This window comes from Mycobacterium sp. E802, assembly GCF_001666875.1.
Classification (GTDB): domain Bacteria; phylum Actinomycetota; class Actinomycetes; order Mycobacteriales; family Mycobacteriaceae; genus Mycobacterium.
In genome coordinates this window covers 1-44,123 of sequence record NZ_LZJD01000104.1, presented here as the reverse complement: position 1 = coordinate 44,123, position 44,123 = coordinate 1, and the positions used below count along the sequence as shown (strand labels likewise).

Sequence of the window (44,123 nt, the reverse complement as noted above, 5' to 3'; positions counted from 1 at the left end):
TATTTCGGCCAGATGGGCGTGGTCGCGGTGATGGCCCACGAATACGGCCACGCCGTCCAACAACAAGCCCGCCTGGTCACCGACGGCACACCGGTTCTGGTGGCCGAGCAACAGGCCGACTGCCTGGCCGGGGTGTACCTACGCTGGGTGGCCGCGGGTAAATCACCACGGTTCGAGTTGAGCACCTCCGACGGGCTCAACCACGTTCTGGCCGGGCTCATCTACATCCGCGATCCCCTGATGACGCGATTGGATGCGACCCTGACCGGCAATGAGCACGGTTCGGCGCTCGACCGGGTCAGCGCATTCCAGATCGGCTTCAGCGGCAATGTCGACCAGTGCGCAGCCATGGACTCCGACGAGATCACGAAGCGCCGCGGCGACCTGCCCAAGTTCCTCGACCTCTTCAGCGGTACACACAGTGGCGACAGCACCATCACCGCCGACCTGCTGGAGACGACGATGCAATCCCTGCGGCGCATCTACGCCCCGGCCGATCCGCCGAGCCTGAGCATCGAACCCGCCGCGTGCCCCGATGCCGGACCATCCCCGCCGGCGTCGTACTGCCCGGCGACCAACACGATCGTCGTGGATCTGGACGGAATGAAGGCCTTGGGCGAGAGCAGGACCGAGAACGACGAGCGCGAGCTTCTACAAGGTGACAACTCTGCGATCTCCGTGCTGACGTCGCGGTATGCACTGGCGGTGCAACACGAGAAAGGCCTGACCCTCGACACCCCGGTGGCAGCCATGCGCACCGGCTGCCTGACCGGCGTCGGCCAGGCCAGAATGGCCGAACCCAACCAGCCGATCACCCTGTCGGCCGGGGACACCGACGAGGCGATCAGTGGTCTGCTGACCAACGGGCTGGCGGCCAGCGACGTCAACGGCAGGGTGCTGCCCGCCGGTTTCACCCGGATCCTGGCCTACCGCTCTGGCCTTCAGGGCGATGACGCGCAGTGCTACCAACGGTTTCCGTGAGCCATGAGCCCAGTTGAGGAGAGCCGATGAGCGGTCCCGAGCAGCCGTGGTGGGTGCGCCCGGGTGGCGCGCCACCGCCGGGCACAGGTCCGGCCCGTCCGGCATGGACGCCGCCGGGGCCTCCGCCGCAGCCGGTCCGGCGCACCCAGGTACCACCGCCTCGCCGCGTCCCGCAGCCACCTGCCCGTCCGCCGGCGCCACCGCAACCGCGCACGGTCGACCGGCGTGTGCTCGTCGGCGCCGTCGCGGTGGTGACCGTCGCGGTGATCGGGGTCGGGCTGTGGGCATGGAATGGCTCCGAAGGCAACGGCACCCGGCTCGATGTCCGCCAGGCCGAGGCCGGCGTGGCCGAGATCCTGTCCGATCCGATCAACGGCTACGGCGCGAACCGCGTCGCGGCCGTCGCGTGCAACAACGGCGACAATCCGGTGGTGCGGACGGGTGCGACGTTCGAGTGTGCGGTGGAGATCAACGACACGCTGCGTAGGGTGATCGTCGAGTTCACCGACGACGAGGGCACGTACGCCGTGGACGGTCCGCGATAGCAGTCCAGCCGGTGCGATCAAGATCACATTGACCCACGGCAGTGAGAACTGTCATGCCACTCCGGTTCCATGGTTACTTAGCACCACTATTAGAGTCTGTGCTATGGGTCGGGATGCCTTGCGTAACACTGTCGTTGAGTCCAGCATTGAGGACTACGTCAACGCCGACGGCACCATCATGGTGCCTGACGGTGTCACACTGACGTCATTCCTCGATCGCAACCGGGCGAGGTTCGGCGATGCACCGTCCTACCGCTTCGTGGACTATTCGTCGGATCCCGACGGGCGCATGATCGAACTCAGCTGGAACGGCCTGTGGTCACAGGTGTGCTCGGTAGGCGCCCGACTACAGCAGGTGACCTCCCCCGGCGACCGGGTGGCGATCCTCGCCCCACAGGGCGTCGACTACGTCTCGGCATTCTTCGCCGCCGTCCACGCGGGCAACATCGCGGTGCCGTTGTTCGCGCCGAGCCTTGCCGGCCACGCCGAACGGCTGGCCGCCGTGCTGGGCGACGCCAAACCCACGGTGGTGTTGACGACCACCGCGGCATCGGAGTCGGTGCGCAGTTTCCTGCGGACGCTGCCCGCCGCCGATCGCCCACGCATGATCGCCGTCGACGCCGTTCCCGATTCTCTTGCTCCGATGTTCACCGAGGTGCCACGCGGCACCGACGACATTGCCTACCTGCAGTACACGTCGGGATCGACACGCATCCCGGCCGGGGTGGAAATCACCCATCGCAACGTGTGCACCAACGTGATGCAGATGATTTTGGCCGGCGACCTCGAAATGGGGATTCGGGGCGTGAGTTGGCTGCCGCTGTATCACGACATGGGCCTGATCATGATCATGTTCCCGGCTCTGTGCGGCAATCACATCACCCTGATGGACCCGATGGCGTTCGTGCGCCGGCCCTACCGCTGGATCAAGCGCCTCGCCGAGGAGTCCGCGACCGGGCCGACGCTGGCGGCCGCACCCAACTTCGCCTTCGAGTTGTGCGCGCAACGCGGTCTGCCGCCGAAGGGCGAATCGATCGACTTGAGCAACGTCGTCACGCTGCTCAACGGATCCGAACCCGTGACCATGTCCTCGATCGAGGAATTCACCACGGCGTTCGCCCCCTATGGATTGCCTGCCACAACCGTCAAACCGTCTTATGGCATGGCCGAGGCAACGCTGTCGGTGGCCAGCATCGCGCCGAACGAGACCGCCAGCGTCATCTATCTGGATCGCGAGAAGCTCAATGCCGGCCAGGCCGTGATCGTCGAGGCGAACGCCGACGGCGCGGTGGCGCATGTGTCATGCGGCCGCGCGATCCCGAATCAATGGGTCGTGATCGCCGGCCCCGACGGCGACGAGCTAGCCGACAGCATGGTCGGGGAGATCTGGCTGCACGGCAACAACGTCGGCCGTGGCTACTTCGGCCGTCCTGACGAATCCCAACGGGTCTTCGGCAACAAACTGCAGACCCGCCTCGAATCGGGCAGCCACGCCGACGGGGTGGGAGACGACGGATTGTGGTTGGCCACCGGCGATCTCGGCGTCTACGTCAACGGCCATCTGTATGTGATCGGCCGGATCAAAGACATGATCATCATCGACGGCCGAAACCACTACCCCACCGACATCGAGGCGACCGTCAGCCTGTCGTCCCGCGCGGTGCGCTCCGGCTACGTTGCCGCGTTCTCGGTGCCCGGTGACCGCGGTGAGGAACTGGTGGTCGTGGCCGAACGGGCAGCCGGCGCCGGCCGCGCCGAGCCCGGGCCGATCGTCGACGCCATCCGCTCGGCAGTGTCGCGCCACCACCAGGTGCGCGTCGCGGACGTGCGCATGGTTGCCGCCGGCGTCATCCCCCGCACGACGAGCGGCAAACTGGCGCGAAATGCGTGCCGTGCTGAGTATTTGAGTGGGAAGTTCGACAAGTAGGGGTTGGTTCGCGGGCCGGGTCGGTTTTGGCCCGGCTTTGCACGGCTTTTGCGCCGAGCGTGACGCCATGGTTGTTCTGCGCGAAGTTCAACAGCCATAGCGTCTATCTCGATGGTTGAGCCCGGCAGATTAAGCCGTGGAGATTGACACGAGAACTGTGCTGAGGGGGTTTGGCTGACGCGCCGGGACGTCAGCGCCCGGTTGGACATACAACGCTCCGGCGGACTTGGCATCCTCAACCCATTCGCCGGTATCGTCCAGCGCTCAACCGCCTGGCATCGGTCGAAAACCCCGCGGTCATACCAGGCGGCCAAGACTGAGGAATCGGGTGCGGCAGTGACCTCCGAGACTTTCGAACTCACTGGACAGTTCGACGTGTCCCTGTACACGCCACTTCTGCTGGCGTGAAGCTGAACGAGGAACTCGTTGACCGTACTCGGAGGCGCGGAAAAGGCTGCTTCGATCGCCCGACTTTGAGCACCCCAACTTGCTTGGCGATCAATCGCTTTGGTCGGTACAAACGATTGTGGCAGTGGTATCGAGAGCTCCGCGTCGACCTGTTGTTTGGCATCCGTCAGCGCCACGTCCTTCGCCACCATCTTGCCGTCACCGGTACATCCTGTGAGCAGAATTGCGATCACAGCAACCACGCCTGCGAAGATTCGTGCGCCACGCACCGCTACTGCACCGTGCCTTGAGTCTGTTGCACACTGCCTGATCCGCCACGTCCAAGGGTCTGCAACGGGTCACCACGTCGGCCCGGCTGTAAGGGTGCCACCCGCCACACCATACGTTCCATACAGAAGACGACGGTCTACCTGCTGAGGCTCCCGAGGCAGCGGTGAACCTACTGGTGGTATCCGCAGAGCTCAGCTAAAAGACGCGCCTCGACCCTTCCCGCCGTTTGTCGCCCGGGTCATATATACAGTCCTGTTCAAGTCTTTACGGCAGCAAGGGGCAGTGCATTGATCACGGGCGAGTTGAAGAGCAAGGTCGATCGGGTCTGGGATGCGTTCTGGTCCGGCGGCATCTCCAATCCCTTGGAGGTGATCGAGCAGATCACCTACCTGCTGTTCATCCGCCGCCTCGATGACCTGGAGATTCTCGCCGAGAAGAAGGCCCGGGTGACCGGCAAGCCCGAGGGGCTGCGGTTCGGACCCGACCAGCAGGGTTTGCGGTGGTCGCAGTTCAAGAACTCCGAGCCCGCGGTGATGTTCACGACGGTCGGTGACAAGGTGTTCCCGTTCCTGCGGGAACTCGGTGGCGACGGGTCGACGTACTCCGAGCACATGCGGGACGCTCGGTTCACCATCCCGACGCCGGCGCTGCTGTCCAAGGTCGTCGACATGCTCGACGACATCCCGATGGCCGACCGCGACACCAACGGCGACCTGTACGAGTACCTGCTGTCCAAGATCGCCAGCGCCGGGGTGAACGGACAGTTCCGCACCCCGCGCCACATCATCGAGCTGATGGTGAAGATGACCGCACCTGGTCCTGCTGACGAGATCTGCGACCCGGCCTGCGGCACTGCCGGCTTCCTGGTCGCGGCGTCGGAGTACGTGCGCGATACGCACGAATCAGTGCTGACGGATGCCGCCCAGCGGAAACACTTCCACAACAGCATGTTCCATGGCTACGACTTCGACTCGACCATGCTGCGCATCGGTTCGATGAATATGCTGATGCACGGCATCGAATCGCCCGACATCCGCTATCGGGACTCCCTGTCCGAGGGCGCCAGCGAGGACACCGAGAAATACACCCTGATCCTCGCCAATCCCCCGTTCGCCGGGTCACTCGACTACGAGTCAACGTCCAAAGATCTGCAGCGGGTCGTCAAGACAAAGAAGACCGAGCTGCTGTTTGTGGCACTCTTCTTGAAGCTGCTCAAGCCCGGCGGTCGGGCTGCGGTCATCGTTCCCGACGGCGTGCTCTTCGGATCATCCAAGGCGCACAAGGAACTTCGACGAATCCTGGTCGAAGATCAGAAGCTCGATGGCATCGTGAAACTGCCCTCGGGTGTGTTCCGGCCGTATGCCGGGGTGTCGACGGCGATCTTGCTCTTCACCAAGACGAACTCCGGCGGCACCGACAACGTGTGGTTCTACGACGTCACGGCCGACGGGTTCTCGTTGGATGATAAGCGCAATCCGGTTGAGGCGAATGATCTTCAGGATGCGTTGTCACGGTGGGCCTTACGCGGGTCCTCGGAGCTAGAACGGCCCCGCACCGAGCAGTCGTTCTGTGTGCCGAAAGATGACATCGTCGCCCAGGGCTACGACCTGTCGTTGAACCGATACAAGGAGATCGTGCACGACGAGGTCGAACATCGGCCACCGCTGGAAATCATTGCTGAGATCGAGAAGCTCGAAGGTGAAATCACTGCTGGGCTGGCCGAGTTGAAGGCGATGCTGTCGTGAAGTGGCCGACCGTCACGCTCGGCGAAATCTGTGAATTCAAGTACGGGAAGGCGCTGCCAGCCGCAATCCGGGACGGAGGTGAGTACCCGGTCTTTGGCTCCAATGGAATTGTGGGGTACCACTCGTCGTCCATCACGAACAGCCCATGCATAATCATCGGCCGCAAGGGCTCGTTCGGCGAGGTGCACTACTCCTCGACCACATGCTGGCCTATCGATACGACGTACTACGTCGACAGCGACTCCACAGAGGCCGATCTGCAATGGCTCAGGTACAGGCTCAGCGCGCTAGGACTCACTGAACTTAACCGTGCAGCGGCGATTCCCGGACTCAACCGTGAGGACGCATATCGACTACGTCTGGCGCTACCGCCACTCGACGAGCAGCGCCGTATCGCTGCGATACTCGATCGCGCATATGAGCTCTTCACCAAGCGGCGGGCGGTGTTAAGACACCTCGACGATCTCTCGACTTCGATGTTCCACCACGCGTTCAGTACACCAAGTGCTGATTGGCCGACAACGACAGTCGGAGACTGTGCCGAGGTCCTGACAGGCTACGCATTTCCCAGCAAGCAATTCGCCAGGTCCGGAATTCGCCTGTGCAGGGGCGCAAATGTTTTTCCAGACCGCCTCGACTGGCAGGATGTGCGCTACTGGCCCGAGGAAGAAGTGACTACTGTAGACAGATACTTATTGAATTCCGGAGACATTATCCTTGCCTTGGATCGTCCTTGGATATCGACAGGTTTCAAGCTGGCCAGAGTCCAAGAAGCAGATCTCCCTAGCCTCCTCGTGCAGCGCGTCGCTCGAATAAGAGCCAAGGACAACGTATCTCAAGAGTTTCTTTATGGGATTCTAGGCAGCCAAAGCTTCCGGTCCCATTGCAGTCCGACCGAGACAACAATCCCCCATATATCTCCTATCGAACTGCGGGAGTTTGTCTTCCGAATACCTACCGTGGACGTCCAACGCAAGTATGAGGCACGTATCACACACTGGTCTCGCCACTATAAGCAAGCAAAGAAGCTGCTCGGAGTTTCCAACGAGCTCTTCGCTTCTCTCCAATCTCGCGCATTCCGAGGAGAACTCTGATGCCGTTCGCTGTCATTGACTTTGAGACAACAGGTTTGGTCCCTGAACGCACCGATCGCGTCGTCGAGGTTGGCGTCGTTCTCACCGACGACGAAGGGCGCATCGAGCACGAGTGGACAACTCTCGTCAATCCTCGCCGCGACGTCGGGGCCGCCCACATCCACGGCATTCCGGCCGGCGACGTTCTGGATGCGCCCGACTTTGCCGACATCAGCGACTACCTGCTCGAAATGCTCAGCGGGCGAGTACTTGTCGCGCACAACGCCTCATTCGATATGCGCTTCCTGCACCGCGAAATGCAGTTGGCGCGGTATGAGCTGCCCAGCCGTCCCACCGCGTTGTGCTCGATGAAGTGGGCCCGCCGCATGATCGGTGCGGTCAAACTCGCCCACTGCTGCGAAGCGCTGGATATCTCACTTTCCCATGCCCATTCGGCGCTGGGCGATGCGCACGCGACCGCCGAGCTTCTATCCCATTTGCTCCCCAGCTGCTGCGGTTTTCCGGAATGGCTCGAGGATATCGCCCACTGCTCGTCCTACACTTGGCCGACCTCGTTCGGCCGTGCTGCACACGCGGTGGTCGTCCATCGCGGGCAGGCAGTCGCGGATCCCCACGCGTGGCTACGCTCTGTTCTTCGTGCGGCATGGATTCCAGCCACAGCCGAAGACGAGGCGAGTTACATGGTGATGTTGGACAACGCGCTGCTTGATCGCTCAATCTCGCGCAGCGAAGGCCGCCAACTGCTCGAAACCGCCGAGGCCGCAGGACTTTCCCGAGGAACGGTAACCCGGCTGCACCAGGACTATCTACGCGCAGTCGCCGTCGAAGCGCTTGCCGACGGGATCGTGACCGATTTCGAGCGCGCAGAGCTTGAGTCCGTCGCTCTCGCGCTTGGCTTCGGTGCACCCTACGTCGATGAAGCCTTGGAATGGGCGGCGTCCGCCGAAGCTTCCAGTAGACAGGAATCCAGCAAAGGTCCGGTCTTGCAACCGGGTGATCGGGTGGTGTTCACCGGAGAGATGAATCGCGGTCGCGACGAGTGGGTTTCCGCCATCACCGCGGCCGGATTGGCGTCGGGCGGGATCACCAAGTCGACCCGGCTCTTGGTGGCTGCTGATCCGGACTCGCAGAGCGGCAAGGCGGCCAAGGCGCGCCAGTACGGCATCCCGGTTGTGGGCGAAGAAGCATTTGAACAGATCTTTGCGAAGTATCAAGCTTCGGTTTGACCAGCACTGGCTAGCAGTGAAGGCGCAACTGCGCCAGAACTTTTCACCCAAGGCCCCACAGAATAAGGAACTAGAGATGGCGACAGACTCCGACGTTGTGGCACTCATCAACAAGCAGGACGACCGCCTTGCAATTTGGCACGTCGTTATCGATCCGAGTTGGCCGATGAGCCGGCTGTGCGGTGCATGGGTCGACATGGTGGCCCCGGCACTGTATGTGCAACGGTACCTTCTGCCATTCGGGAATCATCTTCCCGAGGATCTGACAGATATCGCCGCTTCAAGCGCAGGCATGTTCGACCCGAACGGTACTCGGGATGCGATCGCGGCCGCCATCGAAAAACTCGATGCGCGGCACAAGAATTCACCAACCAAGGCCGGGAAACCCCGGGCAGCGATTTCATGGCCGCGTATACCTGGCTTCCTCGACTGGTCGGAGCTTCCCGCACCTCCTCGTGGGGTCGCCGACGATCCATTGACCAGCACGACGATCGCCGTTGCGAATTGGATCGCCCGGTTGGCTGATGTCTGGTCAAGTGTGGAGACTGTTCGCCTCTCACGCGACTATCTCGCCGACGGCGACATTGCTCCCAAGCCGATGCCGGTCGTACTGAGAACTTGAGACGGTCACGCTGATCCGGGATTCTAGAGACGGAATCCCGAGCCCAAGCTACCCGTCAGATATCAGGCGGGTCGGCAGAATCACCAACGTTCGCCAGAATCGCTTCCACAGCGACTGCAAGTGGATCAAGGTCGTTGACGATGACGTCTTCGACTACAGAAGCGTCAATGTTGAAGTACTCGTGTACGAGGAAGTTGCGCATCGCAGCGATCTGGCGCCAAGGGATCTCCGACCGCTGTGTGGTGGCCCATTCAGGCAAGGAGTTCACCGCTTCTCCGATGACGCCGATCTCACGAAGCACTGCGGAAAGCGCCATATCCGCGTGCGGGCCCACTAGCGACCGGCGGTACTCGTAGACCTTGCCGATCGCCGTCTGGATGTCACGGAGGCGGTCCCGCACAGACCGGCTCACAACGCGATGGCCTGCCGACGTGCCGCCTCAGACACCCCATCCTTGAGCAGTTCTTCATAGGCCACGTCGACTTGCGAATGCAAAAGCTCTTCGAGTTCCAGGCGAATGCCCGAAAGTCGCGACAATTGGCTGCCCAATCCTGGTCCCGACAAATCAATGAGAATGTCGATGTCGCTGTCGGGCCCAGCTGTCCCGCGTGCCACCGAGCCAAACAATCGCGGATTGCTCGCACCATACCTGTCGAGGACATCGTGAATTTCGGCGCTGTGGCTCCTGAGCAATTCACGTGCCCGCTTACTGTAGGTGCTGGTCACGGGGCAATTCTACGCGAAAGACCAGCGGAGAACATATCGCTTGAGCCTTCAGATGCGTTCGCTTGCGAAATCGCAGGCGATGAGCGCGTAGGCGAGTCCCTCGTGGTTTTCCAAACATGTCGGTCCCCCATGCGACGCTATGCGGCTCTCGAATGAACCGACAGAGGAGGAGCCGGAGATGACCGGGCTTCAGCAGCAGAACTTCCGAGTGAACCTCGGCGGCGTGATCGCGTTGCTCAGCAAGAACCTGTATTCGAGTCCCGGCGTCTATGTGCGGGAACTGATTCAGAACGCGATGGATGCCATCGTCGCTCGTGACGCCCTCGGCGGTGCTCCCGCCCCGCGCATCATCTCGATCTCGCCGTACGGCGTCGCCTCGCCGGACTCCCCCGCCGACGAGTTCATGCTCACCGATGCCGGCATCGGTGTCAGCCCAGAACAGGTCGAGCAGTTCCTGGCGACGGTCGGCGCAAGCTCCAAAGGCGACGAGCTGCAGCGGAGCCGTCGCACATACATCGGTCAGTTCGGCATCGGCCTGCTGAGCTGCTTTCTCATCGCTGACGAGATCACCGTCGTTTCCCGCAGCGCCACCGGCGGCGAGCCGATCGAATGGATAGGCAGGAGCGACGGTACCTACACCATCCGAACCGTCACCGACACCGTCGAGGTGGGCACGACGGTGCGGCTGCGCCCCCGCCCCGACATGATCGGATGGGCCCGCGCCGAGCAGGTGCGCCCCCTGGTGCAGAAGTACGCCGAATTCCTTCCGGTGGAGATCAACCTGCTGACAAGCCAAGGCCCGAAGGGTCTTTCGCGGGATTACCCATGGGCCGACGATTTCGGCGCCCACCGGTCCACCGTGTTGCAAGGTGTTTCACCGGTCTATGGCGGTATGGGTGTGGGCCCCCAGTTCGACGCCGTCGAGATCGCCGACGATGGCCTGGGCCTGCATGGGGTGGTGTACATCGGTGCCGCGTCGGCGAGGTCGAAAACCGCACGCAACCGCGTCTACGTCAACGACATGCTCGTCGACGACGACGCCACTGCACTGATGCCCGCGTGGGCCTTCTTCGCCTCGGCGGTAGTCAACTCGACCACGCTGGAACCGACCGCCAGCCGCGAGGCCGTGATGGACAACTCGGCGCTGACTGCGACACGGCGCAAGCTCGGGCAGGCCGCGCTGAGATGGCTGCGGGCCCTTGCCGACACGGACCCGGAGCGGTTTGGCGAGTTCGTCGCCGACAACGCACTGGCACTGCGATCCGCAGCGACGCAAGGTGCCGATGCCGAGAATCTGGAGTTGGCCGAAGTCGTGCTCCCGATGCTCACCATGCAGACGACCGAGGGGCACATGCGGCTGGCCGACGTGGTCACCCGAAACCCCAATGTTCTTTTTGCGTCGTCGGTCAAGGAGTTTCGCACCATCGCGAGTTTCAATCCGGGTGGGCGGATCGTGGTGAACGCCGGCCACGCCCTCGATCAAGAGGTCCTGCTCATGCTGCCGCAGGTGATGGCCGGTGTGACCGTCACGCGTGCGTACGCGGCCTCCGAAATCGCTGGACTGGCGGCACCGTCGGTCGACAGCGAAACTGACGTCCTGGCGTTGGAACAGCGTGGGAGTCAGGTGCTTTCGGAGTTGGATTGCCGGGTAGTGGTGCGCCAGTTCCCGTCGACCGATCTGCCGGGCGTGTACATCGGTCGCGGGCAGATCGACGTGGCATCACCGGGGTGCGGGGACATACAGCACCTCGTGCTGAATTGGGACAACCGGGCGATACGCGCATTGACCCGCACGACCGACGATCTTGTGTTCAGTCGGCTCATGCAGTTGCTGTTCGTCCAGGCCCGGATGGCCGGCCAGTGCGACGGCCCCGAGGATCGGGCGCTGCTGTCGGAAGCGCTCGACGACATCATCCTGCTGGCCGCGGGTGTCGACGGTACCGAGGTCGCCCGATGAGCGAGTCGGCACTGACAGCCGACGCTGTCGAAGAGAGCGAACGGCTCGGCGACCGAGCGCTGTGCGCAGGAAACCTCGGCGAGGCAGTTGATCACTACGAGCAGGTCAACAAGCTGATCTTGCCGTTGGCGGATGTCGTCGTGGACGACCAAACTGCCGCCAGGTTCGTCGAGGTCCTCAACCGCACCAGGCTGAAATTGCTCGACATCCGGCGCCGCATGCAACCGCCGGACGTGCGAGTGGCGGAACTTCACGCCGCGGTAGACAAATCCACCGAATCCGGCAACATCGCCTACGCCTCCCAGGCCTGTATCGAACTCGGCGAGGTTCTCGAAGAACTGGACGATCGCGATGGCGCGGAATCGGCCTACCGACAGGCTGTGGCGCTTGCGCGCCTGGTCGACGCCGACATGCCCGAACTCATGCTGTGGGCTTTTCGCCCGTTGGTCGACTTCTTGGCCCCGTCAGAGGAATCGGTAGCTCTGGCCCAGGAAATGGCGGCCAATCTGATCGAGCGCGACGAGATGTACCACCCGATGCGTGCGGCCGACGCGGCCTTCTACTGGGCGGTCGCCGAATTGAAGTTCGCCGAAGCGACTCCGCACCGCGTGGATCACGCCATCGATGGCATCACCCGACGCGCAATCGAAATGCTCGACGAGATCTGCTTCCACGACAAGGGCCAAATACTGCAGCGGCTCGCGGCCGACGTCCTGGGCAGCGTCGGGCGCAACGTCGAAGCAGACCATTGGCGGGCCCAGGCTGACCAATACGAGGACTGGGAAATGTTCATGGAGCAGCAGATCCCCGGCCACGTGCATCTCTGGGACATCCGGTTCGACCTACCTGATCACGAATGACCGGAGGCTCAACCCGCGGCCCGGCCGACGACCAATGAACCCCAAGCTGGCCAATTTCGATTGCCGGCAGCTGATCAGTTTTCAGTTGCCGTTGGCGCACCATAGCCGGCAGGCAGGTATCAGCCCACGACGGTGATGCCAAAGTCGTTGGCCAACTCCATCACCCGTTCATAACCGTCACCAAAAAACAGCGGAAGTGGCGCTTGGTCCGGCTGCGGTCGAAGATGGTCAAACCTGCTGACACGGTCGCCCCAGAGCATCACGGCCATCGAGTCGTTGAACTGCCGTGACCGCCAAACCAATCCATGGAACCCCTCATCGTGTTCGTACAGCGCCCTGCCCCATTCTGCGGTGCGCGCGTAGTGGCGGGCGCCGGGTTCGATCAACTCGCCATGAGTGACCTGCAGTCGACGTAGGCCCGCACCATGCAATTCGACGAGTTTCAGCGGGATCGTCGGCACGATGGTCGAGAGCACCTGATGAATCAGGTTCTTGCGTTGGATACGTCGCCCGCCTCCGCGGATTGGTACGTCGTGGAAGACCGTCTCCGACAACGCCCCTTCGTCCCTGTCGGCGCCATAGATCGTCGGCACCACACCCGATCCACTACGTATGGGGCGGAACCGTCGAGAAACCTCAGTGCCATTGAATTCAGTGGCACCCATCTGAATACCGTGCACCCGCATGATCGGTTGACCCGCTGGCCACGTGTGCGCCCGCGGCGTCGGCAAGCGCCGCGGCACATCTGGCACCCGCACCGCGCTCTACGCTCCTAGCGCGTCGAACGTCTGTCCGGCGGCCGCGACGACATCGTCGGCCGCCCCCACCAGCAGATCGACAGGCCGACGGTCATCCAGCCAACCGGTCGCGGTAGTGAACCACAGTGCGGTCTCCCAGCCGTCCAACCCGTAGGGTTCGAACGCCTTTAGCACCCGCTGGATGACCGGCCTCGGATTCCCATCTGTGCCGAATTGGAACGCGGGATAGGCGCGGGTACCCATGTGCTCGACGGCAAAGATGCGCCCGTCGGCGAGCCAACGCGACGCTGTAGCAAACCGGTTGCGCGCGCGGGAGCCCGATAAGTCAGCGACCTGCTCACCACTGTAGAGGCCGAACTCGTCGATGAGTTCCTGCCGCGCATCGGCGTTCCGCTGCGCTTGCTGGGCAGCCTGTGCAGAGACCGTACGCCGGGTAAACATAGCGTTGACCAGGCGTTCGGTCTGAATCTTTTCGCTGGCGACGAGCTGCGCAAGCTGGGTGAGCTCCGCAGCCTTCCCAGCCTCCAAAGCAGCCAACATCACCACGTCGTTGGCACCGAACTTCATGCTTTTGATGTGGGGGCCGAGCTCGGCGAGCGCGATCTTTTGCTCATCGACAGCGAGCGATCGGTCATCGTCCCGCGTAGTGAGTCGAATGATATCGATTCGCTTACTCATGCCACTCATGCTACGTCCATTGACAGTTGTCAGTGCCCCACCGGCGGCGAGTCCTGAGAGACGTGCGCGTTGCTACCCCATTGCTACCCAAGTAGCATCAACGCATGAAGCTGAGTGTGAGTTTGTCTGAAGACGATGTCGCGGTACTCGATGCGTACGTTGAGCAATCCGGCCTCCCCTCGCGGTCGGCCGCCATCCAGCGCGCAGTCCAGATGCTGCGGTATCCCAACCTTGAGGACGACTACGACCAGGCCTGGGCCGAATGGGCGTCCAGCAGCGACGCCGACCCCTGGCGCAACACCACGGCTGACGGTATCGGTGATGCGGCGCGGTGAGATCTGGCAGGTAGACCTAGACCCTGCCCGCGGCAGCGAGGCAAACACGTCACGTCCAGCGGTCATCGTCAGCAACGATCGAGCAAATGCGACAGCCGAGCGACTAGGACGCGGAGTCGTGACGGTCGTGCCGGTGACCAGCAACGTCGACAGGATCTATCCGTTCCAGGTGTTCCTCGCTGCCCACGGCGGCCTCGGCGCCGATTCCAAAGCGCAGGCCGAGCAAGTCAGATCTGTTGCTGCAGAGCGGCTCCGGTACCGGCTCGGGCAGATTTCGGTGCGCGAGCTCCATGATCTCGATGAGGCTTTGAGGCTGCATCTCGCACTCTGACGTTCAGGTCACCTCAGCCCGCGGCCCACTTCTTCGCCGCATCGAGCTCACCGAGCCCAAAGACCTTGAGCTCACCCGGAATCATCCAGGCGAATGCGTGCATGGCGTGGGCGACCCAATCCATATCGGATACGACCGCGATCCGCTTGAACGCGGAGTGATGGCGAAACAGCGCGCCGAAGCCGAGCTTCAAATCCTCGACGAGCCCGCCGGGCCCGAATCCCTCGTAGTCCGGTGAGATCACCTCGACTATGCGAATCTCGCCGGAGTCCAGGAGTTCATCCATTCTCGGGCGGAACTCTCGCAGGTCATCACCGCGCACCCGTCCCGATACCTGGATTCCGAACACACCCTCGGGCATGTCCGGTAAGACATCGATCATCGGTTCTCCTCCCGTCGACTCCTCACCCAAGCCTGCCTCAGACGGCCGGGCCGGGAGGCGGTTCACACGCGATACCAGCCACTTCGCAGGATGCGCACGGACTTGTCGGGGTCGCGCGGTATACAAGCCGGTTCAATTCGAGCCAGGAGACCTGCAGCTGAGGTCCCACCAAAGGATGGTGGACATCCGTTGAATTACGGCCGAGCCAATAAACTCATCGGGCAGCTCATGGATCTCGGGTTCTCGCCGTCGTGGACGCGGACGCCTACAAGCGCCGTTTCTTCGCACCGCGAGTGCTGGATGTACTGACCGCAGGAGGCACGTCGTGACCAACTTCGCTTTCGTCGGCGCCGCCGACTGGCCCCAGATCCACGAGGACTGCGCCCGCGCCGAAAGCTACCTTGGCACTGATCCGCGCTCGGCCTGCATCTACAGCCGACGCGCGATCGAGCAACTCGTCGGCCTGATCTACGACATCCTCGACCTTCCGCTGCCGTACAAAAACGACCTGTCCGCCCGGATCAACGAACCGCCCTTTCGCGCGAAGGTTCCGCCGGCAATCGTGCAGAAGCTCAACCTGATCCGCAAAGCCGGGAACGCCGCCGCGCACGAACAGAAAGCGATCGCCCCGAACATCGCCTTGGCCGTCCTGCGCGAGCTGCACCACGTCATGGTGTGGGCGGTGTTCCACTACTCGGCCTACCCGAAGGCCGCGCCGCTCAAGCTGCCGTTCGACCCCAAACTGGCAGCCAAGGCCGCGCCCCTCACCCGCCAGGAAGCCGCCCAGCTCGCCGCGAAATTCAAAGCCCAGGACGAGGCGTACGCCAAGGCGCTGGCCGAGAAAGACGAGGTGGCCGCCGCGCATGAGGCCGAGATCGCCCGCCTGCGTGAGGAAATCAAACAGGCCCAGGCCGCCAACAAACAACCGGACGATCGCGACTACAACGAGGCACAGACCCGCGACACCTTCATCGACCTACTGCTCAACGAAGCCGGCTGGCCGCTCACGGAAGTCAAAGACCGCGAGTACGAGGTCACCGGTATGCCGACCGGCGGTGGACGCGGTTTCGTCGACTACGTGTTGTGGGGTGCCAACGGGCTGCCGCTCGCGGTGGTGGAAGCCAAGCGCACTCGGGAGAGCCCACACATCGGCCAGCAGCAGGCCAAGCTCTATGCCGATTGCCTGGAGACGATGACCGGTCAGCGCCCGGTCATCTTCTACACCAACGGGTATGAACACTGGATCTGGGACGACGCCGGCGGCTACCCGCCGCGGCCGATTCAGGGCTTCTACACCCACGACGAGCTGGAACTGATGATCCAGCGTCGCCAGACCCGCCAATCGCTCACCGACGCGGCCATCGACTCGGCGATCGTCGAACGGCACTACCAGCACCGCGCCATCCGTGCCATCGACGAGGCATTTACCGGTAAGCGCCGCGAAGCTCTGTTGGTGATGGCCACCGGCTCGGGCAAGACCCGGACCGTCATCGCCCTGGTGAAGCAGCTGATGGAAGCCAATTGGGCCAAACGGGTGCTGTTCCTGGCCGACCGCTCGGCACTGGTCACCCAGGCCGCGAACGCCTTCAAGACGCATCTGCCGGACGCCACCACGGTGAACCTGTTGACCGAGAAAACCACCGATGGGCGCGTCTACGTCAGCACCTACCCGACGATGATGAATCTCATCAACGACACCAGCTCAGGGACAAGAAAATTCGGGCCCGGATATTTCGACCTGGTGGTTATCGACGAGGCCCACCGTTCGGTCTACCAGAAGTACCGTGCCATCTTCGAGTGGTTCGACTCCCTGCTGGTCGGCCTGACCGCCACGCCGAAGGACGAGGTCGACCACAACACCTATCGACTGTTCCACCTTGAGGACGGCGTCCCGACCGACGCCTACGGTCTCGACGACGCGGTCAAGGAAGGGTTTCTGGTGCCGGCCGTCGGAATCTCGGGCGGCACAAAGTTTCTCGACCGGGGCATCCGCTACGCCGACCTGCCCGAGGAGGAGAAGGACGAATGGGAATCCCTGGATTGGGGCGATGACACCCCCGACGAGGTGACCTCCGAAGAGGTGAACAAGGTCCTGTTCAACGAGAGCACTGTCGACATGGTGCTCGCCGACCTCATGGCCAAGGGACATCGCGTCGCGGCCGGCGATCGGCTGGGCAAGACCATCATCTTTGCCAAGAACCGTGACCATGCAGAGTTCATTGCACGCCGCTTCGACATCCAATATCCGCATTTGGCCGGTCATTTCGCCCGCGTCATCACCCACGGCACGTCGCACGCACAATCGCTGATCGACGACTTCTCCATCGCCGACAAAGCACCCCACATCGCGATCTCGGTCGACATGCTCGACACCGGCATCGACGTGCCCGAGGTCGTCAACCTGGTGTTCTTCAAGCTGGTCCGCTCGAAAACCAAGTTCTGGCAGATGATCGGCCGCGGCACCCGACTGTGCCCAGATTTGTTCGGTCCGGGACAGCACAAGCAGAACTTCTACGTCTTCGACTACTGCGGCAACCTCGAATACTTCAGTCAAGATCTGCCAGGCTCACCGGGTTCGCTGCAGAAATCGTTGAACCAGAGGCTGTTCGAAACCCGTCTGGGGTTGATCACCGCGCTCGACAAACTTCAACCGCCGAAAGACCCCGATCCGGACGAGGGTCAGGGCACCGAGACCGACCGTGGCCTACGTGTCGACGTGGCATGGTCGCTGCACCGCATCGTGGCCGGCATGACGCTGGACAACTTCCTGGTGCGTCCACATCGCCGACTGGTGGAGCAGTACGCGCGGTGGGAACCGTGGGCGGGCACGCTGAGCACCGAGACCGCAGCCGACGTCGCCGAGTCCCTGGCCGGCCTACCGTCGACGCACAAAGACGAGGACGAAGACGCCAAACGGTTCGACATGCTGATCCTGCGTCGCCAACTCGCCCAACTCGAAGGTGACGCCATGGCCGCCGAGCGGCTGCGCGAAAAGATCCAGGACATTGCTTCCGGACTGCTGAACCAAACCACCATTCCCTCGATTGCCGCTCAGCAGGAGCTACTCGACGACGTGGCGGGCGACCAGTGGTGGGTCGACGTCACGTTGCCGATGCTCGAGCATGCGCGACGCAAACTGCGCGGGCTGCTTCGATTTCTGGAGAAGGCGAAGAAGGTCGTCGTCTACACCGACTTCGCCGACGAGCTCGGTGAGTCCACACTCGTCGACCTGCCGGGCATCACCCCCGGAACCAATTGGGAGCGTTTCGAACTCAAGGCGAAGGCCTACCTCAGACAGCATCAAGACCACGTCGCTCTGCAACGCCTGCGCCGCAACAAGGCACTCACCACCGCCGACCTTGCCGCCCTGGAGCAGATGCTCGTCGACAGCGGCACCGGCAGTGCCGATGACATCGCGCTGGCCAAGGAACAGGCGCACGGGCTGGGTTTGTTCATTCGCGGTTTGGTGGGCCTCGACCGTGAGGCCGCTGTCGACGCGTTCTCGGCATACCTGGACGGCGCGAAGTTCAGCGCCGACCAACTCCGGTTCATCAACCTGATCATCACGGAGCTCACCGCCACCGGCGTGGTCGAACCGGCCCGCCTGTACGAGTCTCCCTACATCGACCATGCACCAACCGGCCCCGACGATGTGTTCCCTGAGACAGACGTGGACAACATCGTCCAGATCCTCAACACCGTGAAGGGCAATGCCGTCCCCGTTGACGGAGTGGCCTGACGGGGTGGCCTGACATATCGCGCAGTGGTGCCGCACACTTTTGCGGTGACCATGCAGCAGCGTCTCGACAGATGGGAAGCCCGCGCCGAGTGGCCGCTGGCCTCGGTGGCAGCGGTGTTCCTGGCCGCCTACTCGATAGAGGTACTGGTCCAGCCGCACGGCCTCGCGGCCCGAGTCGTCGAGCTCGCGACCCTGCTCACGTGGGCCGTTTTCACCGCGGATTACGTGGCCAGGCTCTATCTGGCCGACAACCGCATGCACTGGTTCCGCACCCACCTCGTGGATCTGGCGATCGTGGTCTTGCCGCTGCTGCGACCCCTGCGGCTGCTGCGTCTCATCGTGTTGATCGGCGTCATCCAGAAAGCCGTCGGGCATGCCATCCGCGGCAAAGTCGTGCTGTACACGATCTCGGGCGCGGTCTTGCTGGTGTACGTCGCCTCACTGGCCGTGCTGCAGGCCGAGCGTGGCCAACCCGACGCCCACATCACCGACTTCGGCGATGCCATCTGGTGGGCGATCACCACCATCACCACCGTCGGCTACGGCGACATGTATCCCGTCACCACAACCGGCCGGGTGATCGCCGCACTGTTGATGATCGGCGGGATCAGCCTGGTCGGTTCGATCACCGCGACGATCGCCTCGTGGATCGTGCAGAGCGTGGCCGTCGACGACGCTGCCACCGCGGCCGTGACCGCGGCGCATATCAACGATCTGCGTGCGGAGATTGCGTCGCTACGGGAGGAATTGCGGCGGGTGCCGGTCACGGACGGTGTCGACGGCTCTGGAACCGACAACCGACCATGAAACCTGGTATCGCATGCGATATCAGCTTTGGAGATCGTGTGTGACTTGAGTGCGGGCGGTGGGACTCGAACCCACACGTTCTTTCGAACACGGGCACCTAAAGCCCGGGCGTCTGCCAAATTCCGCCACGCCCGCATGGCGCGTCCCGATCGTACAGCCAGCACCTTGATCGGATCTGTCGGAGGCCGAGAATACCTTGGACTCATCGGAGGTCGAGAGGGGCGCAATGTGCGGTCGGCAGACGAGTTCACAACCGTTCAGGCGCTCATCGCAGCCGGCTTGAATGACTGTGAAATCTCGCGGCAAACCGGAATTCCAAGAAAGACGGTTTGGCAATGGCGCTGCAAACCTGGAGTCCGACCACGGTCCACAACCGATGCCTTGGGGCGCTGCACCGTCCATGACTTCGCCGCACTCCCTGCGAAGGCGTATTGCTACCTCCTCGGTCTCTACCTCGGCGACGGATGCATTTCACGCCAGCCTCGTACCTGGCATCTGAGAATCACGCTGGACACGAAGTATCCAGGAATCATCGATGGCTGCCGCGAAGCCATCGACATACTCATGCCGGGACAGCGCGCCGCGCTCGTGCGTCGCAAGGACAAGTGCGTCGATGTCTCACTCTGTAGCAACCACTGGCCGTGCTTGTTTCCACAGCACGGCCCTGGCAAGAAGCACACCAGACCGATTCGGCTGGAGCCGTGGCAAGAAGCACTTGTCAGGAAGGCACCCGAAGATTTCGTGCGCGGCCTTATCCACAGCGACGGGTGTCGTGTCGTTGCCGATGACCGCGGAGTCAAGAGCATCCGTTATCACTTCTCGAACAGATCCGACGATATCCGCGACCTGTACTGCGCGGCGCTCGACCAGCTCGGTATCCCTTGGACGCGCCCCAGCCGGTACGACGTCGCGGTATACCGCAAGGCCGCCACCGCCCGCCTCGACGAGTTCATCGGCCCCAAGATCTAGTGCCGTGAGCTGGCCCGAAGCACCTCGCCGTACCATGGACGAATGTCCACTACACGGCGTAGGAGACCAGCCCTCATCCTGCTGGTGATCCTCGGCGCCGCCGGCTGCCTGGCACTGGCCTGGTGGCAGTGGACGCGTTATGAGTCGGCCTCGGGCACCTTCCAGAACCTGGGCTATGCGCTGCAGTGGCCGATGTTCGCCGGCTTCTGCTTCTACGCGTATTACAAGTTCGTCCGCTTCGAGGAAGCTCCGCCGGAACAGCCGAAGGATGAGATCACCGAGATCCCCGCGGGCCTGCTACCGGAACGGCCCAGGGCCGCAGCCCAGGACGCAGTCGACGATGCCGGTGATCAGACCCTCGCCGAATACAACGCCTACCTTGCCGAGCTGGCCAAGTCCGATGCCCAGCCCGAGAAGAAAGACAGGACCGACAGATGACCGAACCGCAGGCCGTCACCACACCCAAGGAGACCATCCGCAAGGCGTTGTTGGGTTACCGGGTGTTCGCCTGGGCGACCGGCCTGTGGCTGATTGCGCTGTGCTACGAGATGGTGCTCAAGTACATCGTGCAGGTCGACAACCCGCCGGGCTGGATCGGCGTCGTCCACGGCTGGGTGTACTTCATCTACCTGCTGTTCACGGCCAACCTGGCCGTCAAGATCCGCTGGCCCATCGGCAAGACGATCGGCACACTGTTGGCCGGCACCATCCCACTGGTCGGCATCATCGTCGAGCACTTCAACTCGCGAGACATCAAGGAACGCTTCGACATCTAGCCCCGTCGGCTAGCTCATCGAAGCCAGCCGACCGAGCAACGGCGCGGCTTTGACCAACGTCGCGACCTCGTCGTCGGTCATCGTCGACAACTGATCGCGGACCCCGGCGGTCCACGCCGCGTCGATCATCTTCTTGTGCTCGGCAGCCCTGGCGGTCAGGTGCAACCGGATACAGCGGCGGTCGCGCTCATCGGGCGCGCGGTCGATCAAGCCACGCTCCACCAGTTTTCGCACGGTGGTACTGACGTTGCTGGGCTGTAGCCCCAAGGCGTGAGCCACCTCCGACACACTGATCCACGGATGGTCACCCACCGTGCGGATGACCTCGAACTCCGAGTGCGGCAACGGTTCCAGCCCGACCTGTTTTTCCCCGAATCGCCGCAACGACCAGGCAAGTGTGCGTACCGCGGTGGCGACGTCGCGCACATCACGCGTCGCTCTGGGTACCCGAACCGGCGTCATGTCGACTATATTACCTATAGTTTTATACATAAATCGTAAAGGCGTGAATGAGTACTCGAATCGACAACACCCCCACCCGGGCATCGGCCCTGCCGTTGAACTGGCTTGGGGTCCTTGCCCTGCTGACTGCCGTCGCACCGCTGTCGATCGACATGTACCTGCCGGGCTTCCCGGCCATGGCCGACGAGTTCGGCACCTCGGCCTCGGCCATCCAGTTCACGCTGACGTCGTTCATGATCGGGCTGGCCAGCGGGCAGTTGATCATCGGTCCGCTCTCTGACCGGTTCGGCCGACGGCCGTTGATGCTCGCCGGGACGTTCGTCTGCATCCTGGCCGGCATCGCGTGTGCCCTGGCCCCAAACATTGCCCTGCTGACGGCTTTTCGCTTCGTGCAGGGTTTCAGCGGAGCGGCCGGTGTGGTGCTCAGCCGAGCCGTGGTCGCCGATCGCGCGCACGGCGCGGTAGCGGCGCGAGCCTTCAGTTTGATGATGATCATCAACGGAGCCGCGCCGGTGCTCGCACCGCTGATCGGCGGATCACTGATGGGTGTGATCGGTTGGCGCGGCGTCTTCTGGATTCTGACCGGGCTCGCCGCGGCGATGTTCGTTGGCGTGGCCGTCGTGCTTCCCGAGACCCATCCGAAAGACAGTCGCCACACCGGCGGCGTGGCCGCGATGTTGCGCGACGCCCGGTCTGTGCTGACCAACCGCGGATACATCGGCTACACGCTGGCCTTCGCGTTCGGGTTCACGGTGATGTTCGCCTATATCTCCGCGTCGCCGTTCGTCCTCCAGAATGTGCTCGGGCTCTCGCCGTTGCACTACTCATTCGCGTTCGCCGCGAACGCGGCCGGCATCGTGATCGTGAACGCCGTCAACGCCAGGATCGTGGGCAGGTTCGGTCAACGTCGCCTGATGCACCTGGGTATCGGCCTGCTCGTGCTGTTTTCGGCACTGTTGGTGGTCGACGCCCTGCTCGGCCCGGTGCTGTGGGCGTCACTGGTGCTGCTGTGGGGTGCAGTCGCCAGCCTCGGTCTGGTGGCCGCCAACGCGACGTCGCTGGCGCTCGACGAAGTTCGCCACGCCGTCGGCACCGGTTCCGCGGTCCTGGGCGCACTGCAGTTCGGCCTCGCCGCAGTGGTGTCGCCGATCGTGGGGCTCGGCGGCGATCACACCGCCCTGCCCATGGCAGTGGCCATGGTGGTCAGCGCCGTCATCGCCGCGGCGGCACTCATGCTGACCCGTCGGAGCGCGGCCGTCTAACCTCCAGCCAATTCCCGCAGCGCGGGCACCAACAATGCCAACGCCCGGCCACGGTGTGAGGCCGCATCTTTCTGTTCCGGTGTCAGCTCGGCTGCGGTCAACGAAGACCCAGCAGGCAGGAACACCGGGTCATAACCGAATCCGCCGTCGCCGCGGGGCTCGCGAACAACCGCCCCGGGCCACTCGCCCCGCACCACCGTCGAACCAGACGAAGAAACCAAGGCACACGCGGACACGAAGGCCGCGCCGCGGCGCTCGTCGGGCACATCGCCCAGTTGCGCCAACAGCAACGCGGTGTTGGCCGCGTCGTCGCCGTGCCGGCCGGACCAGCGGGCCGACAGCACGCCGGGCATCCCGTTCAACGCGTCCACTGATATCCCGGAATCGTCTGCCACACAGGGTATTCCGGTCGCGACATAACCGTCCCGGGCCTTGGCTAGCGCGTTCTCCTCGAAGGTCGCCCCGGTCTCGGGCGCCTCGTCGTAGGCGGGCACGTCAGCCAGCGACAACAACTCCAGACCGACGATGCCGGCAGCGTCGAGCACCCGCCGCAGCTCGGCCAGCTTCTTGGCGTTACGGCTTGCTACCAGAAGTTCGGGCACTCAGCTACCGAACGCTTTCTTGGGCGCCGGGCCCTCGGGCAGCACACCGGGATATGGCAATTCCAGGGCCTCGCGCTGGATCACGAACAGTTGCTCGCAGGCCCCCAGCGCGGCGTCGAGCATCTTGTCCAGAGTGGAGCGAGGGAACGTCGCCCCCTCGCCGGTGCCCTGGATCTCCACGAGGGTGCCGGTGTCGGTGGCGACGACGTTCATGTCCACCTCGGCGCGGGAGTCCTCGACGTAGGGCAGGTCGACGCGGACGCGGCCGTCGACCACACCGACCGACACCGCCGCGATGGCACACGACAGTGGGCGTGGGTCCGAGAGCCGCCCAGCCGCAGCCAGGTACGTCACGGCATCGGAGAGCGCCACGTAGGCACCGGTGATGGCGGCAGTGCGGGTCCCGCCGTCGGCCTGCAGCACGTCGCAGTCGATCGCGATCGTGTTCTCCCCCAGCGCACCGAGGTCGATGCACGCCCGCAGCGAGCGCCCGACGAGTCGGCTGATCTCCTGGGTACGGCCACCGACGCGACCCTTGACCGATTCGCGGTCCGAGCGATCATGGGTGGCGGCCGGCAACATGGCGTATTCGGCGGTGAGCCAGCCCTGGCCGGATCCCTTCCGCCAGCGCGGCACGCCTTCGGTTACCGAGGCGGTGCACATGACGCGGGTCTGGCCGAACTCCACCAGTACCGAGCCGGCGGGATGTGAGGTGAAACCGCGGGTGAGGGTTACCGGGCGCAGCTCGTCGTCGAGACGGCCGTCTTCTCGCTTGGACACCCCGCCAACCCTAGCGGGTCAGTCGCGCGTGACGTCGAAGGTCTCGCCGCACACCACGGCGTGGACCGGGCCGTCGAATTCGGCCTTGGCTTCACTGATCACGTCCTCGCGCGAGGTCCACGGCGGAATGTGGGTCAGCAGCAGCTCGCGCACCCCGGCCTCGCGTGCCGCACGGCCGGCCTCGGTCCCGGACAGGTGCAGCTTCGGCGGGCGCGACGGATCGTCGGTCCAGGACGCTTCGCACAAGAACAGGTCCGCCCCGCGGGCCAACTCCACCAGCGCATCGCAATATCCGGTGTCGCCGCTGTAGACCAGGACAGCTCCGGACGGGTCGGTGAACCGCATGCCGTAGGACTCGGTGGGGTGACACACCAGGCGCGGCGTGACGGTGAGCGTGCCCAACTGCACCGGGGTGCGGTCCTCCCAATGACGGACCTCGAAGATGTCGGTGAAGTCGTCGATCTCGCCACCCTCGGGCGAGGATGCCGCCCCCAGACGCGACCATGTGTTGGCGGGGCCGTACATCAGGCCACGTTCGGTGGCCGGGCTGGGGTGGTACCGGCGCCAGACGAACAGGCCCGGCAGATCCAGGCAGTGGTCGGCATGCAGATGCGACAGCAACACGTTGACCGAATTCGGATCGGCGTAGCGCTGCAGCGCACCCAGGACGCCGCCACCGAAGTCCAGCACCATCGGGACCGTGTCTGGTGCGGTGACGAGATAGCCAGAGGCTGCCGAGTCCGGGCCGACAACGCTGCCGGAGCATCCCAGGATCGTCAATCGCACAGTGTCTAGCTTGCCATGCCCGATGTGCGCGTTGCCAAGACATCGCCGCTTTGGGCGACGGAGATCATTTTCCCGCCCCCGCGTGACGCCGAACCTGACGCGCCCCGTCCAGGCCCGGACCCAAAAACCGCGCGGCCAGAGTGGTGAACGCCTCAGGATCCCCGGTCGCCTCGAACACCCGTCGGGCCGGGCCGGATTCGTGGGGTTTCAGCAAATCGAGTTCGGTGAGCACCCGCAAAAGGTCCTTGGCGGTCTCCTCGGCCGAGGACACCAGCGTCACGTTGTCACCCATGGCCAACTGAATGAGCCCCGACAGCATCGGGTAGTGCGTGCAGCCCAGCACCAGAGTGTCCACCTCAGCGCGCTGCAACGGTTCCAGATACCCCTCGGCCAACCCCAGGACCTGGCGGCCGCTGGTCACTCCGCGTTCCACGAAATCGACGAACCGCGGGCAGGCCACCCCGAACACCTCGGTGTCACGCGCTGCGGCGAATGCGTCCTGATAGGCACCCGAGGCGATCGTGGCGGCGGTGCCGATCACGCCGATGCGGCCGTTGCGGGTGGCGGCCACCGCACGCCGCACCGCGGGCAGGATCACCTCGACCACCGGCACGGGTGAGTAGCGTTCCCGGGCGTCGCGCAGGCAGGCCGACGACGCGGTGTTGCACGCGATCACCAGAGCCTTGACCCCGCGGGCCACCAGATCGTCACCGATGGCCAGGGAGTGGGCCCGGATCTCCGGGACGGTCAGTGGCCCATACGGACCGTTGCCGGTGTCCCCGACGTAGATGATGTCCTCATCGGGGAGCTGGTCGATGATCGCCCGGGCCACGGTGAGCCCGCCGACGCCGGAATCGAAGACGCCGACGGGCGCGAATCGGTCGTTCACGCCGTCAGACGCGGCGCAGCGGGGCGGTTCTTGACTTCGCGCGCCTTACGTTCCGGCCCGGACAGGAGGTAGGCGGCGACGACGCCCGCGACGGCCCCGCTGAGATGCCCCTGCCAGGACACCCCCGGGCTGCCCGGCAGCACCCCGAGCAGGACACCGCCGTAGACGAACAGCACCACGACGCCGATGACGATCTCCCACACATTGCGGGTGAAGAAGCCGAACACGATGAGAAACGCCAGCCAGCCGAAGATCAGACCGGAGGCGCCGATGTGCGTGCTCGTGCATTGCACGTTCACATAAGGACAGTGCAGGCCGATGTTGCCGATCAGCCAGGTGCCGAAGCCCCCGAGAATCCAGATGATCGCGGTCGCGGCGATGAACCGTCCCATCCCGGCCAGCGTCATCAAGAAGCCGAGCACCAACGCCGGCACGGTGTTGGCGATCAAGTGCGGCCAGCCGCCGTGCAACAGCGGCGCCCACAAGATGCCCCACAGCCCATCGGTCTGCAGCGGGCGGATGCCGTCCTGGTCGAGCCGATGCCCCACCACCGTGTCGACGATCTCGATCGCATACAGCAGCACGACGAAGCTGATGATCGTCAGACCGCCGACGATCCAGGCCGGCCGCTTTTTGGGGCCGGCCCCCGAGAGCTGACCAGGGTTCGTCATATCCGACCGCTCACGCCCATAGCTGCCCTTCCAACGCGTCTTCGGCGTCATCCAGGCTACCGGCGTAGGCACCGGTCGACAGATACTTCCACCCGGCATCGGCCACCACGAAGGCGATGTCGGCGCGCTCACCGGCCTTGATCGCCTTGGCCGCCATGCCCAGCGCCGCGTGCAGCACCGCGCCGGTGGAGATCCCGGCGAAGATACCCTCGCGTGTCACCAGATCACGCGTGCGCTTGACGGCGTCATAGGAACCCACCGAGAACCGGGTGGTCAAGACGTCGGGGTCATACAGTTCCGGGATGAACCCCTCGTCGATGTTGCGTAGCGCGTATACGCCCTCGCCGTAACGTGGTTCGGCCGCCACGATCTGCACCCCGGGCACGTTCTCGCGCAGAAAGCGTCCGGTGCCCATCAGGGTGCCGGTGGTGCCGAGACCGGCGACGAAGTGGGTGATCTCGGGCAGGTCGGCCAGCAGTTCCGGGCCGGTGCCGTGGTAGTGGGCATCGCTGTTCGCCGGGTTGCCGTACTGGTACAGCATCACCCACGAAGGGTTTTCCGCCGCAAGCTCTTTCGCGGTCGCCACGGCGGTGTTGGACCCGCCTTCGGCCGCGCTGAAGATGATCCGCGCGCCGTAGAGTTCCAGGATCTGGCGCCGCTCGATGGAGGTGTTCTCCGGCATCACGCAGATCATGTTGTAGCCCTTGAGCATTGCCGCCATCGCCAATGAGATGCCGGTGTTGCCACTGGTGGGCTCCAGGATGGTGGCACCCGGGCTCAGCAGCCCGTCGCGCTCGGCCTGCTCGATCATGCGCAGCGCGGGCCGGTCCTTGATCGAGCCGGTGGGGTTGCGATCTTCGAGCTTGGCCCACAGCCGCACATGCGGCCCGTCCTCACCGTCGTCCCAACGCGGCGAGAGGTGCTGCAGCCCGACCAGCGGGGTGTTGCCGAGGGCCTGCAGCAGAGAGTCGTGCCGGGTCATTCTTATCCGCCGGCGACCGCGGGCAGGATGGTGACCGAATCACCGTCGGAGAGCGCGGTGTCCAGGCCGCCGGAGAATCGGACGTCCTCGTCGTTGACGTAGATGTTGACGAAGCGGTGCAGCTTGCCGTTATCGACCAGCCGGTCGGAGATCCCGGAGTAGTTGGCCTCCAGGTCGGTGATCACTGCGGCGAGTGTGTCGCCGGACGCGGTGACCCGCTTCTGCCCGCCGGTGTGCGGACGCAGGATGGTCGGGATCGAAACGGTGACTGCCATGTCAAAGCTCCTTAGCTGTACTGCTCAACGATAGTGACGGGTTCCTCCGTGACGACGCCGTCGCGGATGCGGTAGCTGCGCAGCTCGTGCTCGTGCGGGTCGCGGGTGGAGATCAGGACGTAGTGCGCATCGGGCTCCGCGGCGATCGCGACGTCGGTGCGGCTCGGATAGGCCTCGGTGCCGGTGTGCGAGTGGTAGATGACGACGGGCACCTCGTCGGCCTCGTCCATCGCCCTCCACACCCGCAACTGCTCCATCGAATCGAATCGGTAGAAGGTCGGCGACCGCTCGGCATTGACCATCGCAATGAACCGCTCGGGCCGGTCAGACCCCTCGGGCCCGGCGATCACGCCACATGCCTCGTCGGGATGGTCGGCGCGGGCATGCGCCACCATGGCCTCGACCAGATCCTGCCGGATCACCAGCACTGCTCACACCTCTCACTCGAACGCTCCGGGCAACATGTCACGGTAGGTCGGTATTCCGGCCACCGGCTCGGCGGCCAGCAGCCCGACCAGCACCGCGCGGGCCAGACAGTCCGCTGCGGCCGCCCCGACCCGGGTGACCAACGCCGTCTCCGGCGACATCGCCACCGGGGTCTTTTCATCCGGCTCGACGGTGACCGCGCCGGTCGCCAGCGCAAATACCGTATCGCCATCGAGCGGGGTGTGACACGGCGAGATGGTCCTGGCCAGCCCGTCGTGCGCGGCGACCGCCACCCGGCGACACCCCGCCGGGCTCAGCGCGGCGTCGGTGGCGACCACGGCGATGGTGGTGTTCAGCGGGCCGAGTTCACGATGCCGGGCGGCGTAGGCGGCGAGTTGGTCCTCCGGGGGTGCGACGAGGCCGAACTCCGCGATCAACGCGGCCATCCACGGCAGACCGGTGGCCGGGTCGACCACGTCGCCGGCGGCGTTGAGCACCACCAACGCCCCCACGGTGACACCACCGTCGAGCGTCACCGAGGCGGTGCCCACACCGCCCTTGAGCACCCCGGCACGCGCGCCGACCCCGCCCCCGACCGTGCCCAGCGCAAACTCACGGCCGGCCGCCTGCGCCGCCGCGTAGCCGAATTCGGCGGTGGGCCGGTTGGCCCAGCCACCCACCGGCAGGTCGAAGACCACCGCGGCGGGCACGATCGGCACCACGCCGCCGTCCATCGCCACCCCGCGGCCCTGCTCCTCCAGCCAGGTCATCACCCCGTCGGCGGCCGCCAGACCGTAGGCGCTGCCGCCGGTGAGCACCACCGCGTCCACGTGACGCACGGTGTTGATCGGATCGAGCAGATCGGTCTCGCGGGTGCCGGGTGCGCCGCCGCGTCCGTCCACCGCCCCGACGGTGCCGGGCGGGGTCAGGACGACGGTCGAACCCGACGCCCATCCCGAGCCCAACGACGCGTCGGGGTCGATGCGGTGATGATGACCGACCAGGATGCCGCCGACGTCGGTGATCGATCCCATTGCGCTCACTTCCCCAGGAGGCCCAACACGAGGTACTCCTGCAACACCGTCAGCCACTGGTAGACGTCGAGGTGCCCGGCCATGGGGTGCTCGGCGGGGAGCTGATCCGCCCCCTCCGGGCCGATGTCGAGCATCGTGCCCAGGGCCAACCGGATGTCGTTGACCGCAGCCGCCCAGGCCTCGGCATCGTCCTCGGTGAGCTCGAACTTGCCGCCACCGTTCGGAACGGTGTCCGACAGACGTTGGGCGGCTTGACGTTTGGCGTCGATGATGGCCGGTTCATGCAGACCGCGCAGCGCGCTGTTGAGGCTCTCGGCAGTTCCCGAGCCGGCCGGGTGCTCGGTCTGCGGCCGGTAGAAGTCCGGGAGCAGACGCCGCATCGTGGCGTCCTCGGGAGGCTCCGGATTGCCGGTCTTCATACCCGTGATCGTCTCGAGTTCGTCTGTGGGCCCGGATGATCCGCGTTCATCGAGCATCCCGAGCATCGACAGACTCAGGCTGGACAGCAGGGCCGCCTCGTGGGCTTCCAAGGCCGAACGGAACCGCAGACCCTCGGCGGTCTCGACCCTTTTCCATTTGCGCACAGTCGATCAGCGGTCCTGTTGCATCGTGGCCCACAGGCCGGCGGCGTGCAGTTTGGACACATCGGTTTCCATCGACTCGCGGCTGCCGGCCGACACCACGGCCTTGCCCTCGTTGTGCACCTGCAGCATGAGCTTGGTGGCGTGGGGCTCGCTGTATCCGAACAATTTCTGGAACACGTAGGTGACGTAGGTCATCAGGTTGACCGGATCGTCCCAGACGATGGTCACCCACGGAGTTTCGCCGGCCGTATCTTCCCGTGGCGCCGCCCCGACGCTGCGTTCCTCGCGGGTCCCCGGTCGGACCTTCGCCGGTGTAACCATGGGCCCACAATACCGGCTGGGGTGCGCGATCTTCACACAGCGTTGAACAGCTACGGTTGCTGGTGTGACCGTCGCGTTGCTCACCGACAAATACGAGCTGACGATGCTCGCCGCCGCGTTGCGCGATGGCACGGCACACCGCCGCACCACGTTCGAGGTGTTCGCCCGGCAACTGCCCGAAGGACGTCGCTACGGCGTGGTCGCCGGCACAGGCCGGTTCGTGGAAGCGTTGGCAGAGTTCACGTTCACTTCCCAAGAGCTCGACGCACTGTCGGACTTCCTGGATACGACGACGCTGGATTATCTGGCCGGGTACCGGTTCGGCGGTGACGTCGACGGCTACGCCGAGGGCGAGCTGTACTTCCCCGGATCGCCTGTTCTCTCCGTGCACGGCACCTTCGCCGAGTGCGTGGTGCTGGAGACCCTCGTGCTGTCAATCCTCAACCACGACACCGCGATCGCGTCAGCTGCGGCCCGGATGGTCAGCGCCGCACAGGGGCGGCCGATGATCGAAATGGGTTCGCGGCGCACCCACGAGGCGGCCGCCGTCGCGGCGGCGCGGGCGGCCTATCTCGCCGGGTTTGGCGGATCGTCCAACCTGGCGGCCCAGCAGCGGTACGGCGTGCCGGCCCTGGGCACCGCGGCACATGCCTACACCCTGCTGCACACGACCGAGTCCGGCCCTGACGAGCAGGCCGCATTCCGCGGCCAGGTGCAGGCCCTCGGCGTCGGCACCACGCTGCTGGTGGACACCTACGACATCACCACGGGGGTGGCCAACGCGATCGCGGCGGCCGGTCCCCAGCTGGGTGCGGTGCGCATCGACTCGGGCGATCTGGGCGTGCTGGCCCGTCAGGTGCGCCAGCAACTCGACGACCTGGGCGCCACCGGCACAAAGATCGTGGTGTCCGGAGATCTCGACGAGTTCGCCATCGCGGCCCTGCGCGCCGAGCCCGTCGACAGTTACGGCGTCGGCACGTCGGTGGTCACCGGTTCGGGCGCCCCGACGGCCGGCATGGTCTACAAACTGGTCGAGGTCGACGGGATCCCGGTGGCCAAACGCAGCAGCCGCAAGGAATCCCACGGTGGTCGCAAACAGGCGCTGCGACTGGCCAAGGCGTCGGGCACGATCGTCGAAGAAGTGGTCTACCCCTACGAGCAGCTGCCGCCGGACCCCGCCGAGCTCACCGCACGTCGGCTCACCGTCCCGCTGGTGAGCGGCGGCGTCCCCGTCGATGCACACGATCCCGTCGCCGCGCTGGCGGCCGGGCGCGAACGCGTCGCGGCGGGTTTGCACAGCCTGCCGTGGGACGGGCTCAAGCTCTCCCGCGGAGAACCCGCCATCCCCACCCGGGTCGTGCCACCCACGCCATGACGACCAAATCGAAGCCATCGCCTCAGGTGGCCAATGTGGTGACCAACCTTCTCAAGATCGCCGTCAAGGGTCTCGGCGGAACCAGCCGCCCCGGGCAGGTCCAGATGGCCGAGGCCGTCGCCTCCGCCTTCGAGACCGGCCAACACCTGGCTGTGCAGGCCGGCACCGGCACCGGCAAGTCACTGGCCTATCTGGTGCCGTCGATCGCGCGCGCACTGCAGACCGAACAACCCGTGGTGGTGTCGACGGCCACCATCGCGCTGCAACGCCAGCTCGTCGATCGTGATCTGCCACGGCTGGTGAATTCGCTGGCCGACGCGCTGCCCCGCAAACCCACTTTCGCACTGCTCAAGGGACGCGGAAATTACCTATGTCTGAACAAGATCCACAGCGGCGCGGCGGCAGAGCCGTCAGATACCCTCCCCCAGGACGAGCTGTTCTCCCCCATGGCCGTCAGCGCCATGGGCCGCGACGTCCAGCGGCTGACCGAATGGTCTTCGGACACCGAGACCGGTGATCGCGACGAGCTCACCCCTGGGGTACCGGACCGATCCTGGTCTCAGGTCAGCGTCTCGGCCCGGGAATGTATCGGGGTGTCGCGGTGTCCGTTCGGCACCGACTGCTTCGCCGAGCGGGCGCGGGAAAAGGCCGGGGCCGCCGACGTCGTCGTCACCAATCACGCATTGCTGGCCATCGATGCGCTGTCCGATTTCTCGGTGCTGCCCGAGTACGAGCTGCTGGTGGTCGACGAGGCGCATGAACTGGCCGACCGGGTCACCGGGGTGGCCACCGGTGAGTTGTCGCCGACGTCGATGGCGGTGGCACACCGCCGGATGGCCCGGTTGGTGGATGACGAACTGGCCCAACGCTTCGAGGCGGCGGTCGCGACGTTGTCCTCATTGCTGCACGAGGTCGACGCCGGCCGCATCGATGTTCTCGACGAGGAGTTGGGCACTTATCTGACCGCACTACGCGATGCGGCCAACGCCGCACGCACGGCCATCGACACCACACCCAGTGATCCCCAGGCGGCGTCGGCACGCACCGAAGCGGTCACCGCGCTCAGTGACGTCAGCGATACCGCCACCCGGATCCTCACCTCGTTCGTCCCACCGATTCCCGACCGCCTCGACGTGGTCTGGGTGGAACAGCCTGATCCCCCCAGCACCGGAGCCGCGCCGCGCACCGGGGCGCGGACCATGCTGCGGGTGGCCCCGATGTCGGTCTCCGGGCTGCTGCGCACCAGGCTGTTCGCCAACACCACCGCGGTGTTGACCTCGGCCACGCTCACCCTGGGCGGCAACTTCGACGCCATGGCCCGCAATTGGGGTTTGGGCGGTTACGGCGACGACGCCGAATCCGCCAAACCGGGATGGCGGGGCCTGGATGTCGGCTCACCGTTCGACCATGCCAAATCGGCAATCCTGTACGTGGCCAAGCATTTACCGCCACCTGGACGGGACGGCACCGACACCCGCACCTTGGACGAGATCGAGGGCCTGATCACCGCGGCCGGGGGCCGCACCCTGGGCCTGTTCTCCTCGATGCGGGCGGCCAGGGCGGCCGCCGAGGTGATGCGCACCCGGTTGTCCACCCCGGTGCTCTGCCAGGGAGACGACACCACTTCGGCTCTGGTACAACAGTTTTCCGACGATCCCGAGACGTCATTGTTCGGCACCCTGTCGCTGTGGCAAGGGGTGGACGTACCGGGCCCGTCGTTGTCGCTGGTGCTGATCGACCGCATTCCGTTTCCCCGCCCCGACGACCCGTTGCTGACCGCCCGGCAACGGGCGATCAGTGCCCACGGCGGCAACGGCTTCATGGCAGTCGCCGCCAACCATGCCGCGCTGCTGCTCGCCCAGGGCACCGGCCGGCTGTTGCGCCACACCGATGATCGCGGCGTCATCGCCGTGCTGGACTCCCGGTTGGCCACCGCGCGCTACGGCGGCTATCTGCGGTCGTCATTGCCACCGTTCTGGTCCACCACCGACCCCGACCGGGTGCGTCAGTCGCTGCGGCGGCTGCGCGGCGCGGCCGGATAACCCGACTTCACCACGCTCGGTTAACTAGTCTGTGCGGCAATGACCCGCGCAGATGGTTGCAGCCGCCCGAGTGCACCGGAAGGCAGCGAGATGAGCAGACGCGCACTGGTCGCCATCGCCCTCGCGGTGAGCATGGCGCTGGCCGGCTGTTCCGCGCTGGTCGTCGGGACGCCGGTGTCGGTGTTCAACGATCCCTTCTCGGTGGCCGGTATGCCTGCCACCGACGGCGCCAGCGGCCTGCGGCCCGATGCCGCCGAGCCCACCCGCACCGTGAAGAACACCGACGGCGGTGCGATGGACGAACTGGCGGCCGGGGCGGTCAGCGATCTCGAAGAGTTCTGGTCCGCCGTGTACTCGGAGGCATTCGACGGCGAATTCGAACCGGTGCGCGCGCTGATCTCCTGGGACGCCGAGAGTTTCGACGGCGACTTCTGCGGAATGGAGACCTACGGACTGGTCAACGCCGCGTTCTGCAAACCGGACCGCACCATCGGCTGGGATCGGGGCGTGCTGATCCCCGGCCTGCGCCGGCAGAACGGCGACATGGGGGCCGTCATGGTGTTGGCCCACGAATACGGGCACGCGATCGGGCAACAGGCCGGGCTGACCAACCGCAATACTCCCACCCTGGTCGCCGAGCAACAGGCCGACTGCCTGGCGGGCGCCTACATGCGGTGGGTGGCCCAGGGCGATTCCCCCCGGTTCACTCTCAACACCGGCGACGGGCTCAACAACCTGCTGGCCGCCGTGATCGCGTTTCGCGATCCGTTGCTCACCGAGGCCGAGGCCAGATACGGCATCGACGAACACGGGTCGGCGTTCGAACGGGTCTCGGCGTTTCAGTTCGGCTTCACCGACGGGCCCGCGGCCTGTGCGGCCATCGACGTCAAGGAGATCGACCAGCGGCGCGGCGAGCTTCCGGTCCTGTTACCCGAGAACCAAAGTGGCGATCTGGACATCACCGAACGGTGGGTCCGCTCGATGGTCGACGCCCTCAACATCGTGTTCGAACCGGCCGAACCCCCGACGCTCAGTTTCCGGGCCGATGCCGCCGTCGACTGCCCGAGCGCGCGACCCAGCCCCCCGGTCTCCTACTGTCCGGACACCAACGCTCTTGTGGTCGATCTCGCCGAACTACAGGTCCTGGCCGCGCCACCGGACGACTTCGGTACCGGTGGGCTGGCCGGCGGAGACAACAACGCCTACTCGGTGCTGATCTCGCGCTACATGCTGGCACTGCAGCACGCCCGAGGTCTCGTGCTCGACAATGCGGAGGCCGCCCTGCGCACGGCCTGCCTGACCGGGGTGGCCACCGCCAGGATGATCAAGCCGGTACGGCTGCCCAACGGCGACACGATTCTGTTGACCGCCGGTGATGTCGACGAGGCGGTGTCGGGCATCCTCACCAACGGGCTGGCGGCCAGTGACGTCAACGGCGAGTCGGTGCCCTCGGGCTTCGCCCGCATCGACGCCTTTCGGGTCGGCATACTCGGGGACGAGGAGCGCTGCCTGCGGCGGTTCGCCTGACGCGGCCTGCCGACCCGGCTCACACCACCTTCGTAGTGCCGTACCAGGCCAGCACCGCTTCGGACTCATCGGTCGAGCGGGTCAGCACAGCGTAGGACCGAATGAACGACTGCCCGACGCAACCGTCGATCTTCACCCGGAAGTTGCTGATCATCACCCACGGTTCGGTGCCCTTGAACTCTTTTTCCACCACCGGCACAAGGTTGATCAGCCCGGGTTTGAGCCCGACGGTGATGCCGCCGCCGATGTTCGCCCCGACCCCCGGCAGGATGCCCTCGGGCCAGGGCGAGATCACGTCGGTGCCGAGAATTCCGATGGAGCTGTTGAGTCCGGCGGTGCCGGTCAACGCGACGCCGTTGGACGTGCTCATGTCGATGCCGCAACCGATCTGGTAGCCGGCCTCCAACGTGCCGCGCGGCTCCTCACCGTTATCGGGTCCGGTCATCGCACCGCGGTAGGTTCCGCCGACGACGTATTCCCGTGACGACACCGCGGTGGTCAGTGGTGGCACCGCGGCCTGCGTCTCCTCGCCGGCCGACACCGTCAGCTCCCAGCCGTCGGGAGTCTTGAGCACAGCCGGCGGGGTCGACTCGACGAGGTCGGCGGGGCCGGGTTCACCTGGGGCGGGCACCACGCCGGCGGCCACCTCGCTGTCGGGAGGGATCACGGGCTCGGCCCAGGCCCGCGCCTCCGAGGCCAAACAGGCCACAAACACGGCGGTCAGCAGTCCGAACGAGCGAATCAACACCGGCGGCCTCTCGTTACAGTTCCGGCCGGAAACGTATCGCCACGTTCCCGGAAGAACAAGATTGCCTATGTGCTTACCCGAACGTTGTCACCGCCGATCACTCAGGTCGGCATTTTCAGTACGTAGCCACATTCCAGCGCCACCCAACAGGCACCGTCGGGACCGATCGCCAGCCCGTGCGGTTCGCTGTCGGGCGGGAGGTCGATGGTCACCACCTCGCCGTCACCGCTGATGCGGGCGATCTGGTCGGCACCCCACAGGCTGACCCACACGCCGTCGGTCGGGTCGGCAACCACGGCATGCGGTTTGCCCGGTAGGTCGAGTTCCTGGATGGCGTCATGCATCGGGATCCGGCCCACCTTGTCGGCGAGGATCTCGGTGAACCACACCGCATCGTCGTGGGTCGCCGTGATCCCCACCGGACCGGCTGCGGCAGTGGGCAATTCGCGCACGGTGACCTTCCCCTCGGCGGTCAGGCGGCCCACCGAACCCGACTCGTTGAGGGTGAACCACAGCGCGTCGTCGGGCCCTTTGGTGATCATCGACGGCATGCCGCCGACCACGGCCTGGCACGTGATCTCCCCGTCCATGCCGATCCTGCCGATCTCGCCCGACGACGTCGTGGTGAACCACATCGCCCCGTCGGGACCGGCGACGAGGCCGTACGGCCCACTGCCCGCGGGCAATTCGAAGGAACTCAATGCACCGCCGGTGGTGATCCGGCCGATCCGGTCGTCGCCGTACCGGGTGAACCACAACGCCCCATCGGGCCCGGCCGCGACGATCGTCGGCCGCGCGCCCTCGGCGACCGGATAAGTGGTGACCTCACCGGTTTCGGTCACCCTGGCCACCGCGCCGCTGTGCACGAGCGTCACCCACATCGCACCGTCGCTTCCGGCAGCCAGTGCGTACGGTCCGCCGTCGACCTTCACTTTCAGCGCCTTGCTCACGCCAGCGCCACCAGCCCCAGTTCGTTGTCGGCCGTCAACAGCCGATGGTGCGGCAGCACGCGCACGGTGTAGCCCACCGACCCGGCGACCGGCAGCGGAGTGCTGGTCGAGAACAGCTCCGCACCGCCCTCGGCCGAACCGACGTACGTCATCGGCACCGTCACCGGGTTGACGATCACATCACCGGCGTCCACCCGGCCCAGCACGGCCTGCACGGCGACCTCCTCGGGCCGCAGTCCGCCCAACAGCACGGTGGCGGTCAGGGTCAACTCTGAGCCCAGCAGCGGGGTGTCGGGCAGACCGTAACTGTCCACATCGGTGATCTGGACCTTCGGCCAGGCCTCCTGCGCGCGGCGGCGGTAATCGGCCAGTTCCCGGGCCGCCCCGAACGGCTCCCCCGATGCCGCCTCGACCGTCTGGCGCAGCGACAACGCCGCAGGCAGGTAGTACTTCTCGGTGTAGTCACGCACCATGCGCGACGCCAACACCTTGGGCCCCAGCACCTGCAGCGTGTGGCGCACCATCTCCACCCAGCGCATCGGCACGCCGTGCTCGTCGCGCTCGTAGAACTTGGGCGTGACGGCATGCTCGAGCAGGTCGTAAAGCGCAGCAGCCTCCAGGTCGTCGCGACGCGCCTCGTCGTCCACCCCGTCGGCGGTCGGGATCTCCCAGCCGTTCTCGCCGTCGTACCACTCGTCCCACCAGCCGTCGCGGATCGAGAGGTTCAGTCCGCCGTTGAGCGCGCTCTTCATCCCCGAGGTGCCGCAAGCCTCAAGCGGCCGCAACGGATTGTTCAGCCAGACGTCGCAGCCCCAGTACAGCAACCGGGCCATCGACATGTCGTAGTCCGGCAGGAACGCGATCCGGTGGCGTACCTCCGGCCGATCGGCGAACCGCACGATCTGCTGGATCAGCGCCTTGCCGCCGTCGTCGGCGGGGTGCGACTTGCCCGCCACGATCAGCTGTACGGGCCTCTCCTCATCCAGCAAGAGCTTCTCCAGCCGATGGGGGTCGCGCAACATCAGCGTCAACCGCTTGTAGGTGGGCACCCGGCGGGCGAATCCGACGGTGAGCACCGATGGATCGAAAGCGGTTGCGATCCAGCCCAGTTCAGCTTCGGATGCGCCACGCTCCAACCAGGAACGGCGCAGGCGCTCACGCACGTCGGCGATCAGCGTCTCGCGCAGCTGCGAGCGAATCCACCACAGGTGGCCCGGATCGACCTGCTGCAACCGCTCCCAGACCGCCGGTTCGGCAGCTTCCGAACCGATCAACTCACGACCGAGCTCAAGCCATTGAGGAGCAGCCCAGGTGGGCGCATGCACACCGTTGGTGATCGATCCGATCGGCACCTCGGCCGAGTCGAACCCCGGCCACAGATCGTTGAACATCTGCCGGCTGACCCGGCCGTGGAGCAGCGATACCCCGTTGGCGCGCTGGGCAAGTCGCAGACCCATGTGTGCCATGTTGAATTTCGACGGGTCGTCCTCGGCGCCGAACGCCACTACCCGATCCAGCGGCACCCCGGGTAGCAACCGGGAATCGGCCGGGCCACGCGACTCGTACTCGTCGCGCGAACGCTCGTCGGCCGGACCGCCGAAGTAGCGTTTGACCATCTCCACCGGGAACCGGTCGATGCCCGCGGGCACCGGGGTGTGCGTGGTGAACACGGTCGAGGACCGCACCACGGTCAGTGCGGTGTCGAAATCCAAACCGGCCGAGACCAGTTCGCGAATCCGCTCCAACCCCAAGAAGCCGGCATGGCCCTCGTTCATGTGGAACACCTCGGGCGAGGGCAGGTCCTCCAGGTCGATGAATGCCCGGATGGCCCGGATGCCACCGATCCCGGCCAGGATCTCCTGCCGGATCCGGTGTTCCTGATCACCGCCGTAGAGCCGGTCGGTCACGCCACGCAGGTCGTGCTCGTTCTCGGGGATGTCGGAATCGAGCAGCAGCAACGGAACCCGGCCCACCTGGGCGATCCACACCCGTGCCCGCAGGTCGCGTGAATCGGGCAGCGCCAGTTCCACCAGCACCGGATCGCCGGCGGCGTCGCTGAGCAGACGCAGCGGAAGCCCCTGCGGATCCAGGGACGGATAGTTCTCGTGCTGCCAGCCGTCGGCGGTCAGAGACTGCCGGAAGTACCCCGAGCGGTAGTACAGACCCACTGCGATCAACGGCAGACCGAGATCCGACGCGGATTTCAAGTGGTCGCCGGCCAGGATGCCCAGACCACCGGAGTAGTTGGGCAGCACCCCGGCCACACCGAACTCCATCGAGAAGTAAGCGATACCTTTCGGCATCTGCTGTCCTTCGGCCTGTTGTTGCTGGTACCACAGCGGCCGGCTCAGATAGTTGTCCAGGTCTGCGGCCAACTCGTCGAGGGCGGCAAGGAACGCCTCGTCGCCCGCCAGTTCGTCGAGCCGTTGCGGGCTGACCGCCCCGAGCAACGCCACCGGATCACCGTTGCTCTGCTGCCACAGGTCTGGATCGAGGACGGCGAAGAGATCCTGAGTGGGTTTGTGCCAGGACCAGCGCAGGTTGATCGACAGCCGTTCCAACGCCGCCAGACGTTCGGGGAGGTGCGCGCGGACAGTGAACCGTCTCAGGGCTTTCACGCGATCCAACCTTACTGACAAATCGGGTTCGCGCAGTCCTGAGCGATAGCACCGTGCTCTTGACCCCCGCGAGGTTGGGCGGCCCACTACGGTGGGTATCAGACGCGACAAGGCAAGTGAACGAGTGACTGCCGCTTGACCGTGACGACGTGAGGAGTGGATGGGTGGCCGGTCGTATCGGAATCGATGATGTCGCGCCTGTGGTTTTGGGCGGGCAATTCCCGGCAAAAGCCGTCGTGGGCGAGGTGGTGCCGGTTCGGGCCACAGTGTGGCGGGAAGGCCACGACGCCGTATCGGCCACCCTGGTGGTGCGGTACCTGGGCACCGATTACCCGCGGCTGGCCACCGGGCCGGGCACCGCACCGCTGCCGGTCCCCATCGACACGGTGCTGTCGACCACTGTGTCGTCGGACAACGCCGCGGGGCAGTCTTCCCCGCGCATCAAGCCACAGGCACTGCCGATGGTTCAAGGCGACGTCCCCGACGTCTTTCACGGCCAGTTCACCCCCGACAGCGTCGGCCTGTGGACCTACCGGGTCGACGGCTGGGGAGATCCCCTGGCCACCTGGCGACACGCGGTCGAGGCCAAGCTGGGCGCCGGCCAGAGTGAGGCCGAACTGTCCAACGACCTGCTGATCGGGGCGCGTCTGCTCGAACGTGCCGCCGCCGGGACACCCCGCAAACTGCGCGATCCGCTGATCGAGGCGGCCGCGGCCCTGCGAACCCCCGGTGACCCGTTCCTGCGCGCAGGCATGGCGTTGTCCGATGAGGTCACCGAACTGCTCGAGCAGTACCCGCTGCGCGAATTGGTCACCCGCGGTGAGCAATACGGCGTCTGGGTGGACCGGCCGCTGGCCCGGTTCTCCTCGTGGTACGAGATGTTCCCGCGGTCCACCGGCGGCTGGGACGAGGCCGGGCATCCGGTGCACGGGACCTTCGCCACCGCTGCCGAGCAGCTGCCCCGCATCGCCCGCATGGGGTTCAACATCGTCTACCTGCCGCCCATCCACCCCATCGGCAAGGTGCACCGTAAAGGCCGCAACAACGCCGTCACCGCCGGGCCGGGCGACGTCGGATCGCCATGGGCCATCGGCAGTGACGAGGGCGGCCACGACGCCGTGCACCCGGCCCTGGGCACGATCGAGGACTTCGACGCGTTCGTCGGCGCCGCGCGCAGCGAAGGCATCGAGGTCGCACTCGACCTGGCGCTGCAGTGCGCGCCGGATCATCCGTGGGCTGCGGCGCACCCGGAATGGTTCACGGTGCTGCCCGACGGCACCATCGCCTACGCCGAGAACCCACCCAAGAAGTACCAGGACATCTACCCGCTGAACTTCGACAACGACCCGGCCGGGCTCTACCACGAGGTACTGCGGGTGGTCCGGTTCTGGATCTCGCACGGGGTCAAGGTCTTTCGCGTCGACAACCCCCACACCAAACCGCCCAACTTCTGGGTCTGGTTGATCGCCGAGGTGAAGAACGAAGACCCGGACGTGCTGTTTCTGTCCGAGGCGTTCACCCGCCCGGCACGCCTCTACGGTCTGGCCAAACGTGGCTTCACCCAGTCCTACAGCTACTTCACCTGGCGCACCGCCAAATGGGAGCTCACGGAGTTCGGCAACGAGATCGTCGAAAATGCCGACAGTGCCCGGCCCAGCCTGTGGGTCAACACCCCCGACATCCTCCACGAGTCACTGCAACACGGCGGCCCCGGCATGTTCGCCATCCGCGCGGTACTGGCCACCACCATGAGCCCGTCGTGGGGCATGTATTCCGGCTTCGAGCTGTTCGAGCACCGGGCGGTCCGCGAAGGCAGCGAGGAGTACCTGGACTCCGAGAAGTACGAGCTGCGGCCCCGCGACTTCGCGGCCGCGCTGGCCGAGGGACGCTCCCTTGAGCCGTTTGTCACGCGCCTCAACGAGATCCGCCGGCTGCACCCGGCGCTGCGGCAGCTCCGCACGCTCACCTTCCACCACGTCGACAACGACGCGCTCCTGGCCTACAGCAAGTTCGACCCGACCACCGGGGACACCGTGCTGGTGGTGGTAACGCTCAACGCCTTCAGCCCGGAACAGGCCACATTGTGGTTGAACATGGAGGCGTTGGGTATGGAATCGCATGACCGGTTCTGGGTACGCGACGAGATCACCGGCGAGGAATACCAGTGGGGACAGTCGAATTACGTTCGGATCGACCCTGCCAAGGCGGTGGCGCATGTGCTGAACATGCCGCTCGTACCCTATGAGCACCGACTGGGCTTGCTACGCAGGGAATGAGAACAAGATGACGAGAAGCAATCAACTCAGCGACGTGCATCTGCGGCCCGACCCATCAGACATCCAGCGACTGGTGATCGGTGAGCACCACGACCCGCATTCGGTGTTGGGCGCGCACGAATACCCGGGTCAGACCGTCATCCGGGCCTACCGGCCCCACGCCGCCAAGGTCGTGGCAGTGATCGGTGGTGAGCGTCACCCCCTGCAGCACATCGAATCCGGGCTGTTCGCGGTGGCCGTCCCGTTCACCAATCTGGCCGACTACCGCCTGGAGATCAGCTATCCGGGCCCCGACGACACGCTTTTCACCCACACCACCGCCGACGCCTACCGGTTCCTGCCCACGCTCGGCGAACTCGATCTGCACCTGTTCGCCGAAGGACGTCACGAACGGTTGTGGGAGATCCTCGGCGCCCATCCACGCAGTTTCACCACCCCGGACGGGGTCGTGGAGGGTGTTTCGTTCGCGGTGTGGGCGCCGAATGCCAAGGGTGTCAGCGTCATCGGCGACTTCAACCACTGGGACGGCAACGAGGCGCAGATGCGCGTGCTCGGCTCGTCCGGGGTCTGGGAGTTGTTCTGGCCCGGCTTTTCCACCGACGGCCTGTACAAGTTCCGCATCCACGGCGCAGGCGGGGTCACCACCGACCGGGCCGACCCGATGGCGTTCGCCACCGAGGTTCCCCCGCAAACCGCCTCCCGGGTCACCAGCAGCTCCTACACCTGGAACGACGAGGACTGGATGATCCGCCGGGCCGCGCAGAACCCGGTGTTCGAGCCGATGAGCACCTACGAAGTGCACCTGATGTCCTGGCGGCCGGGCCTGAGTTACCGGCAGCTGGCCACCGAGTTGACCGAATACGTTGTGGAACAAGGCTTCACCCACGTCGAGTTGCTCCCGGTCGCCGAGCACCCGTTCGGTGGTTCCTGGGGTTATCAGGTCACGTCCTACTACGCGCCGACCTCGCGGCTCGGAACCCCGGACGATTTCCGGTACCTGGTCGATGCACTACACCAGGCCGGAGTCGGGGTGATCGTCGACTGGGTCCCCGCCCACTTCCCCAAAGACGCCTGGGCGCTGGGCCGGTTCGACGGCACCCCGCTCTACGAACACTCCGACCCCCGGCGCGGCGAGCAGCTCGACTGGGGCACCTACGTTTTCGACTTCGGCCGGCCCGAGGTGCGCAACTTCCTCGTCGCCAACGCGCTGTACTGACCCCTTCGCCGAACAGACACAAACCCGTACTTTTTCGCCGGAAAAGGTACGGGTTTGTGTCTGTTCGCGGGGAAAGCGTGAGCCTCAGGCCGGCTCGAACCACAGCATCGCCAGCGGCGGCAGCACCATCACCGCCGACGCCGGACGGCCGTGCCACGGTTCGTCGGTGGCTTGCACCGCGCCCATGTTGCCGATGCCCGCGCCGTTGTAGATGGTCGCGTCGGTGTTGAGCACTTCGCGCCACTCACCGGCATGCGGGAGCCCGAGCCGATATTCGCTGTGCTCACTGCCGGCGAAGTTCACCACGCAGGCCAGCACCGAACCGTCGGCGCCGAACCGCAGGAAGCTCAGCACGTTGTTGGCCGAGTCGTTGGCGTCGATCCAGGAGTAGCCCTCGGGGCTGGTGTCGCGGCTCCACAACGCCGGATGGCGCCGGTAGATCCCGTTGAGATCCTGGACCAGTCGCTGCACGCCGCCGGAGAACCCCTGCTCGTCCAGCTGGAACCAATCCAGCCCGCGTTCCTCGGACCATTCGGCGCGCTGCCCGAACTCCTGGCCCATGAACAGCAACTGCTTACCCGGATGCGCCCACTGGTAGGCCAGCAGGCTGCGCAGCCCGGCGGCCTTGGCGTGGTCGTCGCCGGGCATCCGCCCCCACAGCGTGCCCTTGCCGTGGACGACCTCGTCGTGGCTGATCGGCAACACATAGTTCTCGCTGAACGCGTACAGCATCGAGAACGTCATCTCGTGATGGTGATAGCTGCGGTGCACCGGGTCATGGCTGACGTAATCGAGCGTGTCGTTCATCCAGCCCATGTTCCACTTCATCGAAAAACCAAGGCCACCAAGGTTTGTCGGACGGGTGACGCCGGGCCAGGAGGTGGATTCCTCGGCGATCGTGACGATGCCCGGGTTCGCCTTGTGCACGGTGGCGTTCATCTCCTGCAGGAACTGCACTGCCTCCAGGTTCTCCCGGCCGCCGTAGATGTTGGGTGTCCAACCCCCTTCGGGGCGGGAGTAGTCGAGGTAGAGCATCGAGGCGACGGCGTCCACCCGCAGCCCGTCGACGTGATACTCCTGCAGCCAGTACAGCGCGTTGGCGACGAGGAAGTTGCGCACCTCGGGCCGGCCGAAGTCGAAAACGTAGGTGCCCCAGTCGAG

Annotated in this window: 42 protein-coding genes, 1 tRNA gene and 1 pseudogene; 22 read left to right on the top strand and 22 right to left on the bottom strand. The window is 65.2% G+C overall.

Going from position 1 to position 44,123, the window contains the following annotated elements; genetic code table 11:
• From A5699_RS15505 to A5699_RS15470, 7 genes are all read left to right on the top strand, one after another.
• Positions 1–981, top strand: a 981-nt coding sequence (locus A5699_RS15505) for a peptidase (protein WP_067770751.1), incomplete at its 5' end; no start/stop codon positions are given.
• Between the two features lie 26 nt (positions 982–1,007).
• Positions 1,008–1,526: a DUF4333 domain-containing protein gene (locus tag A5699_RS29945; protein ID WP_231965728.1), complete on the top strand. Its 519-nt coding sequence runs from the start codon at positions 1,008–1,010 to the stop codon at positions 1,524–1,526.
• Between the two features lie 103 nt (positions 1,527–1,629).
• Positions 1,630–3,453, top strand: a complete 1,824-nt coding sequence (locus A5699_RS15495) for a fatty acyl-AMP ligase (protein ID WP_067770745.1) — start codon at positions 1,630–1,632, stop codon at positions 3,451–3,453.
• A gap of 965 nt (positions 3,454–4,418) precedes the next feature.
• Entirely contained in the window at positions 4,419–5,876 is a 1,458-nt protein-coding gene (locus tag A5699_RS15485) for a class I SAM-dependent DNA methyltransferase (RefSeq protein ID WP_067770741.1), read from the top strand.
• Positions 5,873–6,970, top strand: a complete 1,098-nt coding sequence (locus tag A5699_RS15480; RefSeq protein WP_067770738.1) for a restriction endonuclease subunit S — start codon at positions 5,873–5,875, stop codon at positions 6,968–6,970. The genes A5699_RS15485 and A5699_RS15480 overlap by 4 nt, the downstream gene beginning before the upstream one ends.
• The gene (locus A5699_RS15475; protein ID WP_067770737.1) at positions 6,970–8,196 is read left to right on the top strand and encodes an exonuclease domain-containing protein; all 1,227 of its coding nucleotides are present in this window, start codon (positions 6,970–6,972) and stop codon (positions 8,194–8,196) included. The genes A5699_RS15480 and A5699_RS15475 overlap by 1 nt, the downstream gene beginning before the upstream one ends.
• Positions 8,197–8,212: 16 nt before the next feature.
• Positions 8,213–8,818: a hypothetical protein gene (locus A5699_RS15470; RefSeq protein WP_157561282.1), complete on the top strand. Its 606-nt coding sequence runs from the start codon at positions 8,213–8,215 to the stop codon at positions 8,816–8,818.
• 55 nt (positions 8,819–8,873) lie between these two features.
• Here the strand turns inward: A5699_RS15470 and A5699_RS15465 are convergent, their stop codons facing one another.
• Together A5699_RS15465 and A5699_RS28580 are read right to left on the bottom strand one after the other, a co-directional pair.
• Positions 8,874–9,218, bottom strand: coding sequence for a DUF86 domain-containing protein (locus A5699_RS15465; RefSeq protein WP_157561281.1), 345 nt, complete (start codon positions 9,216–9,218; stop codon positions 8,874–8,876).
• A gap of 8 nt (positions 9,219–9,226) precedes the next feature.
• Complete coding sequence (locus A5699_RS28580) at positions 9,227–9,544, bottom strand: nucleotidyltransferase family protein (protein ID WP_082957727.1); 318 nt, start codon at positions 9,542–9,544, stop codon at positions 9,227–9,229.
• A 178-nt stretch (positions 9,545–9,722) separates the two neighbouring features.
• Between A5699_RS28580 and A5699_RS15460 the strand changes: the two genes are divergently transcribed.
• Both A5699_RS15460 and A5699_RS15455 read left to right on the top strand, forming a co-directional pair.
• A complete protein-coding gene (locus tag A5699_RS15460) occupies positions 9,723–11,501 on the top strand; it encodes an HSP90 family protein (protein ID WP_197508299.1) in 1,779 nt (592 codons plus the stop codon).
• Positions 11,498–12,361: a hypothetical protein gene (locus A5699_RS15455; protein ID WP_067770729.1), complete on the top strand. Its 864-nt coding sequence runs from the start codon at positions 11,498–11,500 to the stop codon at positions 12,359–12,361. The genes A5699_RS15460 and A5699_RS15455 overlap by 4 nt, the downstream gene beginning before the upstream one ends.
• Before the next feature lie 119 nt (positions 12,362–12,480).
• Here A5699_RS15455 and A5699_RS15450 read toward each other — a convergent pair whose 3' ends face one another.
• Entirely contained in the window at positions 12,481–13,047 is a 567-nt protein-coding gene (locus A5699_RS15450) for an RES family NAD+ phosphorylase (protein WP_082957726.1), read from the bottom strand.
• Positions 13,048–13,125: 78 nt separating this feature from the next.
• Positions 13,126–13,797, bottom strand: coding sequence for a hypothetical protein (locus A5699_RS15445; RefSeq protein ID WP_067770726.1), 672 nt, complete (start codon positions 13,795–13,797; stop codon positions 13,126–13,128).
• Between the two features lie 104 nt (positions 13,798–13,901).
• Between A5699_RS15445 and A5699_RS15440 the strand changes: the two genes are divergently transcribed.
• Together A5699_RS15440 and A5699_RS15435 are read left to right on the top strand one after the other, a co-directional pair.
• Positions 13,902–14,132 (top strand): ribbon-helix-helix domain-containing protein, encoded by a 231-nt coding sequence (locus A5699_RS15440; RefSeq protein WP_067770724.1) that lies wholly within the window; start codon positions 13,902–13,904, stop codon positions 14,130–14,132.
• Positions 14,116–14,463, top strand: coding sequence for a type II toxin-antitoxin system PemK/MazF family toxin (locus tag A5699_RS15435; protein ID WP_067770722.1), 348 nt, complete (start codon positions 14,116–14,118; stop codon positions 14,461–14,463). The genes A5699_RS15440 and A5699_RS15435 overlap by 17 nt, the downstream gene beginning before the upstream one ends.
• 13 nt (positions 14,464–14,476) lie before the next feature.
• On the opposite strand, the gene A5699_RS15430 is transcribed toward A5699_RS15435, so the two are convergent.
• Positions 14,477–14,845, bottom strand: coding sequence for an STAS/SEC14 domain-containing protein (locus A5699_RS15430; RefSeq protein ID WP_067770721.1), 369 nt, complete (start codon positions 14,843–14,845; stop codon positions 14,477–14,479).
• A gap of 325 nt (positions 14,846–15,170) precedes the next feature.
• Here A5699_RS15430 and A5699_RS15425 point away from each other — a divergent pair, with 325 nt between their 5' ends.
• Positions 15,171–18,584: a DEAD/DEAH box helicase family protein gene (locus tag A5699_RS15425; protein ID WP_067770719.1), complete on the top strand. Its 3,414-nt coding sequence runs from the start codon at positions 15,171–15,173 to the stop codon at positions 18,582–18,584.
• A 51-nt stretch (positions 18,585–18,635) separates the two neighbouring features.
• A complete protein-coding gene (locus A5699_RS15420; RefSeq protein ID WP_067770747.1) occupies positions 18,636–19,391 on the top strand; it encodes a potassium channel family protein in 756 nt (251 codons plus the stop codon).
• Between the two features lie 50 nt (positions 19,392–19,441).
• Here A5699_RS15420 and A5699_RS15415 read toward each other — a convergent pair.
• A tRNA-Leu gene (locus A5699_RS15415) sits at positions 19,442–19,526 on the bottom strand.
• Positions 19,527–19,619: 93 nt separating this feature from the next.
• Between A5699_RS15415 and A5699_RS15410 the strand changes: the two genes are divergently transcribed.
• Genes A5699_RS15410 through A5699_RS15400 form a run of 3 tightly spaced genes read left to right on the top strand, consistent with a single transcriptional unit; the run spans position 19,620 to position 21,136 of the window.
• Positions 19,620–20,360: a hypothetical protein gene (locus A5699_RS15410; protein WP_067770717.1), complete on the top strand. Its 741-nt coding sequence runs from the start codon at positions 19,620–19,622 to the stop codon at positions 20,358–20,360.
• A 42-nt stretch (positions 20,361–20,402) separates the two neighbouring features.
• Complete coding sequence (locus A5699_RS15405) at positions 20,403–20,798, top strand: hypothetical protein (RefSeq protein WP_067770715.1); 396 nt, start codon at positions 20,403–20,405, stop codon at positions 20,796–20,798.
• Positions 20,795–21,136, top strand: a complete 342-nt coding sequence (locus A5699_RS15400) for a DUF3817 domain-containing protein (RefSeq protein WP_067770714.1) — start codon at positions 20,795–20,797, stop codon at positions 21,134–21,136. The genes A5699_RS15405 and A5699_RS15400 overlap by 4 nt, the downstream gene beginning before the upstream one ends.
• Before the next feature lie 9 nt (positions 21,137–21,145).
• On the opposite strand, the gene A5699_RS15395 is transcribed toward A5699_RS15400, so the two are convergent.
• The gene (locus A5699_RS15395) at positions 21,146–21,598 is read right to left on the bottom strand and encodes a MarR family winged helix-turn-helix transcriptional regulator (RefSeq protein WP_067770712.1); all 453 of its coding nucleotides are present in this window, start codon (positions 21,596–21,598) and stop codon (positions 21,146–21,148) included.
• 47 nt (positions 21,599–21,645) lie between these two features.
• On the opposite strand from A5699_RS15395, the gene A5699_RS15390 reads away from it, so the two are divergent.
• Positions 21,646–22,860, top strand: a complete 1,215-nt coding sequence (locus tag A5699_RS15390) for a multidrug effflux MFS transporter (protein ID WP_067770711.1) — start codon at positions 21,646–21,648, stop codon at positions 22,858–22,860.
• Here A5699_RS15390 and rdgB read toward each other — a convergent pair.
• The 11 genes from rdgB to clpS form a co-directional block, all read right to left on the bottom strand.
• Positions 22,857–23,462 (bottom strand): RdgB/HAM1 family non-canonical purine NTP pyrophosphatase, encoded by a 606-nt coding sequence (rdgB, locus tag A5699_RS15385; protein WP_067770709.1) that lies wholly within the window; start codon positions 23,460–23,462, stop codon positions 22,857–22,859. The two genes, A5699_RS15390 and rdgB, sit on opposite strands and share 4 nt — an antisense overlap.
• On the bottom strand, positions 23,463–24,242 hold the full coding sequence (gene rph / locus A5699_RS15380) for a ribonuclease PH (RefSeq protein ID WP_067770707.1): 780 nt from the start codon (positions 24,240–24,242) through the stop codon (positions 23,463–23,465). It lies immediately after the preceding gene.
• An 18-nt stretch (positions 24,243–24,260) separates the two neighbouring features.
• Positions 24,261–25,028: a cyclic nucleotide-degrading phosphodiesterase gene (locus A5699_RS15375; RefSeq protein WP_067770705.1), complete on the bottom strand. Its 768-nt coding sequence runs from the start codon at positions 25,026–25,028 to the stop codon at positions 24,261–24,263.
• Positions 25,029–25,092: 64 nt separating this feature from the next.
• Positions 25,093–25,917, bottom strand: a complete 825-nt coding sequence (gene murI / locus A5699_RS15370; protein ID WP_067770703.1) for a glutamate racemase — start codon at positions 25,915–25,917, stop codon at positions 25,093–25,095.
• A complete protein-coding gene (locus tag A5699_RS15365) occupies positions 25,914–26,588 on the bottom strand; it encodes a rhomboid family intramembrane serine protease (RefSeq protein ID WP_067770701.1) in 675 nt (224 codons plus the stop codon). Before A5699_RS15365 ends, murI begins: the two co-directional genes overlap by 4 nt.
• A 10-nt stretch (positions 26,589–26,598) precedes the next feature.
• On the bottom strand, positions 26,599–27,570 hold the full coding sequence (locus A5699_RS15360; RefSeq protein ID WP_067770698.1) for a cysteine synthase: 972 nt from the start codon (positions 27,568–27,570) through the stop codon (positions 26,599–26,601).
• Between the two features lie 2 nt (positions 27,571–27,572).
• Positions 27,573–27,845, bottom strand: coding sequence for a MoaD/ThiS family protein (locus A5699_RS15355; RefSeq protein ID WP_067770696.1), 273 nt, complete (start codon positions 27,843–27,845; stop codon positions 27,573–27,575).
• 11 nt (positions 27,846–27,856) lie between these two features.
• Entirely contained in the window at positions 27,857–28,273 is a 417-nt protein-coding gene (locus A5699_RS15350) for a Mov34/MPN/PAD-1 family protein (RefSeq protein ID WP_067770694.1), read from the bottom strand.
• A gap of 12 nt (positions 28,274–28,285) precedes the next feature.
• The gene (locus A5699_RS15345; protein ID WP_067770692.1) at positions 28,286–29,305 is read right to left on the bottom strand and encodes a P1 family peptidase; all 1,020 of its coding nucleotides are present in this window, start codon (positions 29,303–29,305) and stop codon (positions 28,286–28,288) included.
• Between the two features lie 5 nt (positions 29,306–29,310).
• The gene (locus A5699_RS15340; RefSeq protein WP_067770690.1) at positions 29,311–29,889 is read right to left on the bottom strand and encodes a DUF2017 domain-containing protein; all 579 of its coding nucleotides are present in this window, start codon (positions 29,887–29,889) and stop codon (positions 29,311–29,313) included.
• Between the two features lie 6 nt (positions 29,890–29,895).
• A complete protein-coding gene (gene clpS, locus A5699_RS15335; RefSeq protein WP_067770687.1) occupies positions 29,896–30,210 on the bottom strand; it encodes an ATP-dependent Clp protease adapter ClpS in 315 nt (104 codons plus the stop codon).
• Between the two features lie 64 nt (positions 30,211–30,274).
• On the opposite strand from clpS, the gene A5699_RS15330 reads away from it, so the two are divergent.
• The 3 genes from A5699_RS15330 (at position 30,275) to A5699_RS15320 (ending at position 35,154) form a co-directional block, all read left to right on the top strand.
• Positions 30,275–31,585, top strand: a complete 1,311-nt coding sequence (locus tag A5699_RS15330; protein ID WP_067770685.1) for a nicotinate phosphoribosyltransferase — start codon at positions 30,275–30,277, stop codon at positions 31,583–31,585.
• A complete protein-coding gene (locus tag A5699_RS15325) occupies positions 31,582–33,627 on the top strand; it encodes an ATP-dependent DNA helicase (RefSeq protein WP_067770683.1) in 2,046 nt (681 codons plus the stop codon). The genes A5699_RS15330 and A5699_RS15325 overlap by 4 nt, the downstream gene beginning before the upstream one ends.
• A 90-nt stretch (positions 33,628–33,717) precedes the next feature.
• Positions 33,718–35,154: a neutral zinc metallopeptidase gene (locus tag A5699_RS15320; protein ID WP_067770680.1), complete on the top strand. Its 1,437-nt coding sequence runs from the start codon at positions 33,718–33,720 to the stop codon at positions 35,152–35,154.
• A gap of 19 nt (positions 35,155–35,173) precedes the next feature.
• Here A5699_RS15320 and A5699_RS15315 read toward each other — a convergent pair whose 3' ends face one another.
• The 3 genes from A5699_RS15315 to A5699_RS15305 all read right to left on the bottom strand — a co-directional run bounded on the left by A5699_RS15315 (position 35,174) and on the right by A5699_RS15305 (position 39,470).
• The gene (locus A5699_RS15315) at positions 35,174–35,902 is read right to left on the bottom strand and encodes an MspA family porin (protein WP_067770678.1); all 729 of its coding nucleotides are present in this window, start codon (positions 35,900–35,902) and stop codon (positions 35,174–35,176) included.
• A 101-nt stretch (positions 35,903–36,003) separates the two neighbouring features.
• Entirely contained in the window at positions 36,004–36,783 is a 780-nt protein-coding gene (locus A5699_RS15310; protein ID WP_231965729.1) for a virginiamycin B lyase, read from the bottom strand.
• 65 nt (positions 36,784–36,848) lie between these two features.
• Positions 36,849–39,470 carry a glycosyltransferase family 1 protein gene (locus tag A5699_RS15305; protein WP_067770675.1) on the bottom strand — a complete coding sequence of 874 codons (2,622 nt, stop codon included), beginning with the start codon at positions 39,468–39,470 and terminating at the stop codon, positions 36,849–36,851.
• Between the two features lie 164 nt (positions 39,471–39,634).
• Between A5699_RS15305 and A5699_RS15300 the strand changes: the two genes are divergently transcribed.
• Positions 39,635–41,746, top strand: a complete 2,112-nt coding sequence (locus tag A5699_RS15300; RefSeq protein ID WP_067770673.1) for an alpha-1,4-glucan--maltose-1-phosphate maltosyltransferase — start codon at positions 39,635–39,637, stop codon at positions 41,744–41,746.
• A 7-nt stretch (positions 41,747–41,753) separates the two neighbouring features.
• Positions 41,754–42,959, top strand: a pseudogene (locus A5699_RS15295) (alpha-amylase family glycosyl hydrolase); the annotation flags it as partial.
• Between the two features lie 87 nt (positions 42,960–43,046).
• Here the strand turns inward: A5699_RS15295 and glgB are convergent.
• The coding region (gene glgB / locus A5699_RS15290; RefSeq protein WP_067770671.1) for a 1,4-alpha-glucan branching enzyme at positions 43,047–44,123 on the bottom strand (1,077 nt) is incomplete at its 5' end.

Bases quoted from the DNA above. Each gene is read 5' to 3' on its own strand.
- A5699_RS15355 (WP_067770696.1), bottom strand. From the start codon at position 27,845: ATGGCAGTCACCGTTTCGATCCCGACCATCCTGCGTCCGCACACCGGC.
- A5699_RS15365 (WP_067770701.1), bottom strand. From the start codon at position 26,588: ATGACGAACCCTGGTCAGCTCTCGGGGGCCGGCCCCAAAAAGCGGCCG.
- A5699_RS15325 (WP_067770683.1), top strand. From the start codon at position 31,582: ATGACGACCAAATCGAAGCCATCGCCTCAGGTGGCCAATGTGGTGACC.
- A5699_RS15345 (WP_067770692.1), bottom strand. From the start codon at position 29,305: ATGGGATCGATCACCGACGTCGGCGGCATCCTGGTCGGTCATCATCAC.
- A5699_RS15405 (WP_067770715.1), top strand. From the start codon at position 20,403: ATGTCCACTACACGGCGTAGGAGACCAGCCCTCATCCTGCTGGTGATC.
- A5699_RS15310 (WP_231965729.1), bottom strand. From the start codon at position 36,783: ATGTGGGTGACGCTCGTGCACAGCGGCGCGGTGGCCAGGGTGACCGAA.
- A5699_RS15455 (WP_067770729.1), top strand. From the start codon at position 11,498: ATGAGCGAGTCGGCACTGACAGCCGACGCTGTCGAAGAGAGCGAACGG.
- A5699_RS15445 (WP_067770726.1), bottom strand. From the start codon at position 13,797: ATGAGTAAGCGAATCGATATCATTCGACTCACTACGCGGGACGATGAC.
- A5699_RS15450 (WP_082957726.1), bottom strand. From the start codon at position 13,047: ATGCGGGTGCACGGTATTCAGATGGGTGCCACTGAATTCAATGGCACT.
- A5699_RS15475 (WP_067770737.1), top strand. From the start codon at position 6,970: ATGCCGTTCGCTGTCATTGACTTTGAGACAACAGGTTTGGTCCCTGAA.
- A5699_RS15460 (WP_197508299.1), top strand. From the start codon at position 9,723: ATGACCGGGCTTCAGCAGCAGAACTTCCGAGTGAACCTCGGCGGCGTG.
- A5699_RS15390 (WP_067770711.1), top strand. From the start codon at position 21,646: ATGAGTACTCGAATCGACAACACCCCCACCCGGGCATCGGCCCTGCCG.
- A5699_RS15320 (WP_067770680.1), top strand. From the start codon at position 33,718: ATGAGCAGACGCGCACTGGTCGCCATCGCCCTCGCGGTGAGCATGGCG.
- A5699_RS15360 (WP_067770698.1), bottom strand. From the start codon at position 27,570: ATGACCCGGCACGACTCTCTGCTGCAGGCCCTCGGCAACACCCCGCTG.
- A5699_RS15495 (WP_067770745.1), top strand. From the start codon at position 1,630: ATGGGTCGGGATGCCTTGCGTAACACTGTCGTTGAGTCCAGCATTGAG.
- A5699_RS29945 (WP_231965728.1), top strand. From the start codon at position 1,008: ATGAGCGGTCCCGAGCAGCCGTGGTGGGTGCGCCCGGGTGGCGCGCCA.
- A5699_RS15400 (WP_067770714.1), top strand. From the start codon at position 20,795: ATGACCGAACCGCAGGCCGTCACCACACCCAAGGAGACCATCCGCAAG.
- A5699_RS15440 (WP_067770724.1), top strand. From the start codon at position 13,902: ATGAAGCTGAGTGTGAGTTTGTCTGAAGACGATGTCGCGGTACTCGAT.
- clpS (WP_067770687.1), bottom strand. From the start codon at position 30,210: ATGGTTACACCGGCGAAGGTCCGACCGGGGACCCGCGAGGAACGCAGC.
- A5699_RS15395 (WP_067770712.1), bottom strand. From the start codon at position 21,598: ATGACGCCGGTTCGGGTACCCAGAGCGACGCGTGATGTGCGCGACGTC.
- A5699_RS15420 (WP_067770747.1), top strand. From the start codon at position 18,636: ATGCAGCAGCGTCTCGACAGATGGGAAGCCCGCGCCGAGTGGCCGCTG.
- A5699_RS15430 (WP_067770721.1), bottom strand. From the start codon at position 14,845: ATGATCGATGTCTTACCGGACATGCCCGAGGGTGTGTTCGGAATCCAG.